General features: G+C 75.3%; 48 protein-coding genes (1 of these 48 only partly in view). 15 read left to right on the top strand and 33 right to left on the bottom strand.

Going from position 1 to position 56,844, the window contains the following annotated elements:
* The 10 genes from ACH4SE_RS33275 to ACH4SE_RS33230 all read right to left on the bottom strand — a co-directional run.
* Positions 1-9,140, bottom strand: partial view of an SDR family NAD(P)-dependent oxidoreductase gene (locus tag ACH4SE_RS33275; protein WP_398547285.1) — the 5' portion only. 3,634 nt of this gene lie to the left of the window's left edge; only the first 9,140 of its 12,774 coding nucleotides appear in the window; its start codon is at positions 9,138-9,140; the stop codon falls past the left edge of the window.
* Between the two features lie 79 nt (positions 9,141-9,219).
* Entirely contained in the window at positions 9,220-9,666 is a 447-nt protein-coding gene (locus ACH4SE_RS33270; RefSeq protein WP_398547284.1) for an ester cyclase, read from the bottom strand.
* A complete protein-coding gene (locus ACH4SE_RS33265) occupies positions 9,629-10,561 on the bottom strand; it encodes an MBL fold metallo-hydrolase (protein ID WP_398547283.1) in 933 nt (310 codons plus the stop codon). Before ACH4SE_RS33265 ends, ACH4SE_RS33270 begins: the two co-directional genes overlap by 38 nt.
* Positions 10,558-10,983: a nuclear transport factor 2 family protein gene (locus ACH4SE_RS33260; RefSeq protein ID WP_398547282.1), complete on the bottom strand. Its 426-nt coding sequence runs from the start codon at positions 10,981-10,983 to the stop codon at positions 10,558-10,560. The genes ACH4SE_RS33265 and ACH4SE_RS33260 overlap by 4 nt, the downstream gene beginning before the upstream one ends.
* Positions 10,984-10,988: 5 nt before the next feature.
* Entirely contained in the window at positions 10,989-11,321 is a 333-nt protein-coding gene (locus tag ACH4SE_RS33255; protein WP_398547281.1) for an antibiotic biosynthesis monooxygenase family protein, read from the bottom strand.
* Positions 11,318-11,953 (bottom strand): antibiotic biosynthesis monooxygenase, encoded by a 636-nt coding sequence (locus ACH4SE_RS33250; RefSeq protein WP_398547280.1) that lies wholly within the window; start codon positions 11,951-11,953, stop codon positions 11,318-11,320. The genes ACH4SE_RS33255 and ACH4SE_RS33250 overlap by 4 nt, the downstream gene beginning before the upstream one ends.
* Positions 11,954-12,259: 306 nt before the next feature.
* Positions 12,260-12,880: a LuxR C-terminal-related transcriptional regulator gene (locus ACH4SE_RS33245; RefSeq protein ID WP_398547279.1), complete on the bottom strand. Its 621-nt coding sequence runs from the start codon at positions 12,878-12,880 to the stop codon at positions 12,260-12,262.
* Positions 12,881-13,132: 252 nt separating this feature from the next.
* Positions 13,133-14,389: a beta-ketoacyl synthase N-terminal-like domain-containing protein gene (locus ACH4SE_RS33240; RefSeq protein WP_398547278.1), complete on the bottom strand. Its 1,257-nt coding sequence runs from the start codon at positions 14,387-14,389 to the stop codon at positions 13,133-13,135.
* Entirely contained in the window at positions 14,386-15,705 is a 1,320-nt protein-coding gene (locus ACH4SE_RS33235) for a beta-ketoacyl-[acyl-carrier-protein] synthase family protein (protein ID WP_398547277.1), read from the bottom strand. Before ACH4SE_RS33235 ends, ACH4SE_RS33240 begins: the two co-directional genes overlap by 4 nt.
* Positions 15,702-15,950 carry an acyl carrier protein gene (locus ACH4SE_RS33230; protein WP_398547276.1) on the bottom strand — a complete coding sequence of 83 codons (249 nt, stop codon included), beginning with the start codon at positions 15,948-15,950 and terminating at the stop codon, positions 15,702-15,704. Before ACH4SE_RS33230 ends, ACH4SE_RS33235 begins: the two co-directional genes overlap by 4 nt.
* 224 nt (positions 15,951-16,174) lie before the next feature.
* Here ACH4SE_RS33230 and ACH4SE_RS33225 point away from each other — a divergent pair, with 224 nt between their 5' ends.
* Genes ACH4SE_RS33225 through ACH4SE_RS33200 form a run of 6 tightly spaced genes read left to right on the top strand, consistent with a single transcriptional unit; the run spans position 16,175 to position 21,007 of the window.
* On the top strand, positions 16,175-17,047 hold the full coding sequence (locus ACH4SE_RS33225) for an SAM-dependent methyltransferase (RefSeq protein ID WP_398547275.1): 873 nt from the start codon (positions 16,175-16,177) through the stop codon (positions 17,045-17,047).
* Between the two features lie 25 nt (positions 17,048-17,072).
* Positions 17,073-17,774: a class I SAM-dependent methyltransferase gene (locus ACH4SE_RS33220; protein WP_398547274.1), complete on the top strand. Its 702-nt coding sequence runs from the start codon at positions 17,073-17,075 to the stop codon at positions 17,772-17,774.
* Positions 17,774-18,436 carry a sensor histidine kinase gene (locus ACH4SE_RS33215; protein WP_398547273.1) on the top strand — a complete coding sequence of 221 codons (663 nt, stop codon included), beginning with the start codon at positions 17,774-17,776 and terminating at the stop codon, positions 18,434-18,436. The genes ACH4SE_RS33220 and ACH4SE_RS33215 overlap by 1 nt, the downstream gene beginning before the upstream one ends.
* Entirely contained in the window at positions 18,433-19,092 is a 660-nt protein-coding gene (locus ACH4SE_RS33210; protein ID WP_398547272.1) for a response regulator, read from the top strand. The genes ACH4SE_RS33215 and ACH4SE_RS33210 overlap by 4 nt, the downstream gene beginning before the upstream one ends.
* A complete protein-coding gene (locus ACH4SE_RS33205; RefSeq protein ID WP_398547271.1) occupies positions 19,092-19,940 on the top strand; it encodes a class I SAM-dependent methyltransferase in 849 nt (282 codons plus the stop codon). Before ACH4SE_RS33210 ends, ACH4SE_RS33205 begins: the two co-directional genes overlap by 1 nt.
* Positions 19,940-21,007 carry an FAD-dependent monooxygenase gene (locus tag ACH4SE_RS33200; protein ID WP_398547270.1) on the top strand — a complete coding sequence of 356 codons (1,068 nt, stop codon included), beginning with the start codon at positions 19,940-19,942 and terminating at the stop codon, positions 21,005-21,007. Before ACH4SE_RS33205 ends, ACH4SE_RS33200 begins: the two co-directional genes overlap by 1 nt.
* Before the next feature lie 84 nt (positions 21,008-21,091).
* Here ACH4SE_RS33200 and ACH4SE_RS33195 read toward each other — a convergent pair whose 3' ends face one another.
* Together ACH4SE_RS33195 and ACH4SE_RS33190 are read right to left on the bottom strand one after the other, a co-directional pair.
* Positions 21,092-22,099 carry a tyrosine-protein phosphatase gene (locus ACH4SE_RS33195; protein WP_398547269.1) on the bottom strand — a complete coding sequence of 336 codons (1,008 nt, stop codon included), beginning with the start codon at positions 22,097-22,099 and terminating at the stop codon, positions 21,092-21,094.
* Positions 22,100-22,126: 27 nt separating this feature from the next.
* Positions 22,127-22,702: a PadR family transcriptional regulator gene (locus ACH4SE_RS33190; RefSeq protein WP_398547268.1), complete on the bottom strand. Its 576-nt coding sequence runs from the start codon at positions 22,700-22,702 to the stop codon at positions 22,127-22,129.
* 1,408 nt (positions 22,703-24,110) lie between these two features.
* On the opposite strand from ACH4SE_RS33190, the gene ACH4SE_RS33185 reads away from it, so the two are divergent.
* The 3 genes from ACH4SE_RS33185 (at position 24,111) to ACH4SE_RS33175 (ending at position 27,220) form a co-directional block, all read left to right on the top strand.
* Positions 24,111-24,953 carry a lysozyme gene (locus ACH4SE_RS33185; protein WP_398547267.1) on the top strand — a complete coding sequence of 281 codons (843 nt, stop codon included), beginning with the start codon at positions 24,111-24,113 and terminating at the stop codon, positions 24,951-24,953.
* Positions 24,954-25,361: 408 nt separating this feature from the next.
* The gene (locus ACH4SE_RS33180; RefSeq protein WP_398547266.1) at positions 25,362-26,642 is read left to right on the top strand and encodes a phosphatase PAP2 family protein; all 1,281 of its coding nucleotides are present in this window, start codon (positions 25,362-25,364) and stop codon (positions 26,640-26,642) included.
* 137 nt (positions 26,643-26,779) lie between these two features.
* Positions 26,780-27,220, top strand: a complete 441-nt coding sequence (locus tag ACH4SE_RS33175) for a hypothetical protein (RefSeq protein WP_398547265.1) — start codon at positions 26,780-26,782, stop codon at positions 27,218-27,220.
* Between the two features lie 70 nt (positions 27,221-27,290).
* On the opposite strand, the gene ACH4SE_RS33170 is transcribed toward ACH4SE_RS33175, so the two are convergent.
* Positions 27,291-28,001: a GNAT family N-acetyltransferase gene (locus ACH4SE_RS33170; protein WP_398547264.1), complete on the bottom strand. Its 711-nt coding sequence runs from the start codon at positions 27,999-28,001 to the stop codon at positions 27,291-27,293.
* A gap of 32 nt (positions 28,002-28,033) precedes the next feature.
* Complete coding sequence (locus ACH4SE_RS33165) at positions 28,034-28,639, bottom strand: TetR/AcrR family transcriptional regulator (protein WP_398547263.1); 606 nt, start codon at positions 28,637-28,639, stop codon at positions 28,034-28,036.
* Between the two features lie 67 nt (positions 28,640-28,706).
* Between ACH4SE_RS33165 and ACH4SE_RS33160 the strand changes: the two genes are divergently transcribed.
* The gene (locus ACH4SE_RS33160; RefSeq protein WP_398547262.1) at positions 28,707-28,901 is read left to right on the top strand and encodes a hypothetical protein; all 195 of its coding nucleotides are present in this window, start codon (positions 28,707-28,709) and stop codon (positions 28,899-28,901) included.
* A 228-nt stretch (positions 28,902-29,129) separates the two neighbouring features.
* Here ACH4SE_RS33160 and ACH4SE_RS33155 read toward each other — a convergent pair whose 3' ends face one another.
* Positions 29,130-30,470, bottom strand: coding sequence for a cation:proton antiporter (locus ACH4SE_RS33155; protein ID WP_398547261.1), 1,341 nt, complete (start codon positions 30,468-30,470; stop codon positions 29,130-29,132).
* Between the two features lie 474 nt (positions 30,471-30,944).
* Positions 30,945-31,655 (bottom strand): DUF6215 domain-containing protein, encoded by a 711-nt coding sequence (locus ACH4SE_RS33150; RefSeq protein WP_398547260.1) that lies wholly within the window; start codon positions 31,653-31,655, stop codon positions 30,945-30,947.
* Between the two features lie 142 nt (positions 31,656-31,797).
* On the opposite strand from ACH4SE_RS33150, the gene ACH4SE_RS33145 reads away from it, so the two are divergent.
* Entirely contained in the window at positions 31,798-32,457 is a 660-nt protein-coding gene (locus tag ACH4SE_RS33145; protein WP_398547259.1) for a phosphotransferase, read from the top strand.
* A 22-nt stretch (positions 32,458-32,479) separates the two neighbouring features.
* Here ACH4SE_RS33145 and ACH4SE_RS33140 read toward each other — a convergent pair whose 3' ends face one another.
* Positions 32,480-33,478: a hypothetical protein gene (locus ACH4SE_RS33140; RefSeq protein ID WP_398547258.1), complete on the bottom strand. Its 999-nt coding sequence runs from the start codon at positions 33,476-33,478 to the stop codon at positions 32,480-32,482.
* Positions 33,479-33,882: 404 nt separating this feature from the next.
* Here ACH4SE_RS33140 and ACH4SE_RS33135 point away from each other — a divergent pair, with 404 nt between their 5' ends.
* Positions 33,883-35,523 (top strand): esterase-like activity of phytase family protein, encoded by a 1,641-nt coding sequence (locus tag ACH4SE_RS33135; RefSeq protein WP_398547257.1) that lies wholly within the window; start codon positions 33,883-33,885, stop codon positions 35,521-35,523.
* Between the two features lie 106 nt (positions 35,524-35,629).
* On the opposite strand, the gene ACH4SE_RS33130 is transcribed toward ACH4SE_RS33135, so the two are convergent.
* From ACH4SE_RS33130 to ACH4SE_RS33080, 11 genes are all read right to left on the bottom strand, one after another.
* The gene (locus tag ACH4SE_RS33130; protein WP_398547256.1) at positions 35,630-36,403 is read right to left on the bottom strand and encodes a DUF6928 family protein; all 774 of its coding nucleotides are present in this window, start codon (positions 36,401-36,403) and stop codon (positions 35,630-35,632) included.
* Positions 36,404-36,585: 182 nt separating this feature from the next.
* Positions 36,586-37,587, bottom strand: coding sequence for a bile acid:sodium symporter family protein (locus tag ACH4SE_RS33125; RefSeq protein ID WP_398547255.1), 1,002 nt, complete (start codon positions 37,585-37,587; stop codon positions 36,586-36,588).
* 217 nt (positions 37,588-37,804) lie between these two features.
* Positions 37,805-38,227: a hypothetical protein gene (locus tag ACH4SE_RS33120; protein WP_398547254.1), complete on the bottom strand. Its 423-nt coding sequence runs from the start codon at positions 38,225-38,227 to the stop codon at positions 37,805-37,807.
* Positions 38,228-38,241: 14 nt separating this feature from the next.
* Positions 38,242-39,135, bottom strand: a complete 894-nt coding sequence (locus ACH4SE_RS33115) for an oxaloacetate decarboxylase (protein WP_398547253.1) — start codon at positions 39,133-39,135, stop codon at positions 38,242-38,244.
* A 219-nt stretch (positions 39,136-39,354) separates the two neighbouring features.
* Positions 39,355-40,419: a serine hydrolase domain-containing protein gene (locus tag ACH4SE_RS33110; RefSeq protein ID WP_398547252.1), complete on the bottom strand. Its 1,065-nt coding sequence runs from the start codon at positions 40,417-40,419 to the stop codon at positions 39,355-39,357.
* On the bottom strand, positions 40,416-41,345 hold the full coding sequence (locus ACH4SE_RS33105) for a DUF6895 family protein (RefSeq protein ID WP_398547251.1): 930 nt from the start codon (positions 41,343-41,345) through the stop codon (positions 40,416-40,418). Before ACH4SE_RS33105 ends, ACH4SE_RS33110 begins: the two co-directional genes overlap by 4 nt.
* A complete protein-coding gene (locus tag ACH4SE_RS33100) occupies positions 41,342-42,280 on the bottom strand; it encodes a DUF6895 family protein (RefSeq protein ID WP_398547250.1) in 939 nt (312 codons plus the stop codon). The genes ACH4SE_RS33105 and ACH4SE_RS33100 overlap by 4 nt, the downstream gene beginning before the upstream one ends.
* Positions 42,277-42,984: a hypothetical protein gene (locus tag ACH4SE_RS33095; protein ID WP_398547249.1), complete on the bottom strand. Its 708-nt coding sequence runs from the start codon at positions 42,982-42,984 to the stop codon at positions 42,277-42,279. Before ACH4SE_RS33095 ends, ACH4SE_RS33100 begins: the two co-directional genes overlap by 4 nt.
* 16 nt (positions 42,985-43,000) lie before the next feature.
* A complete protein-coding gene (locus tag ACH4SE_RS33090; protein WP_398174362.1) occupies positions 43,001-43,189 on the bottom strand; it encodes a hypothetical protein in 189 nt (62 codons plus the stop codon).
* Between the two features lie 87 nt (positions 43,190-43,276).
* The gene (locus tag ACH4SE_RS33085; protein ID WP_398547248.1) at positions 43,277-43,588 is read right to left on the bottom strand and encodes a hypothetical protein; all 312 of its coding nucleotides are present in this window, start codon (positions 43,586-43,588) and stop codon (positions 43,277-43,279) included.
* Positions 43,589-43,766: 178 nt separating this feature from the next.
* Positions 43,767-46,196: an ATP-binding protein gene (locus ACH4SE_RS33080; protein ID WP_398547247.1), complete on the bottom strand. Its 2,430-nt coding sequence runs from the start codon at positions 46,194-46,196 to the stop codon at positions 43,767-43,769.
* Between the two features lie 338 nt (positions 46,197-46,534).
* On the opposite strand from ACH4SE_RS33080, the gene ACH4SE_RS33075 reads away from it, so the two are divergent.
* The gene (locus ACH4SE_RS33075; protein ID WP_398547246.1) at positions 46,535-47,626 is read left to right on the top strand and encodes a methyltransferase; all 1,092 of its coding nucleotides are present in this window, start codon (positions 46,535-46,537) and stop codon (positions 47,624-47,626) included.
* A gap of 76 nt (positions 47,627-47,702) precedes the next feature.
* On the opposite strand, the gene ACH4SE_RS33070 is transcribed toward ACH4SE_RS33075, so the two are convergent.
* The 4 genes from ACH4SE_RS33070 to ACH4SE_RS33055 all read right to left on the bottom strand — a co-directional run bounded on the left by ACH4SE_RS33070 (position 47,703) and on the right by ACH4SE_RS33055 (position 52,744).
* Positions 47,703-48,251: a hypothetical protein gene (locus ACH4SE_RS33070; protein WP_398547245.1), complete on the bottom strand. Its 549-nt coding sequence runs from the start codon at positions 48,249-48,251 to the stop codon at positions 47,703-47,705.
* A 432-nt stretch (positions 48,252-48,683) separates the two neighbouring features.
* Complete coding sequence (locus ACH4SE_RS33065; RefSeq protein WP_398547244.1) at positions 48,684-50,132, bottom strand: hypothetical protein; 1,449 nt, start codon at positions 50,130-50,132, stop codon at positions 48,684-48,686.
* Positions 50,133-50,267: 135 nt separating this feature from the next.
* Positions 50,268-51,260, bottom strand: coding sequence for an oxygenase MpaB family protein (locus ACH4SE_RS33060; RefSeq protein ID WP_398547243.1), 993 nt, complete (start codon positions 51,258-51,260; stop codon positions 50,268-50,270).
* Positions 51,261-51,319: 59 nt separating this feature from the next.
* Positions 51,320-52,744: an FAD-binding protein gene (locus ACH4SE_RS33055; RefSeq protein ID WP_398547242.1), complete on the bottom strand. Its 1,425-nt coding sequence runs from the start codon at positions 52,742-52,744 to the stop codon at positions 51,320-51,322.
* A 330-nt stretch (positions 52,745-53,074) separates the two neighbouring features.
* Between ACH4SE_RS33055 and ACH4SE_RS33050 the strand changes: the two genes are divergently transcribed.
* Complete coding sequence (locus ACH4SE_RS33050; protein WP_398547241.1) at positions 53,075-54,265, top strand: alpha/beta fold hydrolase; 1,191 nt, start codon at positions 53,075-53,077, stop codon at positions 54,263-54,265.
* Here ACH4SE_RS33050 and ACH4SE_RS33045 read toward each other — a convergent pair.
* Positions 54,220-54,903: a lysophospholipid acyltransferase family protein gene (locus ACH4SE_RS33045; RefSeq protein ID WP_398547240.1), complete on the bottom strand. Its 684-nt coding sequence runs from the start codon at positions 54,901-54,903 to the stop codon at positions 54,220-54,222. The two genes, ACH4SE_RS33050 and ACH4SE_RS33045, sit on opposite strands and share 46 nt — an antisense overlap.
* Before the next feature lie 285 nt (positions 54,904-55,188).
* On the opposite strand from ACH4SE_RS33045, the gene ACH4SE_RS33040 reads away from it, so the two are divergent.
* Entirely contained in the window at positions 55,189-56,463 is a 1,275-nt protein-coding gene (locus ACH4SE_RS33040) for a beta-ketoacyl-[acyl-carrier-protein] synthase family protein (protein ID WP_398547239.1), read from the top strand.
* Positions 56,464-56,844 lie beyond the last annotated feature (381 nt).

Below are 56,844 nucleotides of genomic sequence, written 5' to 3'. Positions count from 1 at the left end.
TCGTCGAGGGCCGAGGCGAAGACCGGGAACGCCGCGTGCAGGCTCGCGCCCATCCCCGCGTACTGGCTGCCGTGGCCGGGGAAGAGGAAGACGAGGGGACCGCTGCCGGTGCGCTGCGCGGGCGGCTCGCTCGCGCCGAACGCCACGAGTTCGCTGAGGAGTTCGTCCCGGTCGGCGCCGGTGAGGACGGCGCGGTGCGGGAGCTGGGCGCGGGTGGCGACGAGGGAGGCGGCAACGGCCGCGGGGTCGAGCCCGTCGCGCTCCCGTACGTACGCGAGCAGGCGCGCGGCCTGGCCGCGCAGGGCGCGCTCGCTGCGGGCGGACAGCACCCACGGGACGACGGGCCAGCCGGGCCGCCCGGCCCCGGCGCTCGCCGCCACGGGCCCCTGCCCGCCCCCGGGGCCGGGTGCCGCCCCGGCTCCGGCCGGTGCGGGCACGGACGGCCGTGCGTCCTGCGCCGCCCACGCCGGGGCCTGTTCGAGGATCACGTGGGCGTTCGTGCCGGAGATCCCGAACGCCGAGACGCCGGCCCGGCGGGGGCGCCCGGTGGACGGCCAGGGCGTACGGGTGGTCGCCAGGGCCACCGCGCCCGCCGACCAGTCGACGGCGGGCGTCGGCGGGTCGGCGTGCAGGGTCGGCGGGATCTCGCCCTGCGCCATGGCGGCGACCATCTTGATCACGCCCGCCATGCCCGCCGCCGCCTGCGTGTGGCCGAGGTTGGACTTCACCGAGCCGAGCAGCAGGGGCCGTTCGGCGGGCCGGTCCCGGCCGTACGTCGCGAGCAGCGCCTCCGCCTCGATCGGGTCGCCGAGCACCGTGCCGGTGCCGTGCGCCTCGACGGCGTCCACGTCGGCCGCCGCGAGGCCCGCGTCGGCCAGGGCGGCGCGGATGACGCGCTGCTGGGAGGGGCCGTTGGGGGCGGTCAGGCCGTTGGACGCGCCGTCCTGGTTGACCGCGCTGCCGCGCAGCACCGCCAGCACGCGGTGGCCGGACTCCCGTGCCCGTGAGGCGCGTTCGAGCACCAGGACGCCCGCGCCCTCGCTCCAGCCGGTGCCGTCCGCGCCCGCGCCGAAGGACTTGCAGCGGCCGTCCGCGCCGAGGCCGCCCTGTTTGGCGAAGTCCACGAAGACCCGCGGTGTGGCCATCACGGTCGCGGCACCGGCGAGCGCGAGGTCGCACTCCCCCGACGCGAGCGAGCGGGCCGCGAGGTGCAGGGCGACCAGGGAGGACGAGCACGCCGTGTCGACGGTGACGGCGGGACCCTCCAGGCCGAGGGCGTAGGCGACCCGGCCGGAGGCCACACTGCCCTGGCTGCCGATGAGCCGGTAGCCCTCGACGCCGGCGGCCGCGTCGTCCGCGCCCGTGCCGTACTCCTGGGCCATGATCCCGGCGAAGACGCCGGTGCGGCTGCCCGCGAGGGTGTCCGGGGCGATGCCCGCGCGCTCGACCGCCTCCCAGCTGACCTCCAGCAGCAGCCGCTGCTGCGGGTCCATGGCCGCGGCCTCGTGCGCGTTGATGCCGAAGAAGCCGGCGTCGAAGGCGCCGGCATCGGCGAGGAAGCCGCCCTGCTCGGCGGGGACGCGGGCGGTGTCCCAGCCGCGGTCGGCGGGGAGCCGGCCGATCACGTCGCGGCCGGCGGCGACGGCTTCCCACAGCTGCTCCGGCGAGTCGATGCCGCCGGGGAAGCGGCAGCTCATGCCCACGACGACGACGGGGTCCGCGTCCGTGTCCGCGGCGGGGGCGGGCCGCCCGGCGGCGTCCGGGACGCCGTGCCCGGCCGTGCGCTCGCGCAGGTGGTGCGCGAGTGCGGCCGGGGTCGGGTAGTCGAAGACCACGCCCGCGGGCAGCGGTATGCCGGTGGCCGCCTTGAGCCGGTTGCGCAGCTCGACGGAGAGCAGCGAGTCGAAGCCGAGGTCGCGGAAGTTGCGCTCCGGGTCGATCTGTCCTGCCCCGCCGTCCCGTCCCAGTAGCCGGGCGGCCTCGGTGCGGGTGAGGGCGAGCAGGTCGGTGGCGGGCGCGCCGGTGGCGGGCACGGGGCGCGAGGGCGCGAGGCCCCGCAGGGCGGCGGGGAGCTCGCCCCCCTCGGCGGCGGCCCGGAGCGTGGCGCGGTCGGCCACGAGGGCGGCCACGTAGGGGTGGTGCTGCGCGAGGGCGGCGTCGAAGAGCGACAGGCCCTCCTCGACGGGGAGTTCACCGAGCCCCCGGCGCCGCAGCCGCGCGAGGTCCGCGTCCCGCAGCTGCCCCGTCATCCCGGCCCCGCGGTCCCACGGCCCCCATCCGATCGCGAGCGTGGGCAGCCCGTGCCCGTGCCGGAGGGCGGCGAGCGCGTCGAGGAAGGCGTTGGCGGCCGAGTAGTTGGCCTGCCCTGGGCCGCCGGTGACACCGAGCACGGAGGAGAAGAGGACGAGAGCGGCGCCCGTGCGGGCGGTGGCCTCGTGCAGGTGCCAGGCGGCGTCCGCCTTGGGCCGCAGCACGGCGTCCAGCCGGCCGGGCGTCATGGCGCCGAGCACGCCGTCGTCGAGCACACCCGCGGTGTGCACGACCATCGCCACGTCGGGCGTCACCAGCGCGTCGGCGGCCGCCGCGTCGGAGACGTCGCACGCCACGATGCGCGCCTCACCGCCCAGGGCGGCCAGCTCGGCGCGGAGTTCGGCGGCGCCGGGCGCGTCCGCTCCCCGCCGGGAGGCGAGCACGAGCCGCCGCACACCGTGCCGGCCGACCAGGTGCCGCGCGAGCGCGGCCCCGAGTCCGCCGGTCCCGCCGGTGATGAGCACGGCACCGCGGTGGGGGCCGGCGGGGAGCGCGCCCGGCCGCGGTTCGCCGGTGGCCGTGTCCGGCGCGGGCCCGGGGAGCAGTGCGGCGAGACCGCCGGTGGCGGGTGCGTCCGGGAGCGGGGCCAGGCGGGGGACGTGCAGCGCGCCCGCACGCACGTGGATCTCCGGTTCGCCCGCCGCCAGCAGCGAGGCCGCGTCGAGGGCGGCGTCCTCCTCGGCGGTGGCCAGGACGATGCGGCCGGGGGCCTCCGCCTGGGCCGCGCGGACGAGACCGTGGACGGCGGCGGTCGCCGGGTCGGGGACCAGGGAGGCGGCGCGGGTGGTGACGATGAGGGTGCAGGCGGCCGTGCGGTCGTCGGCGAGCCAGGACCGGAGGGCGGCCAGGACCCGGCGGGTCGCGGCGCGGGTGGCGGGGAGGACGGCGGGGCCGGGCGCGTACGGTGCGGGGGTCGCGTCGAGGACCACGGCGTCCGGGAGCGGGACCGTACGGTCCAGGCCGTCCCACGCCCCGACCGACACGGGTACGGCGCGCGGCCGGTCGAGTACGGGCCACGTCAGCTCCAGCAGGCGGTGCGCGGCGCGGCGCCCGGCGCGCGACACCGCGGCCTGCTGCTCGGGCGTGAGGCGGCGCAGCACGAGGGACCCGGCGGTGAGGACGGGGCGCCCGGCGGGGTCGTACGCCGCGAGCGCGACCTCGTCCGGGCCCTCACCCGGCGTGAGGCGGACGCGCAGCGTGCTCGCGCCCGTCGCGTGCAGCCGCACCCCGGTCCAGGAGAAGGGCAGGGCGAGCCCGTCGCCGGCGTGCGTGAGCAGCACGGCGTGCAGGGCGGCGTCCAGCAGGGCCGGGTGCAGCCCGAAGCCGCCCTCGGCGCCGTCGGGGAGGGCGGCCTCCGCGAAGACCTCCTCGCCGAGCCGCCACACGCCGCGCAGGCCGCGGAAGGCGGGCCCGTAGCCGTAGCCGCGGGCGGCGAGCCGCTCGTAGGCGTCCGCGAGGCCGAGCGGGCGGGCCCCGTCGGGGGGCCAGGCGGCGGGGGGCGGGGGCGCGGTGAACACCTCGTCCTGCGGGGCCAGTTCACCGCGGGCGTGCGTCACCCAGTCGCCGTCGGCGGCCCGCGAGTGCACGGTCACCGCGCCCTCCTCCACGGTGACGCGGACGGCGGCCGCGCCCTCGGCCGGGAGGACGAGCGGGGCCTGCACCACCAGGTCGGCCACGCCCGGGCGGGAGGTCTGCGCGGCCGCGCGCAGGGCCAGTTCGAGGAAGGCGGTCGCGGGGAGGAGGGGGGCGCCGGACACCGCGTGGTCGGCCAGCCAGGGGTGGGTGGACAGCGAGACGCGTCCGGTCAGGAGCACCGCGCCGGAGGTGGGGACCTCGGCCACGGCCGCGACCAGCGGGTGGTCCGCGGCCGTGAGCCCGAGCCCGGCCGCGTCGAGCGCGGGGCGCGGCTCCAGCCAGTACCGCTTGTGCTCGAAGGCGTAGGTGGGCAGGGGGACGTGGCGGCCAGCGGTGCCGAACGCCGCGTCCCACGTCACCGTGCCGCCGCGCACGTACCGCTCGGCCGCGGAGGCCAGCAGGCGCGCGGGGCCGCCGTCGCCGCGGCGCAGCGAACCGGTCACCGTGACCGTGCGGGAGGCCTGTTCGGCGGTCTGCTCGATGTGCGTCGTCAGCGACGGGTGCGGGGAGCACTCGACGAAGTGCGTGAAGCCGTCCGCGAGCAGCGCCTCCACGGAACGCCGGAAGGCCACCGGCTCGCGGCAGTTGCGGTACCAGTACGCGGCCGTCAGCTCCTCGCCCGCGGCGACCGCGCCCGTCACCGACGAGTACAGCGGCACCGTCCCGGCGGTGGGCCGTACGAACCCCAGCAGTTCGGCGAAGCGCGGCTCCAGCGGTGCGACGAGGGGCGAGTGCGAGGCGATCGACGCGACCTTCCGCGCGGGCACGCCCGCGGCCCGGAGCTCCGCGACGAAGGACGCCAGCGCGTCCGCGGGCCCGGCGACGGTCGTCCCCCGCGGGCCGTTGACGCCCGCGATCGTCAGGCCCGGCCCGAGCCGCCGGGCCACCTCCTCCGCCGGCGCGCCGACCGAGGCGATCGCCCCGGTGAGCCCGTCGGCGAGCAGCCGCGAACGCGTCACGACGAGCCGTCCGGCGTCCTCCAGCGACAGCGCCCCGGCGACGTACGCGGCGGCGATCTCCCCCTGCGACGACCCGACGACGGCGTCCGGCCGCACCCCGAGCGAACGCCACAGTTCGGCGAGCGACACCATCACCGCGAACAGCGCGGGCGGTACGGCGTCGGCCCGCTCCAGCAGGCCGCCGTCCGCGGCGCCCCGGACGGCGTCCAGCAGCGACCAGTCCACCAGCGGGTCGACGACACGCGCGCACCGCGCCATGTGCGCGGCGAACACCGGCTCGCAGTCGAGCAGTCCGGCGGCCATGCCGAGCCACTGGCCGCCCTGCCCGGGAAAGACGAAGGCCGTCTTCCCCGGGTCCTCGTCCGCCTCCCCGTACGTCACGTTGCCGGCCGGGAGCCCCGCGGCGACGGCGGAGAGGCCCGCGGTCAGCTCGGCGGAGTCCGCGCCGACGACGACCGCGCGGTGCGCGAAGCGCGACCGGGTGCCGGCGAGGGAACGGCCGACGTCCGCGGCGGCCGGGGCGTCGCCGCCCGCGCCGGGGCGCGACACGTGGGCCAGCAGGCGGGCGGCCTGGGCGCGCAGCGCCCCGGGGGACTTCGCCGACAGGACCCACGGCAGCGCGGGCCAGGGCGGCCGGGCCTCGGCGGGGCGCTCCGCCACCGGGGCGGCCGGGGGCTGTTCGAGGACCACGTGGGCGTTCGTGCCGGAGATGCCGAAGGACGAGACGGCCGCGCGGCGGGCGCGGCCCGTGTCGGGCCAGGGCTGGGCGCGGGTGGCGAGGCGGACGGCGCCGGAGGACCAGTTGACGTGCGGGCTCGGGGCGTCCACGTGCAGGGTCGGCGGCACCACGCCGTGCCGCATCGCCTCGACCATCTTGATCACGCCCGCCAGGCCGGCGGCGGCCTGCGCGTGGCCGATGTTGGACTTCAGGGAGCCGAACAGCAGCGCCCTGCCGCGCGGGCGGTCCTGGCCGTACGCCGCCAGGAGGGCGTGGGCCTCGATCGGGTCGCCGAGGGCGGTGCCGGTGCCGTGCGCCTCGACGACGTCGACGTCGGACGGGGACAGCGCGGCGTCCGCGAGCGCGGCGCGGATGACGCGCTGCTGGGCGGGGCCGTTGGGGGCGGTGAGGCCGTTGGACGCGCCGTCCTGGTTGACGGCGGTGCCGCGTACCAGGGCCAGCACGGGGTGGCCGTTGCGGCGGGCGTCGGCCAGGCGTTCCAGGACGACGACGCCGACACCTTCGGCCCAGGCCGTGCCGTCCGCGGCGGCCGCGAAGGACTTGCAGCGGGCGTCCGGCGACAGGCCGCGCAGGCGGGCGAACTCGAGGAAGACGCGCGGGGTGGACATGACGGTCGCGCCGCCCGCGAGGACGAGGTCGGTCTCGCCCGCGCGCAGCGACCGGCAGGCGAGGTGCAGGGCGACGAGCGAGGACGAGCAGGCGGTGTCGAGCGTCACCGCGGGGCCCTCCAGCCCGAGCGTGTACGCGAGCCGTCCGGAGGCGACCGCCGACAGGCCGCCCGTGATGCGGTAGCCCTCGACGGAGTCGGCGGAGTCCCAGCCGTACATCCCGACGAAGGCACCGGTACGGCTCCCGGCGAGCGTGTGCGGGTCCACGCCGGCGTTCTCCAGCGCCTCCCACGTCACTTCGAGCAGCAGCCGCTGCTGCGGGTCCATCGCGAGGGCCTCGCTCGGGCTGATCCCGAAGAAGCCGGCGTCGAAGCCCGCGACGTCGTCGAGGAAGCCGCCCTCGCGGACGTACGTGGTCCCGGCGCGGTCGGGGTCCGGGTCGTGGAGCCGGGCGAGGTCCCAGCCGCGGTCGGCGGGGAAGCGTGAGATGACGTCCCGCCCGCCCGCGGCGACCTCCCACAGATCGGCGGCCGAGGCGATCCCGCCGGGGTAGCGGCACCCGATGCCGACGACGGCGACGGCGTCGTCGTCCTCCGCCTCGCGGCCGCGCCGGGCCCGGGGCTCCGGACCCGGCTGCGCGGCGGGCCCGCCCGCGGCCGCCCGGCGCGCGCGGCCCGCGCTCTCCTCGGCGGTCTCCTCCGCGGTCTCCGCCAGCCGCGCCGCGAGCGCAGCGGGCGTCGGGTGGTCGAAGGCCTCCGTCGCGTCGACCTGGCGCCCGAGCGATTCCGTGAGCCGCTCGGCGAGTTCGACGATCGCGAGAGACCCGAAGCCGAGGTCCCTGAAGCTCTGCTCCCGCGGCACCGCTGCGGCGTCCGCGTGCCCCAGCTGGGCGGCGACCGCGGCCCGTACGACGGCGAGCAGCGCGTCGCCGGACACGGGGGGCGCGGGCCGCGGTGCGTCCGGCGGCGGGCGGTCGCCCTCGCCGGACCGCCCGTCGGCCTCGCCCGCCGGGCGGGCGGCCGCAGGCGTGCCGGCACCGTCGTGCCCGCCCCCGTCCCGGGACGCCGTGCCCCTCGCCGCGGGGCCGTCCCCCGCCGACGAGCCGTCCCCCGCCGCGGGGCCGGGCGTGCCGGTCCGGGCGCCACCGGCGCCTTCCCCCGCGGCGGGAGCGGGTGTCCCGCCGCCGGACGGCATCCCGTAGGCCTTCCGCTCGAACGCGTACGTCGGCAGCTCCACCGCCCGCGCGCCCGTGCCCGCGAAGACGGCGGCCCAGTCCGTGTCGGCGCCGGCCACGAAGCCGGCCGCCGGGAGCGCGGGAGTCCCCCGCCCGTACACCCCGGACGGGTCCTCCGCGGCGGCCAGCTCCTCCAGGCCCGCGGCCAGTTCGGCGGCGTCCCGCCCGAGCACCACCGCCCGGACGGGGAAGGCCGTGCGGGTCACCGCGAGGGAGTAGGCGGTGTCCAGCGGGTCGTGCGGGGGCGCGGCGAGCAGGCGGCGGGCCTGGGCGCGCAGGGCGGCGGGCGACTTCGCCGAGAGCACCCACGGGATCACGCCGGGGCGCGGCAGGACCGGCGACGGGACGGGAGACGGGACGGGCGGGGCCGTCAGGACGACGTGGCAGTTCGTCCCGCCGAGTCCGAAGGAGCTGACGCCCGCGAGGGCGGGGCCGCCGGCCGGCCAGGGGCGGGGGGCGGCGTTGACGCGGAGGTTGAGGCCCGTGAAGTCGATCGCCGGGTTGGGCTCGGCGAAGTGGAGGCTCGCGGGCAGCTCGCGGTGCTGGAGGCTGAGGACGGTCTTGAGCAGGCCCGCAATGCCGGCTGCGGTGTCGAGGTGGCCGATGTTGGTCTTGACCGAGCCGACGAGCAGCGGTGCGGTGCGGGTCGGGGCGGTGCCGAGCGCACCGCCGAGCGCGGCGGCCTCGACGGGGTCGCCGACCGCCGTTCCCGTGCCGTGGAGTTCGACGTAGTGGACGGCCCCGGGGTCGATCCCGGCCTGCCGGTAGGCGCGGCTGAGCAGTTCCTGCTGGGCGGCGGCGCTGGGCGCCGTGAGCCCGCTGGTGCGGCCGTCGTTGTTGACGGCGCTGCCCGCGATGACGGCGGCGATGCGGTCGCCGTCCGCGAGGGCGTCCGCCAGCCGCTTGAGGACGACCAGGCCCCCGCCCTCACCGCGGACGAAGCCGTTGGCGCGGCGGTCGAAGACGTGGCAGCGGGCGTCGGGCGAGAGCACGCCCATCTCGGCGAGGCCCACGTGGTCGTCGGGCGCGAGCATGAGTGCGACGCCGCCCGCGACGGCGAGGTCGCACTCGCCGCTGCGCAGTGACTGCACCGCGAGGTGCACCGCGACGAGCGACGAGGACTGCCCGGTGTCCACGGTGAGGCTCGGGCCGTGCAGGCCGAGCGCGTACGACAGCCGGTTGGCGGTCATGCTGCGCTGGCGGCCGGTGAAGGTGTAGTGGTCGGGCGCGGTGGCGGGCGCGGACTCGGCCGGTGCGGACACGAACACCCCGGTGTGCGTGCCGGCCAGCCGCTCCGCGGTGAGCCCGGCCCGCTCCAGTGCCTCCCAGCCCAGTTCCAGGACGAGCCGCTGGTGCGGGTCCATGGCGGCGGCCTCCCGCGGGAAGATCCCGAAGAAGCCGGCGTCGAAGGCGTGGATCGCGGGGATCGCGGCGGCTGCCGGCGTGCCGCCGCCTCCCGGGGACGCGGGGCCCCCGGCGGCCCCCGCGTCCCCGGGGACGTCGTCGAGGAAGGCGCCGCGCCGGGTGGCCGTGCGGCCCGGCGGCGGGTCGGTGACCGCGTCGCCGCCCGAGCGCAGCAGCCGCCACAGCCCGGCGGGTCCGTCCGCCCGGGGCAGCCGGGCGGCCAGTCCGATGATCGCGAAGGCGTCAGTCATGGTGCATCTCCTCGACGAGATCCCGGGATGGGGACGCGGGGACCGGCCGGCAACCGGCCGGCTGCCGGCCGGCCGGCGGTCAGGAACCGGCGGTCGCCCGGCGGAAGGCGGAGGTGTCCGGCGGCGCGATCTGGCCCAGCTGGATCATCAGGACGTGCAGGTCGTTGCAGGCCCAGTGGTCGCTGACCCTGCCGTCGCGGACCTTCGCGATGTGGATCTCGTTCCAGCTGATGACCCGGCCGGTCGGCTCCGCGCCGAAGACCAGGCCCTTGTGGGTGCCGGTGAGCTTGACGTGCTGGATGACGTATTCGCCGTCCTCGAAGTCGCGGATGATCTCGGCCTTGAGGTCGGGGAAGCCCTGCCGCTCGATCTTGATGACGGACTTGACGCCCTCGCGGCTGGTGTCCATTCCGGGAGGCGCGTTGTGGTTGACGAAGTCCTCGGTCATCAGTTCGTCGAGGACGTCGGTGTCGCCCTTGGAGAACGCCTCAGTGAGAATGCGGCGGATGTTGACCTTGTCGGACACGGTGTACTCCTTCGAATGGCTTGCCGGTCGTCTCGGCAAGGGCTACCTGGATGTTCACGAGGGTTCGTTCGGGTTCGAGCCAGCCCGCCGCCGGGCCCGGGTCGAATTGCGCCCAGACCGTTTCCGCGGGCAGGTCCTCGGCGTGCGCCAGCCGCGCGGCGGCCAGCACCCGGTCGAAGTAGTCGGCGAGGTCGTGCAGGACGCCGGGCCCGGCGGGGCCGCCGTGCCCGGGCACGACGGCCGCGGGCTCCAGCGCGATGAGCCGGTCGAGGGCCGCACGCCAGCGGCCGACGCGGCCGTGCACCGCGAGCGGGGTGACCCCGGCGAAGCACAGGTCGCCGCTGACCAGCACCTTCTGTGCCGGCAGCCACACCGCGAGATCGGCCGCCGAGTGGGTGTCGGTGAATTCCAGCACCTTCGCCCCCGAGGGCAGGGCGCGTTCGATGCCGTCCGGCGGCACGGGCTCGGCGGCGACGCTGTCCCAGTCGGCGAGCCGCGTCGCGAAGCCGGGCATGACCTTCGCGAGCAGCGCGGGCAGGCCGCGTTCGCCGATCATCCTGCGCATGCCGGCCACCGTGCGCGGGTGGGCGACGATGGGGGCGTCGTCGAAGAGCAGGTTGCCGCCGATGTGGTCGGTGTGGATGTGGGTGTTGACGACGAGCCCGGCGCGGCGGCCGCGGCGCTCCAGCGCGGCCGGGATGGCGGCGGCCATCTCCGGCAGCAGCATGGTGTCGACGACGGTGACCGGCTCGCCGAGCAGCAGCACGCTGTTGGACTGGCCCGCGCCGCCGTCGCCGTTGACGAGCGCGACCACGCCGTCGGCGACCTCGACCTCCCGGACCTCCGGGACGGCCTCCAGCGAGGCCCCCGGCACGCCGCCCGGCACGGCCGTCACGCCTTCCCGGACGCGCCGGCCCCGGCGGCCCCGGCCGCGTGCAGCTGCTGGATCTGCTGGATGAGGCCGGTGCGGTCGAGCATGGCGTGCCAGGACACGATGCGGCCCGCGTCGGCGCGGATGACCTCGATGACGTTCCACGTCAGCCGGGTGCCGGTGCCCTTGGGGATACCGGTGAGCGTCAGCTCGACGGCGAGCGCGGTGCCGTCACCGGACTCCACGATGCTGTCGACCCTGTGCTCCAGCTCGTCGTAGAGGCCGCGCTGCTGGGCGAACATGTCGCCGAGCCGCTTGGCGCCCCTGGTCTCCTGGCTGGCGGTGCGGATCTCCACCTCGCCGTCGCACAGCTCGTACAGCAGGAAGCCGTTGACCTCCTCGACGGCCCGGTAGACGGCCTCCCACAGCTCGCGTGCGGTCTTCATGGTCGTCATTTCCCTTCGCCGGACATGATCCAGTCGACCTCGTAGACGTGGACGTCCACGTTGTCGGCGTACTTGTGCAGCTCGGTGATGAGCGCGCGGCCGGCCTCGCTGCGGATGTGCTCCTGGAAGGCGGCGAGGGTGCTCCACTGGGCGTAGTTGGTGACCCGGGTGCCGTCGACGGAGCAGTGCACGTTCGCGGAGACGAAGCCGGGCATGTGCCGGACGATGTCCTCGGTCTCCCTGCGGATGGCGGCGGACAGGTCCTGTTGCTTGTCCGGCGTGCAGTGGAAGACGTTGATGTACGTCATGAGCCGGTCCTCGGCGGAGATCGTGCTCACGGCCGCACCCCCGTCGTGACCGCCCCCGCCGTCCCCGCCGTCTCGGCGACCACCGTGTAGCTGCGGAACTCCGGGTCGGAGTAGCAGGCGCGCATCGGCCGGACCAGCTCCTTGTGCTCCTCGGACTTCTCCCAGGCGAAGAAGTCGGCCAGCGACGTCCACTCGCTGACGATGAGCCAGCTGGCCGGGTCGTCCGGCGCCTGGCAGATCTGGTCGCGGATGTGGCCCCTGGTGGCGGCGACACTGAAGCGGACCTTCTCGTACGCGGCGAGGAAGTCCTCGCGCCGGTTCTCGGCCACCTTCATCCCGAACAGCACCCGGGCGGTCCCCGCCGCGCCGTCCCGCGTCCCGGCCCCCTCCTCCCCGAGCACCTCGGTGTCGATGTGGGCCAGCGACGGGTCCGGGGCGAGCGGGCCGATGTGGTAGACGGTCAGCGACTCGGTGGTGCCGACGTTCCGCAGCCGGTGCCGCTTTCCGATGGGGACGTAGATTCCCTCGCCGGCGCCCACCGCCCATTTCTCGCCCTCGACCTCCAGGACGAGATCCCCGGTGACGTTGTAGAGGAATTCCTCGCCGTAGGGGTGGAAATGCTCCACCACGTGCTCGCCGGGCCGGAGGATCGCAGTTCCCATGTAGCCGGACCTGCTCCCCACCGAACCCGGGTGGAGCACCATGCGCAACTGGCCGCCGCGCGCCCGATAGGGCTCTATTTCCTCGGCGCGGATCCGGCCTACCCGTGAATCACTCATAAGGAAATACTCGCCGCCCGCCCGCGCCGCCCGCATCGGAATTCTGCCGCGAATATCCTGCGGTAATTCCGCGGCCGGGCTGCGGGAAACCCGCGGCGCGGGGCCGCGGGCGCGGGTCCGCCCCGGGGCCGGCGCGCGTGGCGCCGGCCGCCGGGGCGGACCGGGTCACCCGGTGCCGGGGCGGCCCGGTCAGGGCACCGCCGCGTGCGCCCGGAAACCGTGCGTACAGGCGTACACCGCGAGCTGCGTGCGGTCGCGCAGGTCCAGCGCCCGCAGCAGCGAGGAGATGTGCGTCTTCACGGTGGGCCGGCCCAGCTGGAGCTGGTCGGCGATCTCGACGTTGGTCAGCCCGTGGCCGATCAGGCCGAGGATCTGCCGCTGCCGCGGGGTGAGCTTGACCGTGTCGCCCGGACCGGCCGGGGTCTCGTTGGGGACGTTGTAGCGCAGGGTGCTGACCAGTTCGCCGGCCACCTGCGGATCGAGCGCGACACCGCCGCGGTCCACGGCCCGTATCGCGTCGACCAGGACCTGCACGGGGGTGTCCTTGTGCAGGAAGCCCTGGGCACCGCCCAGCAGCACCTTGATCGCGGTGCCCGCGTCCAGGCTCGCGGACAGCGCGAGGACCTTGACGCCCATCTGGTCGGTCTGGCTGACCAGATGGCGGGAGAGCAGGTCCTCGGTGTCGAAGCCGTCCAGGTCCATCAGCAGCACGCGCGGCCGATGGTCCCGCAACAGCCTGGGACTGTAACTCTCGGTGTCGAATTCGACGACGACGTCGATACCCGGGATACCGCACAGAACCGCCATCATTCCGGCCCTGTACACGCCGGGACCGCCACAAACTGCGACAGGCAACAAATCGTCTAAACCACGTACAATGTCCATCGAGACCCCCGCAGAGTGATAAACCATCTGTGGATTTGTGGGACTGACAGCACCGCCATCCGCAGGTGGCTCCCCTTCGGCGCACGCGCGTAACCTGTGAGTGGGATCTCGGCGTACTCCGCGGCAAGTGGCTGCACCGAATATCGGTACCGCCTGTCCCGGGTCTCCGGTGTCGGCTCACGCCCCCCTGGCGGCGGGGTCGTCCGCGCCGTGCGGCGGGAGGGCGCGCAGCACCAGCGCGCTGTTGAAGCCGCCCTGGCCGCGCGCGGTGACCAGCACCGCCCGCAGCGGGCGTTCGCGCGGTGTGCGGACGAGGTCGAGGCCGTACGCCGGGTCCGGGTCGTCGAGGTTGCCGGACGGCGGGATCACGCCGGCCCGCATCGCCAGCAGCGCGGTGGCGGCGTTGAGCGCGGAGCCGCCCGCGAGCAGCCGCCCGGTCAGGCCCTGCGGGGCGGTGACGGGCACGCCGTACGGTCCGAACACCGCGCGCAGCGCGCTCGCCTCGGCGGCGTCGGCGTCCGGGCGGCCCGCCCCGTCGGCGAGCACCATGTCGATGTCGGACGGGACCAGACCGGCGCGCTGCACGGCGAGTTCGATCGCGCGGGCGTACTGCCGGCCGTCCGGTGCGGAGTCCCGGTAGTGGTGGGCGTCGTGGGTGGCGGCGTAGCCGGCGACGGTGCCGTAGCCGGCCGGCCCGGACCTGGCGCGTACCGCCGCCTCGTCCTCGACCAGCAGCACCGCGCCGCCCTCGCCCGGGACATGGCCGCCGGCCGCGCGGTCGAAGGGCTTGTAGCCGGCCCGGGGGTCGGTCGCGGTGGACAGCTTGCCGCCGGCCATCTGGGCGGTCAGCGCGTAGGGGGCGAGGGGCGCCTCGGTGCCCCCCGCGAGCACGGCGCCGGTGCCGCGGCGGATCGCGCGGTCCGCCCAGCCGAGGCTGTCGAGACCGGACGCGGCGTCCGCGACCAGCACCCCGCAGGGGCCCTTCGTGCCGTGGTGGATGGCCAGTTGGCCGGTGCTGGCGGCGTAGAACCAGGCGATCGACTGGTAGACCCCGACCGCCTTGCGGCCCCGGCTCCACAGCGCCTGGATCTCGCGCTGCCCGAACTCGTTGCCGCCCGAACCGCTGCCGAGGATCACGGAGGTGGCGTACGGGTCGTGCGCGGCCGGGTCGTAGCCGGCGTCGTCGAGGGCCATGCCGGCCGCGGCGAAGGCGAGCCACGTCCAGCGGTCGGTCTGGACCGCGAGCCGGCCCGGCACGTGGGCCTCCACGTCGAAGCCGGTGATCTGGCCGGCGAGCGTGGTGGCGTAACCGCCGGTGTCGAAGGCCTCGATGGGGCGCACGGCGAGCTCGCCCGCGAGGGTGGCGCGCCAGTGCTCGCCGGCGCCGGTGCCGGTCGGCGCCACGACGCCGATCCCGGTGATCACGGCGGTCACCGGTCCACCGCCGTCAGGACGATGGCGGACTGGAAGCCGCCGAAGCCGCTGCCGACCGACAGCGCGGCGTCCACACGGTGGTCGCGCGCGGTGTTGGGCACGTAGTCGAGGTCGCACAGCGGGTCGGGCTCGGCGTAGTTGGCCGTCGGCGGCACCACGTCGTGCTCGATCGCCAGCGCGGTCGCGGCCACCTCGATGGAGCCGATCGCGCCGAGCGAGTGCCCGACCATGGACTTGATGGAGCTGACCGGCACCCGGTAGGCGTGCTCGCCGAGGCCGGCCTTGAAGGCGGCGGTCTCGTGCCGGTCGTTCTGCTTGGTGCCCGAGCCGTGCGCGTTGACGTAGTCCAGCGCGGTGGGGTCCAGCCGGGCCTGGTCCAGCGCGCTGCGGATGGCGACGGCCATCTCGGCGCCGTCCGGGCGCAGTCCGGTCATGTGGAAGGCGTTGCAGCGGTTGGCGTAGCCGCGGATCTCGGCGTAGACGTGCGCGTCGCGCCGCCGTGCGTGCTCGTACTCCTCCAGGACGAGCACCGCGGAGCCCTCGCCCATCACGAAGCCGTCGCGCGTGGCGTCGAAGGGGCGGGAGGCGTGCGCGGGATCGTCGTTGCGGGTGCTGGTGGCGCCGATCGCGTCGAAGCAGGCCATGGAGATGGGGGTGATGGGCGCGTCGCTCGCGCCGGCGATCACCAGGTCGGCCATGTCGTCCTGGATGAGCTGGTACGCCTGGCCGAGCGCGTCGATGCCCGAGGTGCAGCCGGTGGAGACCACCGACGCCGGGCCGTGGGCCGCGAAGCGGTGGGCGACCTCGGCCGCGAGGCTGCTGGGGATCCACGCCTGGTAGAGGAAATCGGAGGCGAAGCGCGGGTCGACGAGCCAGCTGCGGCCGCCGTCGCTGGCGACCACGTACTCGTCCTCCAGGCGGGTGCTCGCGCCGACCGCGCTGCCCAGGCACACCGCCATCCGGTCGTGGTCGACGCCGGCCGGGCCCTCCGCGTCCAGCTCCAGGCCGGAGTCGGCCACCGCCTCGTCGGCGGCGACCAGCGCGAACTGCACGGAGCGGTCGTTGCGGAACACCTCCTGCCGGGTGAGGCCGGCGGCCAGCGGGTCGAAGTCCACCTCCGCCGCCAGCTGGGAGCGGAACTGCGCGGGGTTGAACAACGAGATCCGCCGGGTGGCGGTGCGCCCGTCCGTGAGCATCTGCCAGAAGGCCTTGCGGGTGGGGCCGCCGGGGGCGACCACCCCGATCCCGGTCACCACGACACGGCGCCCGCCGCCCGCCGGACCACTGCCGCGGGGGCCGCTCAGCGGGCCGCTCATCGTGCCCGCTCGCTCAGTCCCTCGTTGACCAGCGCCACCAGCTCGCCGAAGGTCGCGTGGGCGTGCTCGTCCTCCAGCGCGACCCCGTAGCGGTCCTCGATCTCGGCCCTGACCTGGAGTTGCGCCAGCGAGTCGAGGTCGACGTCGCCGAGCGTGGCCCCGGGGTCGGCGGTCACGGCGGACCTGGGCAGCCCGGTTTTGACGACCAGGATCTCCATCAGCTCGTCAATTGTGAATGTCGGCACAGCGAATCCCCTTTCACATTTCCAGCAACGGAACCCGGCGACTCAGGTTACGCAATATCCAGCCGGATTATCTTCAGCCCAGAGAACTAAATCGGCTCATACCCGAGAACGAGGCCCGCCCATCCCCGGGGACGAAGCTTTGCCGACCGGGGGAATTATTGACGCAATTTCCCGGCCGGTGCTTCACTGGCGTCAATTGATTTCCCGAATGCGAGGAGACGGTAATGGACTCGTCAGCAGCGCCCTCCGTGCCCGCGGCCCCGGCGGCTCCCGCGGGGGCGCCGGCCGGCGCCGGGGTCACCTCGGTGGCGGTGGCGATGGCCCGGGCGCTGGAATCCGCCCGCGCCGACCGGATGTTCGACGACCCCTGGGCGCAGGGGTTCGTGGACGCGGCCAGGGAGGTGCTGGAGCCGGACGAGTGGCCCTCGCTGGAGGCCTGGGTCGACCTGTTCTACTCCCGCGGGGTCGTCCGCACCCGCTTCATCGACGACTACGTGTGCGAGGCCGTCGCCGGCGGCTGCCGCCAGGTGGTCATCCTCGGCGCCGGGCTCGACGCGCGCGCCTTCCGGCTGCCCGTGCCGGACGCGGACGTGTACGAGGTCGACACCCCGTCCGTCTTCGGCTTCAAGGACGCCGTGCTCGCCGCCGCGGGCGCGAAGCCGACCGCCCGCTCGCGCACCGCGGTGCACGCCGACCTGCGCGAGGACTTCGCCGCCCGGCTGGCCGGCCGGTCCTTCGACCCCGCGCGGCCGACCGCGTGGGTCGCCGAGGGGGTGCTGCCGTACCTCACCGGCGAGCAGGCGCGGAAGGTCGTCGGCGACGTCGGGCGGCTGTCCGCGCCGGGCAGCAAGCTGGTCTTCGAGCACTCCGACAAGGCCGGCCCCGACCCGCGGGCGAAGAACGCCGCCCTCAGCACCCCGGGCGCCGACCGGATCAGCGCCATGGTGCGCGGCGGCCTCGGCCCGGAGGGGCGGGACTGGGTCGCGGGGCAGGGCTGGAGCCTGCACGTGACCGACCGCGGGGAGCTGGGCGCGCGCTACGGGCGGCCCGACGGACGGCTGCCGGGCGGCCAGTTCGTCACCGCGACCCGCCTCTGACGCGACCGGCGAAGGATTGACTGCCATGGAATCGAACCGCGCGCAGACCGAACTTTCCGAACCGACGCAGGAGCGCATTCAGGCGGGCGCCGAGTCCTATCGGCGCCCCATGCTCGCCGCGTACGACCTCTTCGTGCTCGGCATGATGAGCCGCTTCATGTGGCGCTGCCCGCGCGGCAGAATGCTGGCACATTACAACCGGCACGCCGGGGCCGCGCATCTCGATATCGGTCCGGGCACCGGATGGTTCATGGACAAATGCAGATTTCCGGTGGAATCCCCGTCGATCACCCTGCTCGACCTCAACGAGGTCGTCCTCCGGACCGCCGCGCACCGCATCCGCCGCTACCGCCCCGACGTCCGCACCGGGGACGCCTTCCGGCCCTTCGACAGCCTGGGCGGCGCGCGCTTTGACTCGGTCGGCATGAACTTCCTGCTGCACTGCCTGCCGGGCACGATGGCGCACAAGGCCGTGGTCTTCGACCACGTCAGGCCCCATCTGCGGCCCGGCGCCCGGGTGTTCGGCGCCACCGTGCTGGGCCTCGGCCCGCACCACAGCAAGCGCTCCGGCACACTGCTGGCCAAGCTCAACCGCAGCGAGGTCTTCAGCAACCTCGACGACCGGATCGACGACCTCGCCGAGCAGCTGCGCGCGCGCTTCACCGATGTCGAGACCGTCCGCTCGGGGACGGTCTGCCTCTTCTCCGCGCGCCACCCGGGGGCGTGATGAGCGGCGAACCGTCCCCCCTGGCACAGCAGTTGCACGACGGGGTGCTCCAGAGCCTGGCCGTCGCCCGGATCCGGCTGGGCCGGGCGCTCGCCGGGCCCGGCCCGCTGCCCCGGGAAGTCGGCGAGGAGTTACGGGAGTTGCTGGACGGCGAGATCGCGGGGCTGCGCCGCCTCATCGCGGGGGCCGGGGACGCGATCCCCGCGGAACCGGCCGCCGAGCCGGACGTGCCGCCGCAGCAGGACCTCCCGAGCGCCCTGGCCGCCACCGCCGCGCACCTCCAGTCGGCCACCGGCGTGCGGATACGCGTCGACGACCGCACGGCCCGGACCGGCGGCTGGTCGGGCAACGACCTGGTCGCGTACCGGATCGTCCGCGAGGCCCTGCACAACACCGCCCGGCACAGCGGCGCCGCGCACGCGTGGGTGACCCTCGCGTCGTCCCGGAGCCGGCTGGTGTGCGTCGTGTCGGACGACGGCCACGGCTTCCTGCCCGCGCGGACGGCCGGGCCGCGCGCGCACTTCGGGCTCGGCGCGAGCTACGCCCGCGCCCGTGCGGCGGGCGGCTACCTCGCCGTACGGTCCGGCGGCGACGGCACCTCCCTCACCCTCTCCCTGCCCAGGCAGCCGCGCACACCGCCCGACGGGGGGACCCGGCGATGACGCGTCCCGGCCGCGGGGCCGGCCCCGCCCCGAGCGTCCTCATCAGCGACGACCACCCGGTCGTCCGCTACGGCATCCGCACCCTGCTGGACGGCGAGCGCTACCGCATCGCCGGCGAGGCCGCCGACCTGCCCGGCACCGTCGCGCAGGTCCGCCGGCACCGCCCCGACGTGCTGCTGCTCGACCTGAGCTTCCTCGGCACCCCCAGCCTCCCCGTCCTGCCGACCGTCCGGGCGCTGTCCCCGGCCACCCGGGTGCTCATCCTGACCATGCGCAACGACCTGGACTCCGCACGCGACGCGCTCGCCGCCGGGGCCCACGGCTTCCTGCCCAAGGACGCCGCCGCCGAGGAGCTGGTCGCCGCCGTCGACGCGCTCGCGGCCGGCGGCCGCTACCTGCAACCCGCCCTCGGCGCGGCCCTGCTGGACCGCCCCGCGGGCCCGGACGGCCCGCTCAGCCGCCGCGAGCGCGAGGTGCTGGGCCTGATCGCCGACGGCCTCACCCACCCGCAGATCGCCGACGAGCTGGGCCTGTCCGTCCGCACCGTCGAGGCCCAGCGGGCGTCGATCAAGGTCAAGCTCGGCGTCAGCCGCCGGGCCGAACTGATCAGCCACGCACGGCGGTTGCGGCTGACCACGACAGGAGGAGAGCGCTGATGCAGACGGGCCGGCCCAGCCGCACCGCGATGAGTTCGGCGCACGCCCGCGCCGCCCACCAGACCGCGGACTCGCCACGGGTCTTCGCCGACCCGCTGGCGGCCCGCATCCTGCCGGCCTCCGCCGGCCCGGACCGGCCCGCGGGCGGCACACCGCACGGGATGCCCGCCGAGGTGCGGCTGTTCATGGCGCTGCGCCACCGGGTCGCCGAGGACGCCCTGCTCGCCGCGTCCCGCACCCGGCAGGTGGTCATCCTCGGCGCGGGACTCGACACCTTCGCGTACCGCAACCGCGACCCCGGGCTGCGGGTCTTCGAGGTGGACCTGCCCGCCACCCAGGCATGGAAGCGCGAGCGGCTCGCCGCGGCGGGCATCGACGTCCCCGACACGGTCGTCTTCTGCCCCGCCGACTTCGCCGAGCAGACCGCGGAACAGGCGCTCGTGGCCGCCGGGTTCGACCGCACCGCGCCGGCGTTCTTCCTGCTGCTCGGGGTGGCGCCGTACCTGGAACGGGAGGCGCTGCTGGACACCGCCCGCTTCGTCGCGGGCCTGCCCGCGCCCGCCGAGCTGGTCTTCGACTACAACCAGCCCGCCGCCGCGCTCCCCCCGCACCGCAGGCCCGCGCTCGCCGCGCAGGCCGAGGCGATGGCCCGCATGGGCGAGCCGTGGCGGTCCTTCTTCACCCCGCCGGAGATCGCCGCGGAGCTGGCCGACGCGGGCTTCGGCAGCATCGTCGACGTCGGCTGGCGGGACTGCGTGACGCGGTACGACCTCGACCCGGCGCTGCCCGACCTGTTCGGCGGCCGCATCGTGCACGCCCGCACCACCCACGACGAGAGGAGCCAGTGATGCACGCCCTGGTCATCGGCGGCGGGGTGGCCGGCCCGGCCACCGCCGTCGCGCTGCGCTCGATCGGCGCGCAGGTCACGATCTGCGAGGCCCGCCCCGCGCAGGACAAGGACGCCGGGCTGTGGGTCATGCTCGCCCCCAACGGCCTCGCCGCGCTGGAGGTGCTGGGCCTGAAGGACGCGGTGCTGCGCGAGTCGCTCGCGGGCGCCGCGGGACCCTCCGGTTTCGCGCCGATCCGCCGGGCCGGCCTCTACCGGGTGCTGCGCGAGGCCGCGGTCGCGGCCGGGGCCCGTATCCTGCACGACCGCAAGCTCGTCGCCGCGGACACCTTCGCGGACGGCGTGGTCGCGCGCTTCGCCGAGGGCCCGGCGCTCTCCGGCGACCTGCTCGTCGGCTGCGACGGCATCCACTCCCGCACCCGCACCCTCATCGACCCGGACGCCCCGCGGACCCGCTACGTACCCCTGCTCAACCTCGGCGGCTTCGCCTCCGGCGTGGACGCCCCGGGCGAGCCGGCGCAGCTCCAGTTCGTCCCCTCCCCCAAGGGCTTCTTCGGCTACACCGTCTCCGGCAGCCGTGAGGTGTGGTGGTTCGCCAACCTCCCGTGGGGCGCCGAGCCCACCCGCGCCGAACTCGCCGCGATGGACCGCGCCGCACTCACCGCCCGCCTCCTCGACACCTTCGCCTCCGCCCCGTCCTTCGTCCGCGACGTCATCCGCGCGACGTGGACGGACCTCTACGCACTCGCCACCCACGACCTGCCCACCGTCCCCGTCTGGAGCCGCGACCGCCTCGTCCTCCTCGGCGACGCCGCCCACGCCACCACCCCCACCTCCGGCCAGGGCTCCTCCATGGCCCTGGAGGACGCCGTGGTGCTCGCCCAGTGCCTGCGCGACCTCCCCTGGTCCCAGGCACCCGCCCGCTACGAGGAGCTGCGCCGCACGCGGGTCGAATCCGTCGTCGCCCTGGGGGCCCGCGCGTCCGCGGCCAAGCTCAGGTCCGGCATCCCGGACAACTCCCTGGACTGGGTGCTCGATCACCGCATCGACTGGTCCTCGCGCGTCTGACGGTCCTCGCGCGTCCGAGCGGCCCGGTACGAAGGTGAGGGGCGCGGCGAACCCGCCGCGCCCCTCCCGCCTGCCCGCCTCCCGTCAGGCCACCAGGCGCTCCCGCAGCGCGGCCAGGGTCGCGTCCGTCACGCCGCAGCGCGCGGTGAGGTAGTCCTCGATCGAGCCGTGACGCGCCCGCAGGACGGCAAGGGTGGACTCCATCGCGTGGCGGGGGGCGCCGAAGACGGCGTGGTAGCGGGATTCGTCGAGGCCCAGGCGGCGCAGCCGGGGCAGCATCTCCGCGAGGCGCAGCTCGCTGTAGTGGCGGCGGCTGAGGGTGTAGTCGTCGAGGATCACGGAATCGGGGACGCCGAGGGCGGCGAGCAGGAGCGCCGCCGCCATACCGGTGCGGTCCTTGCCCGCGGTGCAGTGGACGAGGGCCGGGGCGCCGCCCGGGGCGCCGAGCGCGGTGAGGACACGGCCGAAGACGGAGGCGTCCTGCTCGGCCATGTCGAGGTAGACGCGGTGCAGGAAGTCGTCGGGCAGCGCGTCGAGGCGGCCGGTGCGGAAGAGGTCGCCGAGCAGGCTCGTCCGGGCGGCGTCGCCGCCGATGTCGTACGGCTCGCGGCGGACGGCCGCCGGCAGCACGGAAGGGGCCTTCGCGCGCTCGTCCGGGGTGCGCAGGTCGTAGGCCACACGCAGGCCGAGCGGGGCGAGGGCCTCGAGGTCGGCGGCGGTGAGGCGGTCGGGGGCGTCGGCGCGGAAGACCAGGCCCCAGCGGGTGCGGCGGCCGTCCCGCACGGGGTAGCCGCCGAGGTCGCGGAAGTTGCCGGCCCCTTCGAGCGGCAGCACGCGCTCGGCGGCGAGCACGGCGGGCCCGCCGCCCGCGGGGCCGACCCGCACGTAGTGGCGCCCGGGCCCCAGCCCGTCGAGGGCGACCCGGCGGGCGGCGCCGTCCGCGACACGGGCGACGGGCGGGCCGCTGCCGGCCGCGTCGGGCGTCGGCCCGACCGCCACCTCCACGGCACCCGGCCCCGCCGCCTCCCACGTCACGTCGAGCCCTCCGGTGGCGCCGCGCACGACGTCGACCGCCAACACGACCGTTTGCATGTGCTCCTCCGCTCGTTGCCGGGTCCTTTACGTACGGCCTTCCGGCCAGGGCAGCTCTCCCGCGTCGATCTCGGCCGCGACGCGGTCGAGCCAGGCCAGCTCGGCGACACGCAGCGCCTGGGCGTAGTCGGCCTCCAGCGTCACGACCCGCGGCAGATCCGCGGTGTCGGCGTCCAGCTGGGCCGCGACCCGGTCGTACTCGGCCCGGATCGCGGCACGCCGCTCCCGCAGCAGGCCGGCCGCGGTGGCCGGATCGAGGTCGAGGATGTGGGCGAGGCCCGTGACGAAGACCGGGAAGTCCTGGGCGGGCGTGCGCAGGTAGTCCCGCACGAGCGCGTCCGCGACGGCGCGGCCCTCGTCCGTGATCGCGTACACCGTCCGCTCCGGCCGCGCCCCCGCCCGCTCCGACGCCACCGTGGTCACGAGCCCGGCCTCGGCCAGCCGCCGGATCGCGTCGTAGAGCGACCCGCCCCGCATCCTCACGACCTGGTCGACGTGCCGTTCCCGCACGAGGGCCTGGATCTCGTACGGATGCCGAGGCCGGTCCCTGAGCAGGCTCAGGACCGCCAGTGTGAGCGGTGAGCGCACCGCACGCGCCGCCATGGTGGCGCCCCCCTCCTGGGATGACCGAGTTCGATTACCCGACTTCGACTATAGCGTGGGCGGGGGGCTTGCGGGGCCCGTCCCCGGGGGGCTTCTGCGGGGGCTGGCCGCGGGGGCCGTCCGCGGGGGGGGCTGGCCGCGGGGGGGGGCCGCGCTTCCGCGGGGGTCTTCTGCGGGGGTCCGCGCCGGGGTTCCGCAGGGGGTCCGCGGGGGCCTTCCGCGGGGGTCTTCTGCGGGGGTCCGCGCCGGGGGTCCGCGGGCGGGCTCCGCGGGGGCCCGCCGGGGCCTGGGCGGAGGCGTCCGGAATGCCGCTTACGTCGCCCTGTGCGACGGTGAGGGTGGGACGGGGAAGTGGCGGGGGGAGCGGCGGGGCGGCGAGGAGGCTGGGCGATGAGGGCACTGGAGACGATCGGGTTCTCGGTCGCGGTGATCGCGATCTGCGTCGGGACGCTGCTGGTGTTCATCGGCGGCACGAAGTACCAGCACAAGGACTGAGCCGGGGCGGTTGCCGGCGCTCGCTCGCCCCGCGCCCCGAGGGGGTGCCGTTTGCGGCGGGCGGTTCGCCGTTCGCATGGTGGGGGCTGAGCGCGCCGTTCCTCGCGCCCCCGAGGGGTGCCACTTGCGGTGGCCGCTCGCCGTTCCGCCGGTGGGTGGTTGCTCGCGCAGTTCCCCGCGCCCCTGAGGGGGTGCCACTTGCGGTGGGGGTTCGCCGTTCTGCCGGTGGGTGGTTGCTCGCGCAGTTCCTCGCGCCCCTGGGTTGCCCGGCGGGGCATCGCGCCCTTGCTCGGGGGTTGGGGTCGGGTGCCACTCCGGGGGTACCTCCTCGGAATGCGCGTCTGACGTCATGACGTAGGTGGCGGGGAGGGGGTGCGCATTCCTGCGGGGGCACCCCCGGATCGTCCCCCTCCCGGGCCGGTGTGGCGGCTGCCTGCCGGTGGGGGTGAGGTTGTCCGGGGACTGCGGTTCGCCCCCGACGGCGGCGCACCCCCACGAGAAGGCCGTCAGCCGACGTCATATCCCGCACGGATGGTGGGGGTGGGAACACCCCGCGCCGCCAGGCGCGGGAAACCCCCACGGCGGGACACCCGCCCACGTACCGGCAACCGGGCACCGCCTGACGCGGACCCGGCGGCGGGCAGCCGCAAGCCCCACCGCAAGCGGGCACCGCCCGAAGCGGCGCAGACGGGCCGCGGGGCCGGGCGCGAGGGGGGTGGCGCCCGGCGGGGTGCGGGGCGGGGTGCGGGGCGGGGCGCGCCGGTTCGTACCGGCCCGTGCGGCCCCCACCCCCGGCGCATGGAAGTTTTCTTCCAAGCGCCTTGTGCGGAGCGAAAGTTACCTTCACTCTTGGCTTGGACGACGCCGTCCCCCCACCCCCACCCGGCACTCCCCTTCCTGTCCGGAGGACTTCATGAATTGGCATGCCCCTGTCACCTCCCGCGGGCTCGTCGCCTGCGCGGCGGTGGCCTGTGCCGCCCTCGGTGCCACCGCGATACCGGCCGCGGCCGCCCCCTCCCACAGCGCCAAGAACCCGATCACCCACCCCGAGCTTGACTGGGCGGGCTCCCAGGCCGCCAAGCACCAGTCCGCCGCGGACGCGGGCACCCTCACGCTCACGCCGAACGTCGCGGGCACGCCCGGCCTCGACGTCAGCAGCTACCAGGGCAACGTCAACTGGTCCTCGGTCGCGGCGAACGGTGCGCGTTTCGCGTACGTGAAGGCGACGGAGTCCACGTCGTACACGAACCCGTACTTCACCCAGCAGTACAACGGCTCGTACAACGCGGGCCTGATCCGCGGCTCCTACCACTTCGCGACGCCCAACACGTCGTCGGGCGCCGCGCAGGCGGACTACTTCGTCGCCCACGGCGGCGGGTGGTCGAAGGACGGCAAGACGCTGCCCGGCATGCTGGACATCGAGTGGAATCCGTACGGGGCGAGCTGCTACGGCCTGTCGGCGTCCTCGATGGTCAGCTGGATCCTGTCGTTCAGCAACGAATACCACGCCAAGACGTCCCGGTGGCCGGTGATCTACACGGCGACGAGCTGGTGGAGCCAGTGCACCGGCAACAGGGGCGACTTCTCGTCCACCAACCCGCTGGCGCTGGCCAACTACAACGGCAGCCCCGGCACGATGCCGTACAACTGGCCCTACCAGACGATCTGGCAGTACGCCGACAGCGGCATCTTCCCCGGCGACCAGGACGCCTTCAACGGCGACTTCAGCCGGGTGCAGGCCCTGGCCAACGGCTGAGCCGGCGGCGACAGAGCTGCCGGCGGAGACCGGAGCCCCCGTCCGCTACGCGCGTAGCGGGCGGGGGGTCCTCCGTGCGGGCCGGTAAGGGGCGCAGCCCGGCACACCACTTTCACAAGGGCACTTTCGCACCGTCCGTGGGCAGCGGTACCCACTCGTGGTGTTCCGTTAGCATGTTCGAGCCTATGACGATTGTCCTTCGTCGCCCGTTCACCGGAAAGCCCCGCATTACGGCATGAATAACGCGATAACCACTTCCGTTACGACAGACCGGTCAGTCCGTTGACGCAGATCTCCTCGCGAATACGGGCCCGAATACCCCGGCAGTCCCGGTCGTCCCGGCACCCGGACCGTTCCACCGACGCAGCGCTCGCCACGGGCGCGGCCACGCCGGTGAAGCCGATCCGGGTGCCGGGATGGCTGTGGGGCGTGGCCGGGGTGGTGACCGCCGCCTTCATGGCCGGGATGGAGATCGCCGCCCGGCACTACGACCTGCCGGGGCCGGTCACCAACCAGGTGCGGGAGGTCGTGTTCGCGCCGAAGTCGGGCTTCCTGCTCTACGCGAGCATGGCGCTGATGATGGTGGTGCTCACATGGCGCGAGCGGGCGGTCGCGCTGGGCGCGGCGGTCGGCGTCGACGTCGTCTTCCTGCTCGTCCGCTGGGCGGCGGGGGCGAAGCCGACCTTCGGCAACGGGGCGCTGTGGGTGATCATCGGCTGCGTCGTGATCGCGCTGACCCGCCGCACCGGGCGGGAGCGGACCCTGCTGCTCAAGGGGGTGGGGCTGGGGCTGCTGCTGGTGACCGGGCGCAAGGTCGGTGACACGTGGCTGCTCATCACGTCGAAGGCCCGCCCCTCGGTGCTCGACCCGTACGCCGAGACCGCCGACCGGGCGCTCGGCAACCCGTCGTGGCTGGTCGGGCGGATGGTGCACGCCACCGGGCCGGTCGGCGAGCACCTGCTGGACTACGTCTACATCCAGCTCGCCGTGGCCGCCGTCGCCGTCGCCTTCTACCAGCTGCGGCACGTCGCGTCCGAGCGCCGCTTCCCGCGGCACCACCTGGTGCGCACGTTCCTGGTCATCGGCCTGGTCGGGCCGGGCATCTACATGCTCTTCCCGACCGTGGGCCCGGTCTTCGCGTACGGCGGCGACGGCGGGCACTGGGCGCTCGCGAACCTGTGGCCGCACACCCCGCCCGCGCTCACCACCCCGCACCCGATGCCCTTCGACGAGGTCACCCCGCGCAACTGCATGCCCAGCCTGCACACCGCGTGGGCCACCGCGATCTTCGTCCACTCGCGCCGCGGCCCGCGCGCCCTGCGCTACGCCGGGGCCTTCTGGCTCGTCGCCACCCTCCTGGCGACCCTCGGCTTCGGCTACCACTACGGTGTCGACCTCGTCGCGGGCGCCGTCTTCTCCCTCACGATCGAGGCCGCCCTGCGCACCCTCGACCGCGGTCTCGACCGCCGCGGCCTCGCTCTGGTCGCCTACGGCACGGCCGTCTTCGCCGCGCTGCTGCTCGCGTACCGCTACCTCCCGGTGCAGATGGCCCACCACCCCTGGCTCGCCGGCCCCCTGCTGGTCCTGGCCCTCCTGTCGGTGATCACCGCCTACGTCCGCACGACCCGCCCGTGGTCCCCTCCGCTCACCCGGGAACCGGCCGCGGAACCGGCGGCCGTGCTGGTCTGAGCCGGGGCCGGGCGCATCCCCCGCGTGACGGGCGCGCCCTCGCACCCGGGCACGTCGTGCCGGGGCGGTGCGGCCTCGGGGGCGAGCGCGGCTCGTACGGCGAGGGATCTGCGGGTGCGGCTCGGTAGGGTCGTGCGGTGCACCCTGACGAGAGCGGCCCGGTCGATCCGGCACCCGTCCTGAACTGGCAGGACGGCTCCACGTTGCGGTGGACCGACCGGCCCGGGGAGGTCGATGCCGCGTTCGGCCGGGGCGAGCCGCTCGTAGGGGTGGCTGTGATCGCGCTCGCTCTCAACCATGCGGACGCGGAGGCGATCCTGCCCCGGGTTGCCAGGGCGCTGGAGGCGGACGACCCGGAGGTCCGCCGCCAGGGTGTCATCGCCCTGGCCCACGTCGCCCGGCTGCACGGGACCGTTGACCGGCGGTGCCTGGACCTCCTGCGCGGCTGCCCGCGCGGAAACGAGGCCGATGACGACCTCTGGTCCTTCGTCGCCCACCGGCGGCTTCCGTGGTGGCTGTGGCGGCACCACGTCAGGGAGCGGCTGACCTGGTGGTTCCGCGACAGGGGGCGGGACTGACGCTGCCGCCGGCTCCCGCGGGAACGGGCGGCGCGGACTCGCCGCCCGACCGGGAAGTGCGGCCGGAGGGCTACACGGATGGTCCGGCGGGCGGGGTGAGGACCGCGCCGGTCAGGGGTCCGTACGCCGTCCAGCCCAGGTGCTCGTAGAGGGCGCGGCCCTCGACCGTCGCGCCCAGGACGGCGGCCGGGCATCCGGCGGCGGCCGCCGCGTTGCACAGGGTGCGCACGACGAGGCTGCCGAGGCCGTGGCGGCGGTGGTCCGGTGACGTCTCTATCTGGTCGATCACGGCGGCGGCGCCGGGCGCGGGGACCGCGATCTGGCCGCGGGCGGCGAAGGCGTGGCCGGCGGTGGTGACGAGCGCGCGGGTGAGGCCGCCGCGGGTCCAGGTGCGCAGCCGGTAGCCGTCGGGGCAACGGGGCTCGGGCACCGGGGCGAGGCGGGTCGCCATCAGGAAGCCGGGGCTGTCGAGCTCCCAGCCCGGGGCGAGCCAGGGCTCGACGGTCTCCGGCTCCAGGAAGCACTTGATCCAGGTCCCGGGCGCGGTGACGGTCCGCATGAAGTGGCGGACGAGCGCCTCGTCCGCGTCCGGCAGCACGTACCGGCGCACCTGCTGCACCAGCCCCACGTCGACGGTGAAGCCCCACGGCTCCTCGACCGGAGGCGCGGCCGCCCGGGAGACCACCCACCCCTCGACCCACGCGCGCTTCAGGCCCGCGCGTCCGGGGCCGCCGGGTCCGTCCGTGCTGCCGACCTCCGAGGAGGTAATAGTCTCAGTCACATAGTGAACCTTACACATGCCCGCCCGGCGCGTCAGCCCCTGCGGTGGGCCAGGCCGGCGAGGTGGTCGGCCAGCAGGGCGCGGGCGCGGGCCGGGGTCAGACGGGCGGGGCGGGCGAGGAGCTGGAGGACGAGGCCGTCGAGGAGGGCGTGCAGACGGGCGCTCTCGGCGGCGAGGGCGCGGCCCTCGCCGAGGCCGCCCAGTTCCGCCAGCGCGGCGACCGCGCTCTCGACGGAGTCCCGGATCAGGTCGTCGACCTCGGTGCGGCGCTCGGCGGCCGCGGGGTCGCGGTGGGCGAGGACGACGAGCGCGAACCACGCCTCGGACTCCAGCCGCCGCTCGTCGTCCAGCGGCAGCAACTGCTCCAGATGCGCCTGCACGAACTCCGGCGAGAGCGCGCCCGCGGCGGCGTTGGCCGCGGCGACCCGCTCCCGCACCGCCTGCACGGCGTGGTCGACGGCGAAGAGCACCATGGCCGTCTTGTCGGCGAAGTAGTGCCGCAGCGCCCCCGCCGACCAGCCGGCCTCCTTCGCGACGGAGCGGACGCTCACCGCGTCGAAGCCCTCCCGCAGCGCGACGCGCCACAGCGCGACGGCCAGCTCCGCGCGGCGCTCCTCGTGGTCGACCATCTTCGGCATCCGGCCATTATCACACGCCTGTGTTATCTTGGAAGTGACACAGCCGTGCTAAAAAGGGGGTACGGGCATGCGCCGTTTCGACAGGACCTCGTGGCGGACGTTCGCCGCCGTCACGATCGTCCTCAACATCGCCCGCCAGGTAGCCTTCCCGCCCTCCGAGGTCGGCTCCGCCGCGACGATCGGCCTGGCCCTCGTGGTCGTGGCCGTAGCCTTCGCCCTCACCGCGGTCCTCCGGACGCTCTTCCACCCGGACGACGACTGAGGAGGACGGCACCCGGACGCCCGCCGGGGCGCGACCGGGCAGGCTCCCCCCGCCCGGCAGGACGCGGACCGGCCCGACGTCCCCGCGGTACGGCTCCGCGCCACGAAGGAGGCCCCCATCTACCGGATCGCGCCGGCGGCACGGCCCCGGGCGACGCGCGGACGCGGCCGCCGGAGCACGCGTGCCGGTGCGGAGGGCGGGGCCTCCGCACCGGCGCGCGTGCGGGGGTCAGCCGCGGGAGCCGGGCTCCGCGGGTTCGTCCGCCCGGCGGGGGGACTTCGCGGGCGGCGGGACCTCGACGCCCGCGCTCGCCAGGACGCTCGCGCGCGGGAGGAGGGGGCCCGCCAGGGCGGTGGTCACGAGGGCCATGATGACCATCATCGTGAACATCTGGCTGTCCAGGACACCCAGTTGGACGGCCACGTTGAGGATGATCAGCTCGGTCAGGCCGCGGGTGTTCATCAGCAGGCCGAGCGCGCGCGACTCCGTCCAGGACAGGCCGAAGACGCGGGCCGGGCCGATGGCGCCGAGGAGCTTGCCGAGGCAGGCGACGGCGACGATGGCCAGCAGCTCGACGTACTGGCGGCCGCCGAGGCCGTTGATGTCCACGCCGAGGCCGGTGACGATGAAGAAGACGGGCAGCAGCACCGTGCTGACGTTGTCCAGCGGCTTGCGCAGGTGCTCCGTCAGTTCACGGGCGGGCTCGCGCGGCATGACGAAGCCGAAGAGGAACGCGCCGAAGATCGCGTGGATGCCGATCCAGGTCGTCGCGTAGGCGGACAGGAACGCGCCCGAGGCGAGCATCACCAGCAGTTCGCGCCACTTGCGGCGGCCGGCGAAGAAGCTCACCGTGCGGGCCAGCGCGGGCTTGACGACGAGGAACATCAGCGCGACGTACGCGGCGCTCAGCGACAGCACCTGGGCGAGGTCGCGCGGGCTGCCGGACGTCACGAGCGCCGAGACGTACGCGAGCATGCACCACGCGAGGATGTCGTCCACGGCGGCGCTCGCCAGTGCCAGCGTGCCCACCCGGGTGTGGCCGAGACGGCGGTCGGTGATGATGCGGGCGAGCACCGGAAAGGCCGTCACGGACATCGCGGCGCCCATGAAGGTGGAGAAGGTCGTGAAGGAGATGTGGTGCCCGGCCACCGTGTTGTGGTGCGGGTAGAGGAAGACGGCGACGAGCACGCCGAGCCCGAAGGCACACGCGATCGACGACATCGACACGGCCGCGGCGAGTCCGCGGTGCGGCCGCAGGATGCGCTTCTCGAACTCCCACCCCACCATGAACATGAACAGGGCGAGGCCGACCTGCGACACCGCGGAAAGCATCGGTCTCGAATCGACGGGAAAGAGTTTGTGCGTCAGATCGCCCGGGAACTGCCCGAGCACGCTCGGCCCGAGGACGATACCGGCGAGCACCTCGGCCATGACCACCGGCTGCCGGAATCGCGGGGCGATACCGCCGAGAACCAGGCCGACGAGCAGCACGAAGGCGATACCGGCCATCATGACGGCGATTTGTAAGTCGGAGTGCGGGGCGAGCGAATGCAGCGCGGAGGTCGTCATGTGTGCGGGTCTCCTCGGGAGGGACGCCGGGCCGCGGAGGGCCCGGCGGGCGCGTGCACAATGATCGGAGCGGCCGACGGGCGTGACGGCGGGGCCGGTTCGGCCCAGGTGGTGAGGTGGTCGGCGCGTCGCGCCGGGGGTCGGCGGTGCACCGTGCAGGGGTCGCGCGCGGAACGGAAGGTGGCACGTCGGGCAATAGGCGACCTGGACTGTCTCCGGAGGAATCCGGAGGTCAGCGAGTGTAATTGGCCGGGCGGACGGGCGTCTACGACTGCCGGTACGCGAGAAATCCACCCGGTGGACGGTGGATTGACGCGAAGGCGGACACCGCAGGCCGGACCCGGTGCGTGTGAGAAGTTTTCACGCGATTCATGAATTCCTCACAGTGGCACGTGAATCCATCATGCCGCCCGGTGAATGCGTCACGTCCGGCGGGTGAGGACCCCCGCTCCGGCAGGCGGCCGGCCCGCAGGGTCAGGCGGTGGTCCAGCCGGGGAGGCCGGGGAGGAGGGCTTCGGCGACGTGCAGCAGGGTCGCGTCGTCCGGGGGGAAGGCGCCGTCCGTGCGCCAGAGGCTGATGTCGAAGGATGTGCCCGTGTCCTTCGGGGACATCGACACCGAGAGGACCCTGGCCGGGGCGCCGTGGCCGCTGCTGGAGCTCCCCGAGCCGGGCTTGAAGCGGATCTCCATGGTGCGGTCGGCGTAGGCCAGCGCGGGGTGGCCGAGGACGCTGCGCCGCTGGGCGTCGGCGCCGAAGATGCTCAGCCCCGCGGAGACGGTGAAGTTGCCGTACGAGGCGGCCAGGTTGACGGTGTAGGTCGGGAACGAGACCTGCGCGTAGGGGCCGGACAGGCCCTTGCCGTCGGTGGGCGGGGTGCTGCCGCTGGTCGTGGTGGACTTCGCCTTCTCCCCGGGCGTGCCCAGCAGTCCGGCGAGATCCGGGCGGAACAGCAGGTCGCACAGCTGCTCGCCGGAGAGGTAGGGGGAATCCGCCGCGGGCTTCGCGTGCCCGTCGTGCGAGCACGTCGTGCCCCGCCCGTCGTCCGCCGGGCCCTCGTCGGCGTGCGTGTGCTGGTAGAAGAGCAGGGCGGCGCCGAGGGCCCCGATCAGGGCCACCGCCGTCACGACCTGGCCCACGGCGCCCGGGCCTTTCGGCTGGGCCTGGTTCTCGTTCCCCCCGGACATGTCCCCCGCCTGCGGTGATCCTCGGTATGCGGCTCGGGGAACGTATCCCGGGACCGGCGGGCGCACAAGCGGAAAGCCGTACGGACGTACGAAGACGGGGGCGGGGGGTGCGGCGGGGACGGGAGTTGGCAGACTCACCGTCATGGAGCTGATCGCGAGGGGCCGCGAGGCGGACGTGTACGCCGTGGGCGAAGGGTGGGTGCTGCGGCGCCTCCGCGACGCGGACCGTTCCACGGCGCAGGAGGCGCGGACCCTGCGCTGGCTGGCCGCCGCGGGCTACCCCGTACCCGCCGTGCACGCCTCGGACGGGCCCGACCTGGTCATGCAGCGCCTGCACGGCCCGACCATGGCCGAGGCGCTGCGCCGCAGTCCGTGGCGGGCCGCGGAGTACGGGGCGGTCCTCGGCCGGCTGCACCGGGAGCTGCACGAGCTGCGCGCGCCCGAGTGGCTGCCGCCCCTCGCGGACGCCGGCCGGGCGGGCGACGCGCGGGTGCTGCACCTCGACCTGCACCCGGAGAACGTGCTGCTCACCGCGGACGGCCCGCGTGTCGTCGACTGGACCAACGCACGGGCCGGGGCGCCCGAGGTGGATGTCGCCATGACGTCGGTGATCCTGCGCTGCGTCGAACTCCCCCTTCCCACGAAGCTGTTGCTGCGGGTGCTGCTGCGCTCGGCCAACCGCGCCGCCGGCGCCGACGTGCGCGCCGGCATGCCCGCCGCGACCCGCCACCGGCTGGCCAACCCGACCCTCGGTCCCGGCGAGATCCGCCTGGTGCAGGCGCTGCAACGGCGCCACGGGTGAGGGGCGGTGGGGCGCGGCCCGTTCAGGCCTCCTCGTCCTCCTCGTCGCCGTCCTCCGCCGCGTACGGGTGGACGAAGAGGCCGGCCGACAGCTGGGTGAACCAGTCGGCGACGGGGACCGTTTCCGCGCTCGCGTCCAGCTCCGACGCGAAGGCGCGGAAGGCGGTGCGGACCTCGGCGTCCAGCAGGCCGTAGAGGTCGGCGGTGGCCTCGGCGCGGTCCAGCAGCAGCCGCATCAGCAGCCGTTCGGCGGGGCACGCCGGGGGCGCGGGGCGCGGCTGGGCCAGGCGGCCGGTCATCGTCACCGCGGTCGTGACCAGGCGGCGGACGAAGAGCACGTCGTAGTGGCCGGCGTACTCCGCCGGGAGGTCGTCCAGGACGAGGAAGGCCTCGCCGCGCCCGGTGTGCTTCGGGCCCGAGGGCTCCAGCCGCCCGAGGTCGGCGAACAGCTCGTCGACGAGCAGGTGGATGCCGTAGACGAGGGCCCCGGCCGCGATCTCCCGGGCGGCGCCCGCGAGGTGCGGGAAGGCGCGCAGCTGCGGTGCCATCGCGCGCAGCCGCCGCCGCATCGCGTCGGTCTCCGCGCCGCCCGGCGCGGCGGGCCTGCCCGCCAGGTGCTCGTGCGCGGCGTGCCGCCGGGCCCGCTCGGCGATATCGGACGGCGGGGCGTCCGGGCCGTCCGCGGCGTCCAGGCATTCCTGGGCGATGCCGTCGTGCAGCTGCACCTCGCACCGGGTGACCACCCAGTGTGCGAGCAGCCCGCTGCGGGCGAGCAGTTCCGTCATGGCGGCGTGCACCGCGTCCTCGGCGGACTCCAGCCCCGGGGCGTCCACGACGACCTTGAGCAGCGCGCCGCGCGGGTGCCCGGCGATCACCCGGTCGAGGAGGGTGACCCCCGGACTGCCGGACTCCAGCACGTCGAAGTGCCGCTCCAGCAGGCTGACCGCGCCCTCGCACTGCAACGCGTCCAGCGCGGGAGCACCCGCGGGGATCTCCGCGTCGACCGTCACCGCGTACGTCATGACGCCGCATCGTTCCCTATGCGCGCGCCTCGGCACGCCGGAACGTCTCAACTGGTGGACGCCCACGGGGGAGTCTGGTAGTGCGCCGCGCCGGGCTGCTCGGCCGGCCCGGACCGGGCCCCGACGCGTCCCCGCCGCGTGCCGGACCCCGGCCGTCGCGGCGCGGGACTCCCGCGGCCGGAGGGCCGCGCACGCCGCCCCGGCGCGCGCGGGCACCACCCGCACCACGGGCCCCCGCAGCCGACACGCGCACGTCGAGGCACGTCACGGCCGCGCCGGCGGAGCACCCGCCGCGAAGAACGGTGCCGGTTTCAACCGGGGGTTCACCCGTGGGCGGTGCGGAGTTCACCGGCGGGGGTCACCTTCGGGGCATGACTTCACGATCCCTCCGCACGCGCCGGCGTATGCGCGTCGCGACGGCCATCGGCCTGGTCGTCGCCGTCGCGGGCGCGGGCACCGCGGCCGCCCAGGGCGCCGGGTGGCTCTCCCCGTCGCACGACTTCCACGCGAACGCGGACGCGTACTCCGGGCACGGCACCGTCACCGGTGACGTGCTGCGCAACGACCCGGGCGCGACCGCGGTCGTCCGGCACACCGCCCCCACGCACGGCGCGCTGACGATCGGCGCCGACGGCGGCTTCACCTACGAGCCGCAGGCCGGCTTCAAGGGCACCGACACCTTCACGTACACCACCACCGACGCGGTGGAGCTGTTCGGGGACACCGGCGCCAAGGGCACCCCGCTGGCGCCGCTGGCGCAGGTCAAGGGGCCGGACGGCACCACGACGCAGCTCTCCGGCGAGGGCTACGGCTCGTCGCTGACACCCGTCCCGCACCGGCCGGGCCACTTCTACGGCCTCACCGACCGCGGCCCGAACGCGGACGCCCCGGACGGCAACAAGTCCGAGATGCTGCTCGGCTTCACCCCGCAGATCGGCGAGTTCCGGCTCGTGGACGGCAAGGCCGAACTGGTCAGGCAGGTCACGCTGAAGGGACCGAAGAGCCTGGGCGGGGTCGCGTACAGCGGGCGGCCGCCGCACGACACCGCGGAGGTCATCGACGACGTCGCCGCCACCAACGCGAACGGCGGCACGCCCGTCCCGGTCGCGCGCGACGCGTACGGCTACGACTCCGAGGGCCTGGTCGCGCTGCCGGACGGCACCTTCTGGGTGTCGGACGAGTACGGCCCCTACATCACGCACTTCGACGCCGACGGCTACGAGCTGGGCCGCCTGACGCCCTACCGCGACAGCGTCGACAACGCCCAACACAAGATCCTCGGCCACCTGCCCGCCGAACTGGCCGACCGCGCCACCAACAAGGGCATGGAGGGCCTGACCGTCACCCCGGACGGCCGCACCCTCGTCGGCATCATGCAGTCCGCGCTCCAGCAGCCCGACCTGGGCGGCACCAAGGCCAAGAACGTGGCGCCGACCCGTATCGTCACGGTCGACCTGCGCACCTTCCGGACCGCCCAGTACCTGTACCTGCTGGACGACCCGGGCACCACCGGCGACGCCGCCAGCGAGATCACCGCGCTGTCCGGCACCACCTTCCTCGTCGACGAACGGGACGGGAACTACGAGCCCTTCGCCAGGAAGACCCTCTACACCGTCGACATCAACGGCGCGACCGACGTCTCCGGCCTGACCGTCGGCGGCAGGTCGCCCGAGGCCTTCGTCGGCAAGGACGGCACCGACGCCGCGCTCACCGCGCTCACCGCCGCGGGCGTCAACGTCGCGCAGAAGCAGCGGACGCTGGACGTCGGCACGCTGGTCAGCCAGCTCGACCCGTCCGGCGGCTTCTTCGCGCACGACAAGGTCGAGGGCGTCGCGACCGCGGACGGCGGAAGGACGCTCTACCTGTCCAACGACGACGACTTCGGCATCGACACCGTCGCCGTCGACCCGGACGGCACGTGGACGGTCCACCAGAAGGTGCTGCCGTCGACGGGCGCCCAGGACAGCGGCGAGATCCTCAAGGTGGACACGGCCAAGCTGCCCGCCGTGCTGAAGACCGTCACCGTCACGATCACCGTGCGCTGACCCGCGCACCGGGCCCGCCTCCCGCTCCGGGGGCGGGTCCGGCCGCCCCGGCCGGACATCCCCCGCCCGGACGCCGGCGTGCGGCCTCCCGCGGGCAGGGGCGGGCCTACCGGCCGCCGGGGAACGGCGGGGCGACCTCGGCGAGGGTGCCGTCCGGCTGGAGCCCGTAGAAACGCGGCGGGGGCATCGACTCGACCAGCCGCCGGATCTCCGCCGCACGCTCCTGCGGGGTCGGGCCCGCCGGGTCGCGCAGGGTGAAGCCGCGCAGGGGCACGGCCCGCCGGTCGACGTCGGCGGGACGGGGCAGCCCCTCCAGGGCGAAGCCGAAGAGGACGCGCAGCGCGTCCTCGCCGAATTCCAGGGGGTGGAAGGGCAGCGGGTAGGCCTCGTCCTCCTCGCCGGGCCACGGCTCGATCTCCGCGGGGCGCTCACCGGCCCAGTAGGGGCGCTCGAAGGGCAGCGGCTCTCCGATGTCCTCGGTGATCCCGTCCTCCGGGGAGATGCTCAGGGAGCGCACGAGCCGGCCGTCCTCCCACACCGCGAAGGCGAGCCAGTCGACGGCGCTGTGCATGGCGTGCAGCACCAGCCGCCGCCCGCGGCTCGCCTCGACCAGCCGGGCGGGCAGCTGGGAGGGGTAGTCCACCATCACGCCCTTGTCGCACACCAGGTCCAGGCCGGGCCAGCTCCCCGCGAAGGCCGCGCCGTTGGCGGGGTAGGTGTCGTCGAGGGTGCCGTCGGCGGCGGGCGTGACCTCCCACCCCGGGTAGAGCCGCCGCATCACGGCACACGTCCGCTCCGCGTCCGGCTCCCCCGCCACGCGGCGCAGCGCGTCCGGCACGGGGCCCTCGGCGTACCCGAGCAATCCGGTCTTGGCTCCCACGATGTCCCCCTATGTGCTGTGTGCGCTGTGCGCTGCGTGCTCCTGCCGCGGGTGCGCCCGTACCGTGTGTACCCGTACCGCGCGTGTTCGACCCCGGGCCCGCACCGTATCCGGCCGCACTGTCAGCGCCCGAATCCGCCGGTGGAAGGGGGTGGTCGAGCGGCGCGGCGCCTCACGGCCGCTCAGGCGGGTGCGGGTCCCGCGGCCGCGGCGGCGGACGGGGACGACGGCGCGGGCGACGGGCGGCGCGACCAGCGGGTGGCGATCACCGCGCAGACGGCCAGCTGCATCTGGTGGAAGAGCATCAGCGGGAGGATCGCCAGGCCCGCGCGGCCGCCGAACAGCGCCGCCGCCATGGGCAGGCCCGTGGCCAGGCTCTTCTTCGAGCCGCAGAAGACGATCGCGATGCGGTCCTCCTCGGGGAAGCCGAGGCGGCGGGCGGCCAGGGAGGTCGTGGCGAGGGCCACCGCCAGCATCGCCGCCTCCACGAGCAGGAGCGCGGCCAGGCGCGGGAGGGTCACCTGGTGCCAGATGCCCTCGGACATGCCCTTGCTGAAGGCCGTGTAGACGACCAGCAGGATGGAGACGCGGTCGAGCCGGCCGAGGACGCGTTTGTGGCGGGTGACGAAGCCGCCCGTCCAGCGGCGCAGGAGCTGGCCCGCGAGGAACGGGGCGACGAGCTGCACGCCGAGGGTGGTGAGTCCGTCCGCGGAGAAGCGGACGGTGGAGCCGATGAGCCAGGCCGCGAGCAGCGGGGTGAGCACCATGCCGAGCAGGCTGCTGTACGTGCCCGCGCAGATCGCCGCCGCGACGTTGCCGCGGGCGGTGGAGGTGAAGGCGATCGACGACTGCACGGTGGACGGCACGACGCACAGGAAGAGCAGCCCCGTCGCGAGCTGCGGGCTCAGCAGCGCGGGTGTGGCGGCGGCGCCCACCGCGAGGCCGAGCAGCGGGAAGAGCACGAACGTCGCCGCCACGACGACCGAGTGCAGCCGCCAGCCGCGCAGGCCCTCGACCGCCTCGCGGGCGGAGAGCCTGCTGCCGTAGAGGAAGAAGAGCAGGCCGATCGCGACGTCCGCCGCGTCACCCGCGACGACCGCCGCACCGCCCTCGGCCGGCAGCACCGCGGCGAGCGCGACCGTACCGGCGAGGGCGGCCACGTACGGGTCGACCGCGCGGCGCACCGCGCGGAGGGCCCGCGCCGCCGGGGACGCACCGCCGGGGGCGCCCCGGTCCGGCGCCCCGCGCGGGGGCCGGGACCCGGGTGCGGGCAGGCCCCGGCCGCCGGGCGCGCGGGGACCCGGTGCCGCCATGTTCGGGCGGGGGGCCGGGTCGTGCGGACCCGCGTGCGGTGAGCCGGGGTCGGGGCTCGGGTCCGGCGGCCGGGGCGGTACGGGCACGTCAGTCGTCTCCTTCCGGTTCCTCGGGCGGCGTCGCGGATGGCGCGCCGGCGCCTTCGGGGGGGTCGTGGCGGACGTCGACGTCGCCGCCGTCGCCGTCGTGGTCGCTGCCCGCCGTGCCCTGGCTGTGCAGCATCGTGTTGAGGGTCCGGTCGACCTCCAGCCAGGAGTCGGCGTTGGAGTTGTCGATGACCACGAGTCCGTTGTTGTCGCCGTGCGTCTGCTCGGGCTGCTCGGGCCCGTCGTCGTCACGGCAGCACGGGGGCGTCTGCGGCGCCGCGCTGGCGTCCACCGGGGCCGTACCCGCGGCCGCGGAGGCCTGCGTCCAGCCGGCGCCCGCGGCCAGCAGGCCCGCCGCCAGCAGGCCCGCGGCGCCGGCCCGGCGGACGGCTGTGCGCCGGACGCCCGCGTGCCTGCCGCTCATCGCGCGCCGCCCGTTCAGACGCCGACCGGCGCGCCGACCGGCGTGCGGTCGTGCGGGACGCCCGAGGAGCCGTGGTGGCGGCTGATGTTGCGTTCGAGCAGCTGGGTGGAGCCGGCCACGCCGACCGCGCCCGCGCCGCGCACCTCGGGCAGCCGGCCGTCGGCCTCCTTCAGTCCGGTCATCGCGCTCTCGATCGCGGTGTGCGCGGCGAAGAGGCAGGGGGTGCTGTAAATGGCGACGTCGACGCCGAGTCCGGTCAGCTCGCTCAGGGACAGCCGCGGCGACTTGCCGCCGCCGATCTGGTTGAAGAGCAGCGGCTTGTCGCCGATGACCGCGCGGATGCGGTGGATCCACTCGACGCTGCGCACGCCGTCGACGAGCACGACGTCCGCGTCCGTCTCCGCGAGCGCGGCGGCCCGGCGCAGGATCTCGGACTCCTCGGTGGCGTCGGTGCGGGCGACGACCAGCAGGTCGGTCCGGCTGGCGAGCACCAGCTCCAGCTTCTCCAGGTATTCCTCCAGCGGCAGCGTGAGCTTGCCGTCCGCGTGCCCGCAGCGGCGCGGCCGCTTCTGGTCCTCCAGGATGACGCCGGACGCGCCCGCCCGCTCCAGCCGCTGGACGACGTGGCAGGCCACCTCCGGGTCGACGTAGCCGTCGTCGATGTCCACGAGGAGGTGGTGCCGGGGGAAGGCCAGCCGCAGCCGCTCGGCGAAGGCGACCATGTCCGGCCAGGCGATGAAGCCGATGTCGGGCAGGCCGTAGTACGACGCGGCGAAGCCGAATCCGGAGACGAAGAGGCCGTTGTAGTGCTGGGCGGCGATGGAGGCGGAATACATGTCGTAGACCCCGATGAGCGGGGTGGTCCCGGCGGAGGCGATCTCGTTCCGCAGGACGGTTCCGTAACTCACGCGTTCTCCCTGGCTGGTGATGGGCACGGCACAAGGCATGGGCAACGGAAGGCCGCGCGCCACGCGCAGGGCATGGACGCGCGGCATATGCGCATGCCGAAAACTTTGCCCAGCTTTGCCGAACTTTGGCCTCCCTGCCAAGCTCTGATGGGATTTGGGGCCCTATCGGGCTATTCCTCGACGCACGCGGTGGACTCGGTTGCGATCATCACAACGGCGTCATGCCACCGAGAGCGAGTGCAGCAGCCCGTACGAGGCGCCGACGATCGCCGTAAGCCGGTCGTGCCGGGTCGCGAACCCGGCGACGGCGGTACGGGTCGCGGGGTGGAAGCCCAGGAAGCACTGCTGCCCGAAGGTCGCGCCCGCGTGGAAGAGCAACGGGCCCCCGCGGCCCGGGTGCTGGAACCACGTCAGGGTGTGGACCTCGCGGCGGTGCCGTGGCGTGCGGCGGCGCAGCTGCGGGACCTGGACGTCGCGCAGCGCCGCCGCCCGCGGGTCGAGCAGCGCCTCGGCGTACGTGAGCAGGTCCGCGGGAGTGGCGAGCAGGCCGCCCGCGGGCCCGAAGGCGGCCATGTCGACCGCGGGCACCGGGGTGCGGCCGTCGCCGCGGTGGCCCGTCGCCGGGGTGGCCCCGCCGGGGCCGAGGGTGGTGCCGTCCAGGCCGAGCGGGCGCAGGACGCGGCGGGTGAGGAGTTCGGCGTAGGGGGCGCCCCCGGCGTGTTCGAGGACGGGGCCGAGCAGGGCGATGCCGAGGTTGGAGTAGTGCCAGCGGGTGCCGGGGGCGTGCCGCGGGCGGGCGGCGGCGAGGGCGGCGAGCAGGCGCTCGCGGGTGTAGCCGGCGTAGCCGTTGGTCTGCGGGTGCAGCACCGCCGGGACCAGCAGGTCGCGGGGGACGCGGGGCAGGCCCGAGGTGTGCGTCGCGAGGTGGCGCAGGGTGATGCGGCCGGCGGCCGCGCCGTACGTGCCCGGCAGGTGGGCGGTGAGCGGGTCGTCGAGGGCGAGGGCGCCCGCGCGGGCGAGGTCGGCGAGGAGCAGGACGGTGAAGGTCTTCGTGAGCGAGCCGAGGCCGTACGCCAGGTGCTCGCGCCCGGCGGCCCCCGCGCCCGGCCCGGCGGGAGCGTGCGCGCCCGCACCCGTACCGCCGAAGGCGTACGTGCGGTGGCCCGCGCGGCTGACGGCGAGGACGACGTCGGGGGCCCGCACGCGCGCCAGCGCGGCCTCCAGCAGCGGGGCCTCGGGGGCCGCCCGCACGTGCGTGGGCGGCGGGGGGAGGGTCGCCGTCACGCCGCCACGTCCGCGGACAGCGCGCGCGAGGTGGCCATCGCGGACGCGAACGCCGCGACCAGCGTGGGGTGGTGGACCTCGTCGAAGACCGTCGCCGGGTCGCCCTCGGGCAGCTTGCCCTGCACCGGCACGGCGCCGTCCGGCCCCTGCGCGGCCGCGTACCGCCCCCACACGTCCGCGTCCAGCGTGGGACGCGGCAGGCACGCGTCGACCACCAGCAACTCCCCGACGAGGTCCCAGTGCTCGAGTTCGGCCCAGTCCTCCAGCCAGGCGGGCAGGTAGCGCGCGAGGTAGTCGGCGACGGCGGGCGGGATGCCGTCCGGGTCGGCGCCCCAGTCGGTGAGATGGAAGACGGTGTGCGTGATGTGGTAGGCGATGTGCAGCTGCACGGTCCAGGGTTCGGGCAGGCGGCCGAGCCAGGTCGCCGCGAGGGCCTGCTCCCGGTCGCCGCTGGGCATGAGCCCGATCTTGCGCTCGGCGTTGAGCACGCCGAGCCGGCGGTTGGGCATCATCTCCAGCGCCTGCCAGCTGACCGTCGTCCGGGCCAGGTTGATGGCCGCCTCCAGGCCGGGGTGGCGGTGGCCCAGCTCGTACAGGCTCGCGTAGATCTCCAGCGGGACGGGCGACATGGGCTCCTGGCGCTGGAGTTCGGCGAGCAGGTTGCCGCCGTCGAGCAGGTCGCGCCACGCGAAGTCCAGCAGCCGCGTCGAGGCCTCGTGCTGCCGCGAGCCCGCGACGCCCTCGCGCGAGAGCACGCGCATGTTGACCGCCAGCTCGCCCACCGGCTTGAGGCGCTCCACGATCCCGCGGCCGGTGGCACGGTCCTCGTCGGTGAGCCGGAAGTGCTCGCGGTTCGCGTCCAGCCAGGCCAGCGCCCGGTCGCCGACGGCGTGCAGCAGCGCGGGGGGTGCGGCGCTCGCGGTCACGGTGTCGCCTCGCTTTCCGTGGATGCTCGGGCAAGCGTGGCCGCGAAGGCGGCCACGAGGGTGGAGTGGTAGCAGGCGAGGAAGACCTCGTGCGGCGTGGCGCCCGGCGGCGGCGGGTCGCCGCTCTCCGGCAGGGCGCCGTCCGGGGTGCGGGCGGCGGCCAGCCGGGCCCAGTGCCCGGCGTCCGGGCGGCCGCCCGGCAGGCACGCGGCCACCGCCAGGAATTCGCCCGTCAGGTCCCACAGCCGCTCCTCCGACCAGACCTGCGTCCAGGCGGGAAGCCACAGCCGCAGGTACGCCGCGAGGTCCGCGGGCAGCCGCTCGGGCGCCCGGCCCCAGTCGGTGGTGTGGAAGACGTCGTGCGTGATGCCGTACGCGCCCTTGCGGTCCAGTGCCCACGGCTCGGGGCGGATGCCGAGGCCGGTGCGGGCGAGGACGTCCGCGAAGTCCGCGTGCGGCGGCAGTCCGATGCGGCGCTCGGCGTTGAGGACGCCGAGCGTGCGGGTGCGGTCCTCGCGCTCGACCCGCCACCGCCGCAGGGCGGTCGTCGCGGCGATCAGCTCCTCGGCCCCCGGGTGGCGCAGGCCCGCGCCGGCGAAGATCCCGTACAGCTCCACCGGGTACGTCGCCGCGGGCTCGCCGTGCACGAGCTCCGCGAAGAGCTCGCCGCCGCGGGTCTCCTTCCACGTGAAGGCGAAGAGGTCGGCGGCGGCGTCCCGCACGGCGGGGAGCGGGTGGAGGGCGACGACGACGCGCATCAGCTCGGCCAGCTCGCCGAGCGGCTTGAGCGTGAGGTTGGGGTCGGCGTCGGTGGTGACGTCGGCGGGCAGCCGGAAGCACGGGCGCATCGCGTCGAGCCGGTGCAGCGCCCCCGCGGCGACGTCGTCGAGGAGGTCGCGCAGCCCGTCGCCGCCGGCCCCCGCCGCCGGGCTCACCGGGGGCCGCCGCCGGGGAAGCGGCGGGCGGCGGTGGTGTGCAGGGCCACCCGGGGGTCGCCGCAGCTCATCCGGTGCACGTAGATCAGGCCCGCGTCGAGCCCGAGCGTGGCGGGGACGTCCGGGGCCCGTACCAGCCAGCGCCCCACGCCCGCCGCCTGGAGCCAGTCCCGCCGCCGCACCGCCCGGACGAAGCCGCGCGCGAGGTCGCCGGTCCGCCCGGCCACGCCCGCCGCGAGCGCGGGGGCCAGGCCCGGCAGCGAGAGGGCGGCGAGCTGGGCGGCGCGGTGCGAGAGCCGCGGCCACGGATCGGTGCGCACCCATGCGTCGTCCCCGCCGCCCGCGGCGCCGGCCGCCGGCACCTCCGCCGCCGCGGGCAGGTACGCCCGGGACGCCTCGGCCAGGCCGCGGTAGCTCCACCACGACACGTCGGAGGCGTCCGCACCCGGCGGGTAGGCGGCCAGCGCGTCCCGTACGAGCTGCGCGTCCGGCGCGCCGCCCGCGGGGTCCGGCGCCAGCGCGTACGGCGCGAGCACGTCCGCGCCCAGCACCCGGATCGCGGCGAGCGCCACCCGGTCGTCCTGCGCGAGAAGGGCCGACAGCGCGTAGGAGCCGCCCTCGCCGTCAAGGGCGAGGGCGACTCCGTTGGCGACATCGGCCACCGCAGCGCTCAGGGGAGAGTTCTCCTGCGCCTGCTCGGCCAATGGTCTCCCCTTGCCGTCAGCGGTCGTCCGTCTTCACGGGCCGGGGGGTCGGGGGCGACACGAGCAGCAGTCCTGCGAGGAGCAGGCCGCCGAAGCACTCGCGGCTGTCGCGGTAGATGCCTTCCGGTTCTGCGGAATCCAGCAGTCCTTCGACCTCAGCGGCAAGCGCTGCCGTCTCGACCGGGGCTGTCAGCTCCGTAGCCATGGGACCATCTCCTTCTTTCCGGTGGATCTCCAGACTGACATCCCGGGCATATGCCCGCAAACCGGACAGCGCGACGGCCGGGGCACCTCAGAGGACGGCCACCCGGTCCCGGCGGGGCGGCAGCATCTGGCCGAGGACGATCAGCGCGAGGCCGGCGAGCAGGACGGCGTTCCCGCCGAGGAAGCGCTCCTGCCACGGGAGGCCCGGCAGGACACCGAGGCCGAAGAGCGCCTGCCCGGTGACCGACGCCCCCGCCACCAGCGCGCCGGCCGCGTGGAGTTGGGGCCTCCCGGCATGGCGGCGCGCGAGGGGCGGCAGCCACCCGGTCCGGAGCGTCGCCCACCCCGACGCGATCACCAGCAGCCCCACGACCGCGCCCGGTCCCGCCACCCAGATCATGTCCACTCCCCCGTTCTCCGGCCGGAGAAGCCCGCAGCGTGGGTCACGCCGGGGCCGGCCCCCCTGGATCCTCGCCGGACACCGCCGCCCCCGGCCAGACCGGGATCCGGCAGTCCGCGCACGTCACGGCTGCCGTACCCGTGCAGCACGCCCCCCGCGTCCGCGCGCCCCGCGCTCCTCACGTCCGCACGACGGAGAAGCACATGATCCCCGACGGGGTCGGGCTCTCGGGTACGGGACCTTCGGCCTGGGCGGCGAGAAGGCGCTCGACGCGGTCGGCCTCGGGGATGCGCCACTGGACGCGGTAGGACTCGGCCGCCTGCCGCCAGGCGGCACGGGCGGCGGCGGCCCGGCCCAGGTGCGCCTGGGCGTAGCCGAGTTGTTCGAGGACGTCGGCCTCGAAGTAGACGTTGCGGCGCTTGCGGTGGATGAGCACCGCGTGCTCGTAGTGCTCCAGGGCGGCAGCCGGGTCGCCGGTGCGCTGGGCGACGAAGCCCAGGTTGACGGACGCCTCCGCCTCGGCGTCGGTCTGGTCGTGGGAGCGGGCCAGGACGTACGCGGCCTGCGCGTGGGCGCGGGCCTCGGTGTAGGCGCCGACGTGGGTGGCGGCGCGGGCCGCGGCGTTGAGGGACAGGCCGATCCACACCGGGTCGCCGATCGTGCGGAAGACGGACAGGGCGCGGGTGGCGTCCGCCAGGGACTGGCGGCCGTCTCCGGCGTAGTGGTGGCCCGCGGCGAGGTGGAAGTGCGCCTCGGCCCGGCAGAAGACGTCGCCGGCCGCCTCCGCGAGCGCCCTCGCGCGCCGCAGGTGGGGCAGCCCCTCGGCGTGGCGGCCGGCCCGCACGCAGGCGCCGCCGTAGCCGCAGCGCACCATGTACGCCGCCTCGGGATGGCCGGACAGGTGCGGCAGGGCGGCCAGCGCGTCCCGCCACGACACCAGGTCGTCGCGCATCCTGCCGCGGCGGATCCGGTACGTCATCAGGGCCCACGCGATCTTCCAGACCACCTCGTGGCGGTGCTGCGCGACGGCGTCCTCACGCAGCACCGCGAGGTTCGCGTATTCGGTGTCGAGCCAGGCCAGCGCCTGCGCGAGCCCCTCGAAGCGGAGCGGCTCGGCGCCGGCGACGGGCTCGGGCAGCGCGATCGCCGCCCGCTGCGGGTAGAGCCGGCGCTCGGCCCGGAAGAGGGAGTGCAGGTAGAAGTCGTCCAGCCGGGCGCGGGCCGCCGCGACGTGCTCCGGCCCGGCCGCCCGGCCCCGCTCGGCCGCGTACAGCCGCACCAGGTCGTGCGTGCGGTAGCGGCCGGGGGCCGGCTGCGCCACCAGGTGCGCGTCGTCCAGCTCGCGCAGCAGCGCCGCCGCCCGCTGCGGCGGCCGCCCCGCCAGGCTCGCGGCCGCCTCCGTGCCGATCTCCGCGTACGGCACCGACCCCAGCAGCGCGAAGAGCTCCGCGGCCGGCTCGGACAGCGCCCGGTAGGACGACTCCAGCGCCGCCCGCAGCCCGACGAGCGAGCCCTCGACCTCCAGCGCGTCCAGCCGCGCGCTCTCGTCCCGCAGTTCGGCCGCCAGATCCGCCAGCGGGAAGCCGTCCCTGGCCCCCCAGCGGGCCGCCGCGATCGTCAGCGCCAGCGGCAGGCCGCCGCAGCGGTCGAGGATCTCCGCGGCGGCCTCGGGCTCCGCGGCCACCCGGCGCAGCCCGAGGCGCCGGCCGAGCAGTTCCCGTGCCTCGGCGGCGGGCAGCGGGTCGAGCCGGATGCGGCGCGCGTCGTGCGTCGTGGCCAGCCCGTCGAGCCGCCGCCGGCTGGTGACCAGCACGGGCGCCGAGCCGCCGCCCGGCAGCAGCGGCACCACCTGCCGGGTGTCGGCCGCGTCGTCCAGCACCACCAGCATCCGGCGGCCGGCCACCATGCTGCGGTAGAGGGCCGCCTGCGCGTCGAGCGCGGGCGGGATCGCCTCCTGCGGCAGCCCCAGGGCCAGCAGGAAGCCCTGCAGGGCGGTGGCCGGGTCGACGGGCGGCCCGCCCGGGTCGAATCCGCGGAGGTTGACGTAGAGCTGGCCGTCGGGGAAGGCGGCGGCGTGCCGGCGCGCCCACTCCAGGACGAGGCTGGTCTTGCCCATACCGCCGCCGCCGCAGACGGTGGTGACGACGGGGGACACGGGGTGGGCGCCGGGCTCACCCGGGGGCGGCGGGCCCGCGCGTGAGCTGTCACCGCCCGGCAGCAACTGCGCCGATAAGCGGTGCAGTTCCTCCTCGCGGCCGGTGAAGTGCCGTGTCCCGGCGGGGAGCTGGCGGGGCGTCGGCACACCGGCCGGGGCGCGGGGCGGTGGCGCGGGCTGCGTCTGCGCCGGGCGGGCGGCCCCGCGGGGCGTACCGGCCACCACGTTGCGCCACTGCTCCCGCCACGCGGCCGGATCACCGCCGCAGGCCTCGACGTAGGCCAGTGCGACGTCCAGGGTCGGCAGGGTGCTGCCGTCGGCGGCCCGGGCCAGGGTGGAGGCGGAGTAGTGTGCCGCGCGCGCCATCGCCCGGTAGGACGGCGCTCCCGCGGACTGCCGCAGGGCGCGTAACTGCGCCGCGAATTCGGCCACCGGGCCGGCAGCGGCGTCCACGGCTCGTTCCGGGCGTCCCACCAGCCTCCCCCAGACCACTAGCCCGTCTTTGTCTCATCTCCCGCGACAATTCTGCCGGACAAATCACGGGACGGACATGCTGGGACGGGAACCCGCCACCCAGGTGTCGCCGACACGACCGGTCCGCGACGCGCGGAGCCGCAGGGTACTGACGGGGCGACGAATCGTGGGGAGTTGCGATGTCGGAGAACCAGAAGGTGTCGGACATCAGGCAGGCGCGCGAGGGCAGGGAGAGGCGGCAGGACCCGGAGAGCCGGCAGGAACCGGCCGGACCGCGACCGACCGGAAAACGACCCACCGGACCGGAGAGCCGGCCGGTGCCGGTGGCACAGAAGATGCCGCCGCCCCGGCTGGTGCGCCTCGTCGAACGGCTGCGGGAAGGCGTGTTCCGCCTGCACCAGAGGATGATGCCGCCCCCCGTGACCATGCTGGAGATGATCACCGCCGGGATGGTGAGCCAGGCGGTCCAGGTCGCCGCCACCCTCGGCATAGCCGACGTGCTCGCCGAGGGCCCGCTCACCCCGGAGGAGATCGCCCGGCAGGTCGGCGCGGACGCGGACGGCGTCCGCCGGCTGCTGCGCGCCCTCGCGAGCCAGGGCGTCTTCCGCGCCGACCGCTCCGGCCGCTTCGCCCTCACCCCGCTCGCGAGCACCCTTCGCTCGGACGCGGAGATGCCGATGCGCTCGATCGCGATCTTCACCAACGCGCCCGAGCAGCGCGAGCACTGGTCCCACCTGCTGGACGCCGTACGCACCGGCGAGCCGGTCATGGAGAAGGTCCGGGGGGTCGACGTCTGGACGTTCTTCGAGAAGAACGAGGAGCTGGCCGACGTCTTCAACGACGCGATGACCGACTTCTCCAACTTCACGCTGGCGCCGGTGACGGCCGCCTACGACTTCCGCCCCTTCACCTCCGTCGTCGACGTCGGCGGCGGCCAGGGCGCGATGCTCGCGGCGATCCTGGCGCGGGCGCCGCGCGCGGAGGGCGTCGTCTTCGACCTGTCCTCGGCGGTGGCGGGCGCCGCCGACACGCTGCGGAACGCGGGCCTGGCCGACCGCGCCCGCGTCGAGGCCGGGTCCTTCCTGGAGCGGGTGCCCGAGGGGGGCGACTGCTACCTGCTGAAGAACGTCCTCCACAACTGGCCCGACGAGGAGGTGGCGCTGATCCTGCGCAACGTGCGCCGCGCCATCGCCCCCGGGGGACGGCTGCTGATCATCGAGCTCATCATCCCGGAGGGCAACGGCTCCCACCCCGGCAAGCTCTCCGACCTCGACATGCTCCTCCTGGTCGGCGGCCGCGAGCGCACCGAGGCCGAGTCGCGCACCCTGCTGGCGAACGCCGGCTTCCGCCTGGACCGGGTGATCCAGACCGCCTCCCCGCTGTCCGTCCTGGAGGCGACACCGGTCTGAGGACGGAGGCGAAACACAACGGGCCGCCTGCCCCGGGGAGTTGGGGGGCAGACGGCCCGACGTGCGGGAGGGGACCTCAGCTGCCGATGCGCGGCAGACCGGAGAACGGGCCCGGCAGCGGCGTGCTGGTCTGCTGGGCGCGCGCCAGCGCGAGGACCGCGCCGACCGCGGCCAGGATCAGGCTGATCCAGAAGCCGAAGGCGTGGCTGACGACGTCACCGAAGTCGTCGTGCGCGAAGATCGCGATGACGTAGAGCACGAAGCTCACCACGAAGCCCACGAACGTGAGCATCCGCGGGGCGGCCGGCAGCGAGACGGTCGGCGCGAAAAGGCTCAGCGCCAGTACGCCGGCGGAGACGACGCCTATCGCCATCGCGAACCAGGCGATGAAGAAGCCGTGGTCGAAGTTCCAGGCGTTCCAGTCCTGGCTGTAGTGGGCGCCCATGATGTTCGCGGACGCCGACTCGTAGGCGAAGAAGGAGAAGATGAAGAGAAGGGCCCCGACACCGAGAATCGCCCAGTCGAGGCGATTGACGGAGTTGGGGTCGAACGAGCCCCCGGGCCGGCCGCCCGCGGGCGGCGGCGGAGCCGGCGGACCGGGGGGCGGCGGCACCTCGTACGTCATGGCGTGTTGTCTCCCTGCGCGTATGAACTGTTTGTCAGTCGGCCGCTGAGACTAGCGCGTGACGTGTCCCACGTCAGCCCGTTGCGCAGCGTTGTGAGCGGTGACCCGAATGAGCGTGGAGCAACACCGGAAACGGCTGGGGCGTAAGTGCCGGTGACGTATCCACGGGAATCAGCGGCAACTTCCGCATTTGCCCCCGGTGAATCCGAGCGGGCGTTCGGATGGGCCGGGTGGAGAGTCAACTCGCCGTGATCACGGTGCAATTGGGATGTAAAGCGTACTCGTGGGAGAGGAGGGGCTCGGTTTGTCACCGCGGTGTGCAGATTGCCGCAGCAAAGTCGCGTGCGCTGCCGCGGCGTCCGGATCGTTACGTAAGCGTGCCGATTTCCGGGGGCGCCACCCCGCCGCGTCCGCCGCCCCCGCCGGACGGCGCTAGGCGCCGCCTTCCGCGCGCTCCCACTCCCCGGCCGTCACAGCCCTGAGGGCGCCCTCCGCCGCGGTCAGGGTCCCGCCCTCGCGCACGGGACCGGCGTCGCCCTCGAACGCGGCGTGGCTCAGGCGCAGTTCCTCCGCGCCCTGCGCCTTCAGCGCCGCCATCGCCCACCGGTCCGCCCCCTCCCCGGCGGGCGGCACCGCCAGGTGGACCAGCACCTCCCCCCTGTCCTCGCGGCCGTCCCACCGCACGGACGGCGCCGAGTAGAACACCGCCCGCAGCCGGGCCCCCGGCGGGACATCCCCCGGCACGGCGGGCGGCTCCGGGGCCGACTCCGGCAGCAGCGCGGCCAGTTCGGGGCGGTGGCGCACCATCCGCAGCGCCTCCCGGAAGACGGGCACCATCTCCGAACCGCCGCGCCGGAACCACTCCTCGACCAGCTCCCGGTACGCCGCGTCCCTGCGCCGCCACGAGAGGTGCGCACCCGCCGCGATCACGTCCGAACCCGCACCGGCGAAGGTGCGGTGCAGGGCGGCGAGCGGCGGCTCGTGGGCGGAGGAGGAGAAGCGCACCCGGCGGACGGTGACCATGGCCCAGCGCATCACGGCGGCGGCCGTGTCGACGTTGCGGCCCACGATCACGTACGGCGGGCGGCGGGCGCCCGGGCGGCGGAAGCGGCGGTCGGGCGGCAGCACCGCGTCGGCACGGCGGCCCGACGGGGACAGGTGCCACCAGGTGTCGTCCACGTGGATGTCCGCGGACGCGGCCCGCAGGGTGCCGCGGGCGCCGAGTTCCAGGGCCCAGCCGCCGTTCTCCGCGCGCACGCTGAGCCCCCGGGCGTCGGTGACGTCCAGGTCCGCGCCGGTGACGCCCTGCAGGAAGAAGCCGAGGGAGGCGACACTGTCCGGCTTGGCGCCGGGCGCCGGGTAGCGGCGGGGGACGCTCACGGAGACACGGGCGTCCAGCCGGTCGCCGCTGCGCTCGGCGCCGAAGCCGCGCAGCTCGGCCGCGCCCAGCTCGTAGTCGCCGGGCAGTCCCCCGGCGATCTGGGGCGTCAGCGGCCCGTACGGCGCGCTGACCCTTCCCTCGTAGTCGCGGTACAGCTCCCCGGACCTCTGCCGGGGCAGCCGGAAGGGCACGCGCAGCCCCGCGGCGGCGGCGCGGTCCCGTATCCACTCCTGGCGCTCCTCGCCGAGGTCGGCCATCCACCGCAGTGCCGTCCGCGCGTGGAACTCCCGCGTCCAGGACGTGGCGGACTCCGCGGCGCGGAAGAACGGGACGGTGTTGTTGTCCCACACGTCCGCGGTGTCCGCGAGCAGTCGCCGGTCGAAGCGGCGGGCGTCGGCGCACACACCGACGAACTCCCACGACTGGTCGGCCAGCGCTCCGAGCACCGCGAGAGCCGATCCCTTGCGCAGCGCCGGGGCGGGAGGTGAATCGGGCGTCATGCGGCGATGGTGACACGGAGCGGCGGCCTCCGCGCCGGGCGCGGGCGAACCGCGCCCGGCGCGCGGTGCGGCGGGTGCCCGCCCTGTCCGGCGCGGCGCACGGGGCCGGCCGGCCCGCGGGGCGCGCCGTTCCCCTCAGCGCGTCCCCACCCGCTCCCGGGGGCGGCGTGCGGAGTAGCGGGCCCGGGCCTCGTCGGCGGTCAGCGTCACCGGCTCCGCGGGCGGCCGCGCCGCGAAGTGCTCCCGCAGGACGTGCCCGCAGGCCGGGGCGATGGACGTGGTCAGGGGGACGGCCAGGGCGGGGCGGGCGGTCAGGCGCATCGCCTGGCGCAGCAGCGGGCGGGCGAGCCGCACGGCGGCGGCGGTCGCGCGCGGGCGGGGGAAGCCGGTGACGCGCCAGAACCAGTCGGGCATGGCCGCGACGGTCAGGGCGGCGGTCACGCGTGAGACCGCGCCCAGCCGCGGGCCGACGCTGCCCAGCGGCGGCCACAGCAGGTAGCGCATCCCGTCGTTGGCCCGCTCGGACGTGCACAGGGACGGCCGCAGTGCGGCGTAGTAGGCGACGGCCTCGGCACGCGAGCGGGGTACGCCGGCGGGCGGGCAGGTCTGGAGCCCGGCGGCGGTCGCGCATTCCGCCCAGTAGCGGCGGTCCTCCGCGTCGCTCAACCGCCCCGGCCCGTAGGCCTCGTAGCACGCCTGCGCGGACTCCCACGCGACGACGTGCACCCACAGCTGCGAGGCGGGGCTGTTGGCGCCGTAGCGGCGGCCGGTGACCGGGTCGGTGCCGGTGACGCGTGCGTGGACACCGGTGACGGCCTCGGCGGTGCGCACGGCGGTGCGGGCGTCGCCGAGCGCGATGGTGAGCAGGTAGCCGAAGGTCCGGTCGAAGCGGCCGTGCGGGTCGCGGTACATGCCGCCGCTGTCGGCGGCCGCCGCGGCGAGCAGCGGGTCGAGGTGCTCCAGGACGATGGCGCGCTGGAAGCCGACCAGCGCCGTCGGCGCCGACCACACCCTCCAGCTGACGGAGTCCGGCCCGAACAGGCCGTGGTCCAGGGCGCGCAGCGGTCCGCGCTGCTCGGTGCCGGGGGCGGCGGGGACGGCGGGGACGGGGACGGGGACGGGTCGCATGACGGGCTCCGGACTCGGCGGGGACGGGGGGCGGCGGGACGGCAGGTCTTCGGCGGGGGTCACCACGGACCCTGCGCGGGGCGGTCCGGCCCGGAGCGTGCGACGTCGCCGTCGGTGTCGGCGTAGTGGCTCCAGAACTGGTTCCGGAAGGTGGACTCCGGGTCGAGCTTGGCCTTGTGGCGGAAGAAGTCGTCGACCGCCGGATACGCCCGGCGCAGCTGCTCCGGCGTGGCGTAGCGGTGGTAGCTGAGGTAGTACGTCCCGCCGGCGGCGAGCGCGCAGTCCAGCAGTGCGCGCATGACGCGCACGGTGCGCCCGATGGCGGCCTGGTCGAGCGGCTGGCGGAAGTAGACGACGGCGGCGACGCGGTCCTCGGTGGCGTAGGACAGGAAGGCGTCGGTGTTGCGGGGCACGAACCGCATCGTCGTGTTGAGCAGCTGGAACCTTTCCGCACGCAGCACCGCCCGTCCCGCGTCGAGGAATTCGGTGATGCGGTGCGCGGGCAGGAAGAACTCCTGGAGCCAGTAGCCGGACCGCTTCCGCGGGATGCTCAGGGCCTGGATCGACTCCTTGGCGACGTTGTTGCGCCGCACGGTCTCCATCCGCGCCCGGTGCTGGACCTCCCACCCGAAGCGGCGCTCCCGCATCCACGAGCTGTAGGTGCAGCCGAGGAAGAGCCCGCGCTGCTTGAGCAGGTCGATCCGGCTGAGCGGTTCGCTGCGCACGGGTTCGCGGCTGCGCCCGCCGGGGGTGAGGCGGTAGTCGACGCACAGCAGCTTCTCCCACAGCTCGGACGGGGTGACGGCGAGCCGTGCGTAGTGGAAGTGCACGGGGCCCTCCGCCGGTTCGGCGCCGGCCGAGGCGGTGACCTCGCGCAGCGTCCTCGGGTACTCGCCGGTCGGCATCACCGCGACACGGGACTTGCGGTATTCGTGGTTCCCGGTGAGTTCGATCGTGACGTCCAGCAGCACGCCGATCAGGCCCAGCCCGCCGAGGACGAGACGGAAGACGTCGGGGTCGCGCTCGCGGTCGGCGGTGACGAGCTCGCCGTCCGCGAGCATGACGCGCAGGCTCACGACCGTCGCGGCGAGCACGCCGGTGTCGATGTTGCGGCCGTGGGCGTTGATGCTGACCGAGCCGCCGACGGTGAAGACGCCGTAGCTCTGCGTCACGCGGGGCGACAGTCCCAGCGGGTCGAGCGCCTCGCGCAGCGCGTCCCAGGTCACGCCCGCCTGGACGCGGGCGGTGCGGCCCGCGACGTCGATGTCGAGGATGCGGTCGAGGGCGCCGGTGTCGATCTGCACGGCGCCGTCGGCGAGGTTGAGACCGCCCTGGTTCCAGCCGCCGCCCCGGATGCACACCCCCGTGCCGGTCCGGCGGGCGCGGGCGAGCACGTCGCGGACCTCGCGGGCGTCACGCGGGCGGGCGAGACCCGCGGCCTCGGCGGCGTACGTGCGGCTGCCGTCGGTGATCAGCGTGCTCATGGTGGCGGGGCTCCCGGAACGTGTCGGCGGATTCGGAACGGCGAAACGGCGCAGCAGTGGCCGCCCGGACGCGGAATGCGGCGGTCGCGGGCCGCGCCGGCGAGTAAGGCGCGGTGGCGTCGCGGAGCGGACGGCCGCGGTGAACGCGCGCCCCCGGCCCCGCCGTCGACCCCAGCCAAGCGCAATCGGCCCCCCGCAAGCGGGCGGTTTCGGCCCCGGCGCCGTCAATTCACTCAACTGCCGGACGCATCCCCACAATGCGGTCGGTATCGTCCGCCGGAGCGAACGGAAGACCCCTCCCCGGCCCGACCAGCAGGACAGGACGATCAGGTGGACGCACTTCGCAGCAAGGACGCAGCCGGACCCCCGCACCCCGCGGACGGTTCCCCGAGACACACAGGAGGCGGCGGGCAGCACCCCGCGCGCACCCCCGGCGTCAGCTCCGACTGCGCCGTACCTTTCCTGGCGGGCGACGGCACACCGCTCAGCCTGGTCAACGTCCGCGGCCGGCACGCCCCCACCCGCGGCCCCGTCCTGCTCGTGCACGGCGCCGGGGTGCGCGCGGCGACCTTCCGGCCGCCCACCGGCCACACGATCGTCGACGCCCTGCTCGCCGCCGGATTCGACGTGTGGCTGGAGAACTGGCGGGCCGGAGCCGACCGGCCGCCCGCCCCCTGGACCCTCGACGACGCGGCCGCGTACGACCACCCGGCGGCCGTCGCCGCGGTGCTGCGGCACACCGGCGCCGACCGGCTGCCCGTCGTGGCGCACTGCCAGGGCTCGACGAGCTTCGTGATGGCGCTCATCGCCGGGCTGGTGCCGCAGGTCGACACCTTCGTCTCCAGCGCGGTGTCCCTGCACCCGGTCGTGCCGCGCGCCGCCGCCCGCAAACTCCGCTTCCTCACACCGCCCTTCGCCGCCGCCTCCCGCTTCGTCGACGCGCAGTGGGGCGCCCGGCCGCGCGGCCTCGTCCCGCGCCTGACGTACGCGGCGGCGTGCGCGCTGCACCGCGAGTGCGCCGACGGTGTCTGCCGCATGGCCAGCTTCATGTTCGGCGCGGGCCACCCCACGCTGTGGCGGCACGAGAACCTCGACGACGCCACCCACACATGGCTGCGGGACGAACTCGGCTGGGTCCCCCTCGACTTCTTCCGCCAGATGGCCCGCTGCGTACGCCGCGGCAGCCTCGTCCCCGTCACAAGGAACCCGCTGCTGCCCGACGACTTCGCCACCGCCGACCCCCGTACGGACGCGCGCTGCGTCTTCCTCACCGGCACGGCCAACGCCTGCTTCGCACCGGAGAGCCAGCTGCGCAGCCACGAGCACTTCACCGCCCGGCGGCCGCGCGAGGCGCACACCCTGCACCTCGTCGAGGGCTACGGCCACCAGGACGTCTTCATCGGCAGGAACGCCGCCCGCGACGTCTTCCCGCTCGTCGTCGCCGAACTGACCGGCCGCCCGCCCGTACCCGCGCCTCAGGCGGCCGTACGGGCGCGCGGCGGGGCGAACGTCCCCGCGTAGGGCAGGCCGCTCAGCTCCCGGACGGCGTCCATCACCGTGGCGGTGAAGTCCCGCGCGTGGCGCGGCGACGGGCCGTCCGGGGCGGGCGGCGGGACGAGCGGGGCGCCGAAGCGGATCGACACCGCGCCGCGCTCCCACACCGGGAGGCGGCGCCCGATCGGCTGCACCCGGTCGGTGCCGGTGATCCCGACCGGCACCACCGGCACCCCCGCGGCCATCGCCAGATGCGCCACGCCCGTCCGGCCGCGGTAGAGGCGGCCGTCCGGCGAGCGCGTGCCCTCCGGGTAGACGCACACCAGCCCGCCGCCGCGCAGCACCGGCAGCGCGGCCCGCAGCGCGGCCAACGCCTCGCGTCCCCCCGCCCGTTGCACGGGGATCGCGCCCAGTCCGCGCATCAGCAGCCGCATCCCGGCGCCGCGCGCACCCGTCCCGGTGAAGTACTCCTCCTTGGCCCAGAACGTCATCCGCCGCGGCACCGCGGACATCAGGAAGTACTCGTCGCACACGGACAGGTGGTTGGCTGCGACGATCGCGCCCGTCCCGCGCGGCACATGGTGCGCACCGCTGATGTCGAGGTCCCACAGCGCGCGCAGCGGGCGGCTGCCCAGCAGCCGGAAGGTGTCGTAGAGGTAGGCCATGGCGCCTCGTCTACCGGCGCGCCCGCCTCCGTACGGCCCGACGCCCGGCGTTCCGGGCCGAATTCACCGCTTTGCCACAGTGCGTCGCGATCGGCGCGGGCCCGCCGCACGGCTTGACTGGGCCACGGATCCCCGCCGGGGCCCTCCCCGCCGCGGGCCGGACACCCGGCCCGCTCCGCCGCGGCGCCCCGCGACCGGAGCGGGCCCGGTACGCCGCGCGGCCGGGCCACGGGACCCCCTCACCGCGGCCGTCCCCGCCGCGGACCGGACAGCCAGGAGGCACAAGTGGAAAAACGTATCCGCGTCGTCGTGACCGGACTCGGCGCGACCACCCCGGTGGGCGGCGACAGCACCACCTTCTGGCAGTCCCTGCTGGGCGGCACCAGCGGCGTGCGGGCGCTCACCCAGCCCTGGGCGCGCGAGCTGCCCGTACGCATCGCCGCCCCCGCCGCCCGCGACCCCGCCGGAGTGCTGGACCGGATCGACGCCCGGCGCCTCGACCGCTCCGCGCAATTCGCGCTCGTCGCCGCGCGCGAGGCCTGGGCGGACGCCGGACTCCGCGGACCCGCCGGGCCCGGCTCCCCCGTCGCACCCCGGCGGCTCGCCACCGTCGTCAGCTCCGCCGTCGGCGGCTGGCACACCCTGCTCGGCAGCTGGGACGCCATGGCCGCGGGCGGGGCCCGCGCGGTGCCGCCCCTCACCATCCCCAAACTCATGCCCAACGCGGCAAGCGCCCGCGTCAGCATGGAGTTCGGCGCGCACGGCGGCAGCCACGCCGCCGTCAGCGCCTGCGCCAGCGGCGCCGAAGCCATCGCCTCCGCTTGCGACCTCATCCGCTCCGGGCGCGCCGACATCGTCCTCGCGGGCGGCTGCGACGCCGTCATCCACCCGCTGGCCTTCGCCGCCTTCGCCGCCATGCGCGCCATGTCCCGGCGCAACACCGAACCCGAAGCCGCCTCACGGCCGTTCGACGCCGGACGGGACGGCTTCGTCCTCGGCGAGGGCGCGGCGGTCCTGGTCCTGGAATCCGCCGCGCACGCCGAACGGCGCGGGGCCCGCCCCTACGCCGAGATCGCCGGACACGGCGCCTCCGCCGACGCCCACCACCTCGCCCAGCCCGACCCCGCCGGGCGCGGTGTCGCCGAGGCGCTCTCGGCCGCCCTCGCCGACGCGGGCGCCTCCCCGTACGACGTCGCCCACGTCAGCGCGCACGCCACCGCCACACCCGCGGGAGACCTCGCCGAGGCCCGCGCCCTCGCCGGCGTCCTCGGGCCGGTCGCCGCCCGGCACGCCGCCGTGACCGCCACCAAGTCCATGACCGGCCACATGCTCGGCGCCTCCGGCGCGGTGCAGGCCCTCGCGTGCGTCCTCGCCCTCCACGAACGCGTCGCTCCCCCCGTCCTCAACCTCACCGCGGTCGACCCCGAGATCCGCGACCTCGATCTCGACCTCATCCGCGACAAGCCGCGCGAGCTGCCGTTCGAGGGGCCTCTCACGGCGCTCTCCGACGCGTTCGGCTTCGGCGGCCACAACGTGGTTCTCGTCCTGCGGACGGTCTGAGCCGGGGCCCTGGCGCCGGGGAGGCGCCAGGGCCTTGCCGGCTCGCCGCCGGGGGGCCGGGGGGGCGGCTTGCGGTGGGCCGCGGCCCGCGCCGGTGGGGGCTGGTCGCGGGGGTCCCCGCGGGGGCTTTCGCGCTGCGGGTTCGGTTCGCTGCGCGAGCTGGCGGTGGGTGGGGGTTGCTTGCGGGGGTCCCCGCGGCCTTTTTTTGCGCTGCGGGGTGCGGCTTGGGGTGTGCCGCGCGATCTTCTGCCGGTGGTGGGCTGGTCGCGCCGTTCCCCGCGCCCCCGGGTTGCCCGGCGGGGCATCGCGCTGTCCCTGCGGGGGTGGGGTCGGGTGCCACTCCGGGGGTACCTCCTCGGAATGCGCGTCTGACGTCATGAC

Origin of the sequence: Streptomyces sp. NPDC020983 (assembly GCF_044333485.1) — a bacterium.
GTDB lineage: Bacteria > Actinomycetota > Actinomycetes > Streptomycetales > Streptomycetaceae > Actinacidiphila.
The sequence above is the reverse complement of the archived record's forward strand: the minus strand, read 5'-3'. Positions and strand labels throughout refer to the sequence as shown.

Excerpts from the sequence above, each read along its gene's own strand:
- ACH4SE_RS33065 (WP_398547244.1), bottom strand. The coding sequence starts at position 50,132 with ATGACGCCCGATTCACCTCCCGCCCCGGCGCTGCGCAAGGGATCGGCT.
- ACH4SE_RS33155 (WP_398547261.1), bottom strand. The coding sequence starts at position 30,470 with ATGACGACCTCCGCGCTGCATTCGCTCGCCCCGCACTCCGACTTACAA.
- ACH4SE_RS33185 (WP_398547267.1), top strand. The coding sequence starts at position 24,111 with ATGAATTGGCATGCCCCTGTCACCTCCCGCGGGCTCGTCGCCTGCGCG.
- ACH4SE_RS33215 (WP_398547273.1), top strand. The coding sequence starts at position 17,774 with ATGAGCGGCGAACCGTCCCCCCTGGCACAGCAGTTGCACGACGGGGTG.
- ACH4SE_RS33145 (WP_398547259.1), top strand. The coding sequence starts at position 31,798 with ATGGAGCTGATCGCGAGGGGCCGCGAGGCGGACGTGTACGCCGTGGGC.
- ACH4SE_RS33200 (WP_398547270.1), top strand. The coding sequence starts at position 19,940 with ATGCACGCCCTGGTCATCGGCGGCGGGGTGGCCGGCCCGGCCACCGCC.
- ACH4SE_RS33220 (WP_398547274.1), top strand. The coding sequence starts at position 17,073 with ATGGAATCGAACCGCGCGCAGACCGAACTTTCCGAACCGACGCAGGAG.
- ACH4SE_RS33235 (WP_398547277.1), bottom strand. The coding sequence starts at position 15,705 with ATGAGCGGCCCGCTGAGCGGCCCCCGCGGCAGTGGTCCGGCGGGCGGC.
- ACH4SE_RS33070 (WP_398547245.1), bottom strand. The coding sequence starts at position 48,251 with ATGACGTACGAGGTGCCGCCGCCCCCCGGTCCGCCGGCTCCGCCGCCG.
- ACH4SE_RS33045 (WP_398547240.1), bottom strand. The coding sequence starts at position 54,903 with ATGGCCTACCTCTACGACACCTTCCGGCTGCTGGGCAGCCGCCCGCTG.
- ACH4SE_RS33085 (WP_398547248.1), bottom strand. The coding sequence starts at position 43,588 with ATGATCTGGGTGGCGGGACCGGGCGCGGTCGTGGGGCTGCTGGTGATC.
- ACH4SE_RS33195 (WP_398547269.1), bottom strand. The coding sequence starts at position 22,099 with ATGCAAACGGTCGTGTTGGCGGTCGACGTCGTGCGCGGCGCCACCGGA.
- ACH4SE_RS33165 (WP_398547263.1), bottom strand. The coding sequence starts at position 28,639 with ATGCCGAAGATGGTCGACCACGAGGAGCGCCGCGCGGAGCTGGCCGTC.
- ACH4SE_RS33140 (WP_398547258.1), bottom strand. The coding sequence starts at position 33,478 with ATGACGTACGCGGTGACGGTCGACGCGGAGATCCCCGCGGGTGCTCCC.
- ACH4SE_RS33135 (WP_398547257.1), top strand. The coding sequence starts at position 33,883 with ATGCGCGTCGCGACGGCCATCGGCCTGGTCGTCGCCGTCGCGGGCGCG.
- ACH4SE_RS33250 (WP_398547280.1), bottom strand. The coding sequence starts at position 11,953 with ATGGGAACTGCGATCCTCCGGCCCGGCGAGCACGTGGTGGAGCATTTC.
- ACH4SE_RS33260 (WP_398547282.1), bottom strand. The coding sequence starts at position 10,983 with ATGAAGACCGCACGCGAGCTGTGGGAGGCCGTCTACCGGGCCGTCGAG.
- ACH4SE_RS33190 (WP_398547268.1), bottom strand. The coding sequence starts at position 22,702 with ATGGCGGCGCGTGCGGTGCGCTCACCGCTCACACTGGCGGTCCTGAGC.
- ACH4SE_RS33245 (WP_398547279.1), bottom strand. The coding sequence starts at position 12,880 with ATGATGGCGGTTCTGTGCGGTATCCCGGGTATCGACGTCGTCGTCGAA.
- ACH4SE_RS33060 (WP_398547243.1), bottom strand. The coding sequence starts at position 51,260 with ATGCGACCCGTCCCCGTCCCCGTCCCCGCCGTCCCCGCCGCCCCCGGC.
- ACH4SE_RS33160 (WP_398547262.1), top strand. The coding sequence starts at position 28,707 with ATGCGCCGTTTCGACAGGACCTCGTGGCGGACGTTCGCCGCCGTCACG.
- ACH4SE_RS33210 (WP_398547272.1), top strand. The coding sequence starts at position 18,433 with ATGACGCGTCCCGGCCGCGGGGCCGGCCCCGCCCCGAGCGTCCTCATC.
- ACH4SE_RS33090 (WP_398174362.1), bottom strand. The coding sequence starts at position 43,189 with ATGGCTACGGAGCTGACAGCCCCGGTCGAGACGGCAGCGCTTGCCGCT.
- ACH4SE_RS33225 (WP_398547275.1), top strand. The coding sequence starts at position 16,175 with ATGGACTCGTCAGCAGCGCCCTCCGTGCCCGCGGCCCCGGCGGCTCCC.
- ACH4SE_RS33205 (WP_398547271.1), top strand. The coding sequence starts at position 19,092 with ATGCAGACGGGCCGGCCCAGCCGCACCGCGATGAGTTCGGCGCACGCC.
- ACH4SE_RS33120 (WP_398547254.1), bottom strand. The coding sequence starts at position 38,227 with ATGAGCGGCAGGCACGCGGGCGTCCGGCGCACAGCCGTCCGCCGGGCC.
- ACH4SE_RS33055 (WP_398547242.1), bottom strand. The coding sequence starts at position 52,744 with ATGAGCACGCTGATCACCGACGGCAGCCGCACGTACGCCGCCGAGGCC.
- ACH4SE_RS33150 (WP_398547260.1), bottom strand. The coding sequence starts at position 31,655 with ATGTCCGGGGGGAACGAGAACCAGGCCCAGCCGAAAGGCCCGGGCGCC.